Source organism: Kitasatospora sp. NPDC059327, assembly GCF_042752535.1.
GTDB lineage: Bacteria > Actinomycetota > Actinomycetes > Streptomycetales > Streptomycetaceae > Kitasatospora.
This window is the reverse complement of record NZ_JBHYYB010000021.1, coordinates 1-57,671: the sequence shown is the minus strand read 5'-3', so window position 1 is coordinate 57,671 and position 57,671 is coordinate 1. Positions and strand designations below refer to the sequence as shown.

Genomic DNA, 57,671 nt, shown 5'->3' with positions numbered 1-57,671 from the left:
ACGTTCGACAGCGGCGACGTCCGGTCCTTGTCGCCGCCTTCGAGGATCACCCGCTGGGTGAAGGTGATCTCCGGGTACCGGACGCGCAGCGGGGCCAGGTAGTCGCGCACCTGGGTCCGGGCCAGGGCACTCGCGCGTGAGCCGACCAGGAACGTGGGCACGGGGACCAACTCCTCCAGTTGACTGCCGGTCGGTTCCATCGTAGGCGGGGGGACCCCGTGCCTTTACAGACAGTGAGTCGGCAACCACGCGTACCGGCCCGCCGCCCGCTCGCACCGGGCACCTTCACCGACCCGCCCCGCCCCGGTGGGGCCCGGCTCACCGACGGTTCACCGGCGGGGGTAGGGAGGCGGGCGTACCGGCCGGGTGACCGCCCGCCGCCGGTGTCCGCCCGAGACCGGAGGCTCCGATGACCGACCGCGACACCGGCCCCACTGCCGACACTCCGTCCCCCGACCGCACCGCCGGTCCGGCCGGCGCCGACCCGGCCGGCGAGGCCCCGCGGCCCGGCCCGCCCGTACTCGACCGGCGCGGCCTGCTCCGGTCCGGCCTGGCCACCGGTGCCGTCACCGCCCTCGGCCTGGCCGCCGCCGCACCCGCCGGGGCCGCCGGGGCCACGCCCGACCGGACGATCAGCCTCACCGGCCATCTCCCCACCGGGGCACCGGACTTCGTCCTCCTCCCGTTCGACGTCCCGGCCGGCGTCCGGGAGATCGCCGTCTCCTACGGTTACGACCGGCCGACCGTCCCCGCCGGAACGCCCGGCAACTCCTGCGACATCGGCCTCTTCGACGAACGCGGCACCGAACTCGGCGGGCGCGGGTTCCGGGGCTGGTCGGGCGGGTTCCGGACCGAGTTCAGCGTCGCCCGCGACCAGGCGACGCCCGGCTACCTGCCCGGACCGATCGACCCCGGCCGGTGGCACATCGTGCTCGGCCCCTACCAGGTGGCGCCGCAGGGGCTCGACTACCGCGTCCAGGTGACGCTCCGGTTCGGCGCGCCCGGGCCGGAGTTCACCCCGTCCTACCCGCCGGAGCGGGCCCGCGGCCGGGGACGCGCCTGGTACCGGGGCGACTCCCACCTGCACACCGTGCACTCCGACGGACGCCGGCTCCCGGCCGAGGTGGCGGCCGGCGCGCGGGCGGCCGGGCTGGACTTCATCGTCTCGACCGACCACAACACCACCTCCTCGCACGGCGTCTGGGGGCCGCTGGCCGGTCCCGACCTGCTGATCGTGCTCGGCGAGGAGGTCACCACCCGCAACGGTCACTGGCTGGCGCTGGGCCTGCGGCCGGGCCAGTTCGTCGACTGGCGCTACCGCGCCCGCGACGAGGCGTTCCCGCGCTTCGCCCGGCAGGTCCGCCGCCAGGGCGGCCTGGTGGTCCCCGCGCACCCGTACTGCCCCTACGTCGCCTGCCAGTGGAAGTTCGGCTACGCGGACGCGGACGCGGTGGAGGTCTGGAACGGGCCGTGGACGTACGACGACGAGTCCGCGCTGGACACCTGGGACGCCCAGCTCTCCGTCGCGCTGCGCGAGGGGCGGCCCTGGCTGCCGGCCGTCGGCAACAGCGACGCGCACAGCGCCCCTCAGGTCATCGGCTCCCCGCACACCGTCGTCCGGGCCGAGGACCTCAGCCGCGACGCGATCCTCGACGGCCTCCGGGCCGGCCGCAGCTGGCTGGCCGAATCGGCCTCCGTCCAGCTCGACTTCACCGCCACCGGGCAGGGCCGGCAGGCGGGCATCGGCGAGCAGCTGACCGTCCCGGCGGACGCCCCGGTGGACGTGCGGATCGCGGTGTCCGGGGTGCCGGGCGGGACCGTCCGGTTCCTGACCGACGAGGGCCAGCTGCACCAGGAGTCACTGCCCGCCGACGGGACCGGCACGGTGGTGTGGCGCACCACCGCCTCGCTCGCCGCGTACGTCCGGGCGGAGGTCCGCCACACCAGGGCGGACGGGACGCCCGGCCGGGGCAACGCGATGGGGCCGGACCTCCCGTGGGGTCCGATGGCGGCCCTGACCAACCCGATCGTGCTCCGGTCGCCCACGCGCTCCGAGGACCGGTAGGCCGACCGGCGGGCCGCCGGGCCGCCCGACGGGACGCGCGGCGGGCCGCCCGACCGGAGGAGCCGCGGGGGCGGCCGTCCGGGGATCGACGGGGGGAGGACTCGGGGCACCGGCGTGGACTAGGTTGATCTCCGACAGCAGTCAGTCGTGGGGACGAGGCGATCGGCTGTCCGTACCCGGGTCCGGCTGCCCGTTCGTCTCCGGCCGGCCCGTGCGTTCCGGCCGCCGCCCCTCCCCCGGAACCTCCTCCGTCCCCGGCCCGTGAAGGGATCAGCAGCTGTGAACCGTACGACCGTAGGTGGGCCGCAGCTCGGGGGCGGTCGGGGCGCCGGCGGCGTCGTCGTCGTCGCCGACCCGGCCGGGGCCGGCAACGGCCGGGTCACCCCCCTGCTGGCGAACGCGCTGACCCCGAGCGTCCACCTGCGGGCCGACGACTTCCGGCGGGCCGTCCGGCAGGGGTTCGTCGCGGCGCACCTGCCGCAGGCGCACCGGCAGAACGAGACGGCGCTGGCGGCCGCCATCCAGGCCGCCTTCGCCTTCGCCACCGGCGGGTACCAGGTGGTGCTGGACGCCACGGTCGCACCGGAGACGCTGGACGTCCTGCGCCGCGAGAGCCGCACCACCGGCGCGCCCCTGCACTACGTGGTGCTGCGGCCGGCCGACCAAGCGGGCGAGCCGGACCGGCACACGGTGGACGCCGGGGCGGAGCCCGCGGTGACCGCCGGGGCCGTGCTCGACGGCCTGACCCGGGGGGCCTTCCTGCTCGGCTGGTGAACCCGACGGGCGCGGCCCTCGGTACCCCGGTGGACCGGGGTGCCGAGGGCCGCGTGCCGTCCGCCTCCGGCGGGCCCGGCGGGGTCAGCCGGCGAGCTGCTCCGGGTCGCGGCGGCGGGTGCCGACCAGTCCGAGCGCGCCGCCCAGGAAGAGCAGGGCACCGGTCGTGGTGAGCAGGATGTCCGTCCCGCCCGCACCGGTGGAGGCGAGCGAGCCGCCGCCCGGCGCGGCGGGCGCGGGGGCTCCCCCGGCGGCCTGCGCGGACGGCGAGTCCACCGCGCCCGGGGTGGGCGGAACGGTCGTCGGGGTGACCGCGCCGGCCGGCGTCGTGGGCGGCTTCGACACCGTGGTCGCGCCCGCGCTCGCGGGGGCGCTCGGCGTCGTCGTGGTGGGCGGCGCCGTGGTCGGTGCCGTGGGCGGCACCGTGGCCGGCGGGGAGCTCGGCGGGACGCAGACCGTGCGGGCGGGCGTCGGGGTACCGGTCGCGATGCCGGGCAGCGAGGGCTTGACCTCGCCGGCCGACGGGGCCGCGTCGGCGGGCCGGGCGGTGGTCGGGGTCGGCAGCGGCCAGGTGGTCCGGCCGGGGCCGGTGGGCAGGGTGGTGACGACGGACGGGCTCGGGCAGGGCGCGTCCCCACCCGGCACCGAGTCCATGTGGTAGCCGGCCACGATCCGGGTGAAGTCGTACGCGGCCTGCTGGACGCCGCTGCAGGTCGCGGTGGTGAAGGTGCCGGCCGCGCACGGACGGTCCCGGTTGACCGCCCAGAAACCGAACCGGGCCAGGTGGCGGGTGGCGGCGAAGTCGCGGACGGCGCGGAAGTCGGCCGGCGTGAGCTGCTCGCCCTGCTGGTCGGTGCGGCCGTTCATGGACGAGACGCCGGTGTGCCGCCAGGCCTTGTCCTCGTCCCAGTCGTAGGCGGTGGCGACGGCGCGCTGGAGACCGGTGACGGCGGTGACGGTGGCGGCCGCCATGGTGCCCTCGTGGGAGGTGAAGTCGAACGGCATGGCCGTCCAGCCGTCCACCACCAGGCCGGCCTTGGCGGCCAGCGTGACCAGGTCGGCGCCGTCGGCGTCGGGGCCCGTCGGGTCGACCGGGAAGGTGACGTAGACGAGCAGGCCGGGGTTCTTCGCCTTCAGCGCCTTCAAGGCGTCGACGACCCGCTTGCGCACCTCGGGGGTACTCAGCTCGGTCGACTCGATGTCGATGTCCACCGCCTTCAGACCGTAGGCGTCGACCACCTTCTGGTACGCGGCGGCCAGTTCGGCGGCGGTGGCGCAGCGCTCGCCGAGCTTGGCGCCGTCCCAGCCGCCGAAGGAGGCGAGGATCTCGCCGCCGGCGGCGCGGATCTTCTTGATCGCCTTCTCGTCGCCGCCCCCGGTCAGGGCACGGCTGCCGTCCCACTTCGGGTCGCAGCCGCCCCCGGAGAGGACGAAGGAGAGGGCGAACTGCCGCAGCCCGGTGGCCTTCATGACGGCGACCGGGTCGGGGGCGTCGCCCCAGCCGAGGTACTCGGAGACGGCGTTGAGGCCGATCGGGTCCGCGGTGTCGGCGGCGGGGGCCTCGTGCTGCATGAGGATGAGCGCGGCACCGGCGACGAGGGCGGTGGAGGCCGCCGCCATACGTCGGCGGCGAGTGAGCCGGTGTTTGGGCATCGGGACTCTCCTGAGCTGGGAGCGGACGGGCGGACCGGCCCGGCATCCGCCACGCGGAGCGCCCCGGCGGCCGCCCTCCCACAAGGGCACCGCCGGGGCGCCAGGGGGCCCGGATCCCGCCGGGGCGCGGGAGCCGGGAGTTCCGTGGCCGGAGCCGGACGCGAGACCCGGGCCGGTGGGCCCGGGACACGCCGCGCGCCGTACGCCGGGCGCGGCTCTCAGCTGTAGCTACGGACGGGCCGCGCCTCCCGGTTCACGCGGCCCGGAGCCGATCGACCGTCAGGATCGGTCCGGAGGACCCGAGTTGGCCGTCGACCGGAGAGCGGGTGAACCGGCGCCCGCACGGGGGGACGAGCGCCGGTGGCGGTACCGCCACCCTGAAGAACGGACCCGCCCCGCCCCACGGTTCACCGGCGTGGAGGAATTCCCGAGGTCAGCGTTCCGACGGGGCCCGCGCCCGGCCGCGCACCTCCGGCGGACCGCTCCCGGCCGTACCGCCCCGCCCGACCCCCTAGGCTCGTCCCGTGACCACGACCTACGTACTGGACGGCACCCGGATCACCACCCTCGAAGACTTCTGGCGCGTGATCGGCGAGGCCGTCAACGGCCCCGGCGGCTACTTCGGGCGCAACCTCGACGCGTTCGCCGACTGTCTCTCCGGCGGCTTCGGCACCCCCGAGGACGGGGACTACCGGGTCGAATGGCGCGACCACGAGGCGTCCCGCCGAGCGCTGGGCCACCCGGAGACGGCCCGTCAGCTCGAACTGCGCCTCGGCCGCTGCCACCCCTCGAACCGGCCGGCCGTCACCGAGCGGCTCCGGGCCGCGCGGGCCGGACAGGGCCCGACCGTCTTCGACTGGCTCGTCGAGATCTTCGAGGAACGCGCCCCCGGAGCCCTCCGACTGCGCTGAGTCATCCGGGTGACGCGGGGTGACGGAAGCGCCCCGCCCTCGTTCTGCCGGGCATGACCACACTCGGCAGTCTGCGGCGCGTCGCCGCCACCACCCTGCTCCTGGCCTCCGTCGTCGTGCCCGCCGCCTCACCCGCCGCGGCCGCGCCCACCCCGTCCACCGCGCACCACGCGGCGGTCCGCGCTGTCATCGAACCCCCGCTGCCCGTCGAGGACTTCCCGGCCCAGGTCGAGGAGGCGTGCGCCATCTGGCGGGGGCTCGACTGGCCGCAGGCCAACCGCCCGCTGGACTACCCCGCCGGCCCCGGCCTGGTGATCCGCGGCAGCAACGTCTACGGCAACCGCAGCGGCGACCTCCCCAAGGACGGCCACTACCGCGAGTACGACGTCAACCCGCGCACCCCCGGCACCCACCGCGACGCCGAGCGCCTCGTCCGCGACCCCGACACCCACACCGTCTGGTACAGCGGGGACCACTACGCCAACTTCCGCGAGATCGGCTCGGGCTGCTCCTGACGGACGGCGCCGCCGCCCTGCTCCCGGGCGGCGGCGCACCGCACACCGCTCGCGCCGCCGAGGTGCGCTCGGCAACCCCGCCGACCAGAGTGGGACGGTGAGCGTCCTCGTCCTGCTCGAACCCGAACTCGTCCGCACCTCGGCGACCGGTGCCACCACCGACTACGTCGAGCGCGTCCGCGCCGTGCACGCGGCGCCGGCCGCCCCGGAGGCACCCGGGACCCCCGGCGGTACGACCCTGTGCGGCCTGGGTACCGGCCGGATGCGCAGGGACCCGTACCGGCCACCCGAGCCCGGCGCACCGTGGTACCCCCCGAACTGGAGCGACCGGGTCTGCCCCCACTGCGACCGCGTGGCACCCACCTGAGCCGGACGGGCCCGGAGGCGGCCCGCGCCTCCGGGCCCGGGGGTGGCGGGAGCGGGGGGTGGCGGGGCGCGGGGCTAGGGGGCGGAGACCATGCCGCGGGCTTCGAGGATCGGGCGGAGGGCGCGGACGGCGTAGAAGCTGCGGGACTTGACCGTACCGACCGGTACGCCGAGGACGGCGGCGGCCTCGGCCATCGAGCGGCCGTGCATGTGGAGCTCGACCAGGACGTCGCGGTGGTGCGGCTGCAGTTCGGCGAGCGCGACCGCCATGTCCTGGGCGGCGAGCACCTCGTCGTAGGGGTCGTGGGTGCCGGCGTGCTCCTCGGGGGCGTCGTCGGCGACCTCCTGGGCGCGGGCGGCCTGCATCCGGAAGTGGTCGATGGCGATCCGGCGGGCCACGGTGAACAGCCACGGGCGGCTGTACTCGGGGCCCCGGCGGATGGCGGCCGGGTTCTGCCAGGCGCGCAGCAGGGTCTCCTGGACGATGTCCTCGGCCTTGCCCCGGTCGCCGCTGGTGACGCGGAGCATCGCGCGCAGCAGGTAGCCGCCGTGCAGGCGGTAGAGCTCGGCCAGGGTGTGCTGGTCGAGGGTGGGCCGGTCCGCGCGACTGACGGGGGTGTCCGGGGCGCCCCCGGCCTCCCCGGTGTCCCGGTGGGTGTCCTCGGCGTGAGCGGTAGCGTCGATCACCACGGCGGTTTGAGCCCCTCGCAACGTCGGTACGTCGGGCAGGCCACTGCGGCTGCCCCTCCCCCCTTGGCCGCACACGTTTCCAGCCACCGCCAACATCGGACCAACGCTGCTCCAACGAGGCTCCCGACGGGGCGTTGGCGGGCGGGCCGGCCGCCGCTACGGCGCGGGCCGGGAGCGCCGGCGGCCCGCGCGGAGGGCGGCCGTGGCGAGCGCGACCACCACGACCAGTGCGGCGCTCACCCCGGCCAGTGCCGAGGCCCGGGTGGTGGCGGTCCGGTCGGGCCGCGGCGGGACGGTCACCGGGTCGACGGCGGCGCGGGGCGCGCCGGTGACCGCCGGCTGGGCGGTCGCGGCGGCCACCACGTCCACCGTGCCCCAGCCGAGGGCCGGGTCGGGCAGCGCCGCACCCGGCCGGTAGGCGGTCGATTTCAGCCGCTCGACGACCTGGGCCGGCGTCCACGCGGGCTCCCGGGAGAGCAGCAGCGCCGCCGCTCCGGCGACCAGGGCGGCGGCTCCGCTCGGCCCCGAGAAGGTGTAGTGGCCACCGCCGGGCCCGGCTGCCTGGAGGCCCTCGCCGGGCGCGGCGAGGTCGACCCGGACCCCCGCGGCGGCCGCGACGCCGGGGACCGAGGCACCCGACCCCGCGTCACCGGACGGTGCTCCGCCCGGGCCGATCGAGGCCACCGCGAGCACGCCGGGGTAGCCGGCCGGGTACACCGCGCCCTTGGCCGTCTGGCCGTCCGGCCCGGCCGGGGCGACCAGCAGCAGGCCCTTCGTCCCGGCGTACTCGACGGCTTCGGCGAGGGCCTGGCTGGGCGCCGGTGCCACGGATCCGACCACGGCCACCCGGGCACCGGCGTCGGCCGCCGCCCGGATGCCCTGGGCGAGCAGGTCCGCCGTGGTGGTACCGGCGTCGTCGGTCACCCGGACGGCCAGCACCGTCGCCTCCGGAGCGATCCCGGCCGGTCCCCCGGCGGCCGGGCGGTGGCCGGCCAGCAGGGTGGCGAGGAAGGTGCCGTGGCCCACGCAGTCCTGGCCGGAGTCGCCCTGACCCTGCACCCGGGGGCCGATCCGGAGCCGCCCGGCCAGCGCCCCGGAGCCGGTGCCCGTGGCCGCCTCGACCCCGGTGCCGAGCACGGCGACGGTCACCCCCGTGCCCCGGCCGACCGGCCAGGCGGCCTCGGGCCGCAGATAGGTCTGGGCCCAGGGGGCCCGGTCGGTGGTCCGGGTGGCCGGCTTGCGGCACCCGCTCTCCCGTACGTCGGAGAGGGTCTGGCTCATCGGCGGCAGCTCCGCCGAGGTGCCGGAGGACGAGGCGGTAGGCGCGGCGGCGCCGGGGGAGTCCGCCGCGGCCGGGACGGCGGGGGTCAGCAGGGCGACCGCGCCCAGCGCGGCCGCCAGCGCGGCCCGGCGGCGGCGCCGGGGACCGGTCGGCCCCGCCGGGCCGGCCGTTCCCCCACGTCGCCTCATACCGCGCTGCCCATCCGCTCCACCGCGATGTCCTGCGGCAGGAGCAGGCTGAGCTCGGAGAGGTCGGCGAAGTCGAGCCGGCCGAGCCGGCCCGCCTGGCGGGTGATCATGCCTTCCAGGGCCTGCCGGGCGAAGCGCCCGTTGCCGAAGGTGCGGTCCCGCGGGACCGCCGCGAACAGCCGCTCCAGGGCCGCCAGGGTCTCCGGGGCGCAGGTGTAGCCGGCCTTGTCGGCGTGCCGGCCCACGATGGTGACGAGTTCGGCGTCGGTGTAGTGGCCGAAGTCGACCTGGCGGGAGAAGCGGGACGCCAGGCCGGGGTTGGAGGACAGGAAGTGCTGCATCTCGTCCTCGTAGCCAGCGACGATCACCACCACCTCGTCCCGGTGGTCCTCCATCAGCTTCATCAGGGTGTCCACCGCCTCCTGCCCGAAGTCGCCGCCGTTGCCGTGGCGCGGCGTCAGCGTGTACGCCTCGTCGATGAACAGCACCCCGCCGCGGGCCCGGTCGAAGGCCTCCTTGGTGAGCTGCGCCGTGTGGCCGACGTAGCGGCCGACCAGGTCGGAGCGGGCGGTCTCGATCAGCTGGCCGCCCGGCAGCACGCCCAGTTCGGCGAGGAGCTGCCCGTAGAGCCGGGCGACGGTGGTCTTGCCGGTCCCGGGCGGGCCGGCGAAGACCAGGTGGTGGCTGATGGTCGCGGTGGGCAGCCCGGCCTCCTCGCGCCGGCGGACCTGGCGGATCAGGTTGACGAGGTCCTCGACCTGTTCCTTGGCGGCGGGCAGGCCGACCATCGCGCGCAGCTCGGCGAGCAGCTCGGTGCCGTCCTTCCTGGCCGCCTGCGCGGGCTCCACCGGCGCGACGTCCTCGGGGACGAGCAGCGCCAGGTCCGCGTCGGAGATCTCGGGCTGGGTCGAGAGCCTGGTCGCCTGACGGTCCACCATCTCCTCGAACACCTTGCGGGCCGCCCGGCCGTTGCCGAAGTCCTCGCCCTTGGGCATCCGTTCGAAGAGCAGGGTGAGGGCCTCGCGGGCGCCGTCGGCCAGTTCGTAGCCGTGCCCGGCGGCGGCCCGCTCGACGATGGTGACCAGCTCGTCGACCTCGTAGTTGGCGAACTCCACGGTGCGGCTGAAGCGGGAGGCCAGGCCCGGGTTGGAGGCCAGGAAGTCGGTCATCTCGGTGGAGTAGCCGGCCACGATGACCACGATGTCCTCGCGGTGGTCCTCCATCAGTTTGACCAGGGTGTCGATCGCCTCGCGCCCGAAGTCCGGCCCGCTGCCGCCGGAGCCCGCCGAGAGCGTGTACGCCTCGTCGAGGAAGAGCACCCCGCCGAGGGCCGACTGGAACACCTCGGTGGTCTTGAGCGCGGTGCCGCCGATGATCGAGGCGACCAGGTCGGCGCGGGCCACCTCGGTCAGGTGCCCGCTGCGCAGCACGCCCAGCTCGGCGAGGATGCTGCCGTAGAGCCGGGCGACGGTGGTCTTGCCGGTCCCGGGCGGGCCGGCGAAGACCAGGTGGCGGCTCATCGGCAGGGCGGGCATGCCGGCGAGTTCCCGGCGCCGGGCCAGCTTGTTGAGGTTGACCAGGGTGGCGACCTGTTCCTTGACACCGGCCAGCCCGACCAGGGACTCCAGCACCTCCAGCGGGCCGGCCTCGCCGGCCGGCTGCGCGGACGCGCTCTCGGCGGCGGGCTCCCCGGCGGGTCCGTGGCCGGGGTCGGCGGCTGCCCCGGCCGGCTGCGCCCCCCGGGGGGCGGGCGCCGATCCGGTGGTGGCGGTGCCGTGCGCGTCCGGCAGGCCGTTCTCCTCGCTGACCAGTTCCTCCAGGGCGAGCCGCTCGCTCGGCTCGCTCTGGCGCAGGCCGGAGCCCCGGTTGCGGGAGAGCGTGCAACCGGTCAGCCGGACCGCCTCGGTGGAGTCGGCCCGGACGCCGTCGCCGGTGTTCTCGGTCGCCGACAGCTGGACCAGCACGGCCCGCGCCCCGGCCCCGAGCCGGACGCCGTGGCGGCGGTTGCCGGTCACCCGGACCCGGGTGCAGGTCAGTTCGGCACCGTCCTCGGCCGTGATGCCGTCCTCCGCCGATCCGGACACCTCGCAGTCGCGCAGCGTCGCCGTGCCGACCCGGCCCAGCAGCACCCCCGACCCCCCGGAGCCGCGCACCACGGTGGAGCCGACCCGGGTGTCCGCGCCCTCGGCGAACCGGAGGCCGGACCGTCCCGCGTCCAGCACCTCGCAGTTCTCCAACTGGCCGCGTCCGTCCCGGATCGCGGCCAGGCCGTCGCCCTTGGCGCGGTGGACGGCGACCCGGCGCAGTCGCGGGTTGGCGCCGTCGGTGATCAGCACGCCGGTGCCGGCCACGTCCCGCACCTCCAGCCGGTCGAAGTCGGCCGAGCTGTCGCCGGTCAGTTCCACCCCGTCGGCCCCGCAGTCCCGGACGACGGTGCGGGCCAGCGTCGGGCCGGAGGACTCGCCCACCCAGATGCCGACGCCCTGCGCGCTGTCCACCTCGCAGTCCTCGAAGGTGCCGCGCGAGCGGGCCGTGACGTGGATGCCGTGGCCCGCCGTCCGCGAGGCCCGGCAGCGGCGCAGCCGCGGGTCGGTGCCGGCGGCGAGCGCGATGCCGTGGCCGGAGGTCGCGGTGACGGTGCAGTCCTCCAGCACCACCTGGGCGGAGGAGGAGATGTAGACGCCGATCGTGGTGTCGCGGACGGTGGTGCGCACCAGCCGGGTGGTGCTGCGCTCCTCCAGGGCGATCCCGGGCTTGTCGGTGACCGAGATCTCGCAGCCCTCGAAGGTGCCTCGGGCGTCACCGTTGGCGCAGATGCCGTTGCCGCGCGCGTCGCGCAGCACGCAGTTGCGCAGCAGCGGGTTGGCGCGCTCGCCGATCACCACCGCGGAGCTGCCGAGGTGTTCGATCACGCAGTCCTCGATGACGCTGGTCCCGCTGGAGGTCTCGACGATGCCGGCGCCCGCCGGGTTGGTGACGCGGCATCCGCGCATCGCCAGGGTGCCGTCCCCGCGGGTCAGCAGGGCCGTCCAGGAGCTGCCGACCACTTCGCAGTCCTGGACGGCGGCCTGCCCGCGCGGCACGTCGATGGCGGGCATCTCCTCGTCCTGCCCCTGCAGGATCAGACCGGTGAGCTGCACCGCCTCGGCGGTCACCTGGACGACGCAGCCCCGCCGGGCGGTGATCCGGACGCTGCCCCGGGCCTCCGCGGCGGTGATGGTGACCAGCTTGGTGATCACCAGGTTCTCCTCGTACCGGCCGGGGCGCACCGAGATCACCGCCCCGCTGCGGGCCGCCGCCAGCGCGTCACCGATGGTGCGGTACCGGCCGTCCCGCTGCTCCGGGCACACCGTCAGCACATGGCGCGACATGGCGTGGCCTTCCTTTCGCTTGATCCGTCGATGACGTGGACCGGCCCGGCGACGAGCCGCACCGGTCCGGTGATGCCGCGGACCGGGCGGACCGTGGGTCCGGCCGGTCCGGTGCCGCTCCGGACGCCCGTCAGCCGGTGCAGTCGGCGCGGACGGCGGCGGCCGCGTGGTGGGCCTTGTCGGCGTCACCGCCCCAGTCGATGCCGCGGTCGTGCAGCATGACCGCGATCCGGCCGCCGGTCAGCGGGAAGGTGCCGGCGCTGGCCCAGGTGCCGCGGGCGGTGGTCTGGTCGACCTTGAAGTCGGCGACGGTGCCGCTGCCGGGCGAGGAGCTGTTCTGCACGGTGTAGTAGGTGGGCTTGCCGCCCACCAGCTTGCGGTCGCTGCTGTTGGGGACGTAGACCGAGATCCGGCAGGTGCCGCTGGTGACCGGGGCCGTGGTGAAGGTCCACACCACCGAGTTGCCCTTGTCGGAGTTGGCCGCGCCGGTCATCGGGATCGAGTCGTACTTGCTGCTGCAGCCCGAACCCGAGTAGCCGCCGGCGGTGTTGACCGTCCAGCCGGTGGAGCCGTTCGTCCACTGGCCGTACTGGGCGTAGCCGGCGCCGGAGTTGCCGCAGCCGGGGCCGGCGACGGCGGCGAAGGTGGGGGCGGCGGGCTTCGGCGGGACGGGCTGCTGGGGCGTGGGCTGCTGGGGGTTCGGCTGCGACGGGTTCGGCTGCGGCACGGTGCCGCCGCTGGTGCCGCCGGTCCCACTGGTGCCACCGGTTCCGCCGCCGGTCCCGCTGGTGCCCCCGGTGCCACTGGTACCGCCGGTGCCACTGGTACCGCCGGTGCCACTGGTACCGCCGGTACCGCTGGTCCCCCCGGTGCCACTGGTGCCCCCGGTCCCGCCGGTGGCCGGCGGCTTGGCGCCCGGGGCGGGTGTGGTGCCGGGCCGGGAGAGCAGGTTGGTGTTGGGGGCCGGGGCCCCGCCGGTGTTCGGGGTGGTGCCGTTGTTCGGGGCCCCACCGGTGTTCGGGCCGGTACCCGACGTGCCCTCGGGAGTGCCCTCGGCCCCGGGCGTGGTCGGGGCGCCCGCGGTCTGGTCCGGGACCTGGGCGGGATCGGTGGTCGGCGCGCCGGAGGCGTTGGGGTCGGTGGGCGCCGAGGACGGCGCGGGGTCGCCGAGCTCCGGGCCGTCGGCCGGCGGCAGGTCCGCCTGGCTCAGGCCGACGGCGTCACCCGACCCGTCCTTCGCCGCCCGGTTGCCGTCGGTGATCAGGAACGGCAGGCCCATCAGCACCACGCCGGCGGTGGCGGCGGCGACCAGCACCGGCCGCTTCAGCCGGGCCCGGCTGAAGCGGTCCGGACGCCAAGCCGGCGCGGTGCCGGTCGGGTCCGGCCCCGGCTCCGGCTCCGGGTCGGGCAGCGGCGCGAGCACCGGACCGGGGACGGGCGGCGCGGCGGGCGGAGGCACCGGGGCCGCGGCCGCGGCCGCCACCGGCCCGGTCGGCACGGCGGCGACCTGCCCGTACTGCGGCACGACCGGCGGCGGGGTGGCGGGCAGCACGGCGGCCGGCGGCACGACCGCCGCCGGGGGCGCGGCCGCGGCGGGGGCGGCCGCGGCGGCCTCCTCCTCCATCTCCCAGGCCACCGAGGGCAGCTGAATGCTCGCCGCCCCGCCCTGAGCCCCGTTTCCACTTGTGCTCGTGCCCACCGCAGCTCCTCGGCTCCGCATGCAGTCCCTGTCGGCGGAACCGCCCGGCCGACAGGGCCACGGACGCTTCCACTCCGTACCTACGGCCCGGCCGGGCCCGGCGGTTCACCTGCGGCCCATGAGGGCCGAGAAGATGGTGTCCGCCGTCTCGTTCCCGGGCTGGGGCGGTGCGACCCGGAAGCCCCACGCCGCACCGGTGACGGTGTTGCCGGAGAGGCGGACGACCACGTCCACGGCCCTGGGCACGGACCGCAGCTCGTCCCGGAGCATCCGCTCCAGATCGGCCCTGGTCCGGCTCACCCACTCGGCGGTCGGGGGCGCGGCCGGGTCCCCGATCACTTCCAGCACGATCCGGGAGTCCTCCGCCCCGAGGGTGGCGACCAGGTTCCGGATCTGCCGGGACAGCCCGCTCCGGCCGTCGGCCCTCAGCGCGGCCTCGGTGAGACCGATCCGGTTCCGGTCCGGGACCGCGACCGGCTCCGGCGCCGGGGTGTTCTCCGCCGCCGGCCGGGCCAGCAGGGTGTCCAGCTGCTCGGCGGTCAGCACCCGCTCGCCGCCCGGAGTGGTGAGGGCGTCGACCGCCGTCCGGACGGCGCCCGTGCGCCCGGCGTCGTCCACCTGCTCACCGCGCGCGAGCGTCCGGACGGTGTCGAGCACGGCGTGCTCGCCGCTCTCCGCCCCGGCCATCCGGACCAGCCGGGCCACCGCGGCGGCCCGGGCCGCGATCCGGCCCTCGGAGAGCCCGTCGCCGGCCTGGATCTCCTGCTCCGTGCCGCTGCGCAGGAAGCCCTCGCCGTAGAGCAGCCGGCCGGCCCGCGCCGTGCGGAGCAGGTTCTCGTGGTCCCCCGGCCGCGTGGTGTCCCACCCGGCCGCCTCGGCGATCCGCTCCAGCAGACGCGGATCCGCCTCCCTGGGCCGCACCTCGCCGTCCGGCGCGTCGCCGTGGAAGACCAGGTAGCCGTCGCCGGGGATCGTGGCGGGAGTGGTCTCCCGCTCGGGGATGTCGACCATGATCGGCACGACGGCCCGCTGCGTGCGGGGCTCCTTCGTCCCGTCGACGAAGGTCACCTCCACCTCGACGTGCCCCTCGTACCGGGCCATGGTGGTGGGCACCTTGGCGTTGGCGAGCACCTGGCCGCCGGACGCGGTCGAGAGATCGTTCCTGCTCTGGTAGGCCAGATCGGCGTTCGCGGTGAACCGGCCGGCGAAGTCGCCGCCCTTGCCCCAGGTGGGGCCGAAGGTGAGGCGGCCGCCCGCCTGCAGCGAGCGCTGCGCGACACCACTGGCACCACCCGCGGTGCCGGCCGACGGGCTCATCTCGGCCCTGCTGTCGGTGCGCTGGTACTCCAGGTCCTTGATCGTCAGCCGCACCTCCACTCCGGCACCGTCGGCCAGGGCGACCGGGCCGATCGCATAGGTGGCGAGCCCGGTGTCCGGCCTCGGCGGGTTCTGCCCGCCCCCTCCGGCGGTGCTCGCCGCGCCGTCGGTGGTGCCGGCCGCGCCCTCGGTGGTGCCGGCCGCCCGCTCGGCCTGCTGGTGGACCGCCGTGTTGAGGTGCCCGGCGAGACCGACCGGGTCGACGATCCGCTCGACGGTGTCCTTGATCCGGTCCCAGCCGTCCGCGCCGAAGTAGGACTTCCCGGCGGCGATCACGCCCTGGAGGCCGTCCGCGCCGCCCAGCAGGCGGACCACGGCGGAGTCCGCCAGACCGCTCGACCAGAGACGGGCCGGCGGCTTGAGGACGACCCCGTCGTCCGTGCCGAGGTTCTCGGGCGTCCGGGGGATCCGGGTCCGCTCCCCCGGCCCCTTGGCCGCGAACTCGTTCGGGTCGGGCGCGGTCGGGCGCGGCGGCACGACGCCCGCGCCCCCGGGGGGCGTGGCCGCCCCCTCGGCCGGCACGACCGGAACGGCCGGCCGCGTCTCCGCCCGGTCCATGACGGTCTCGACACCGATCTTCCGGGTGAAGTAGCCGTAGGTCGTGCCGCCCGTCAGGGACCTGCGCTCGACGATGAAGTGCAGGGTCGCCTCGCCGGTGAAGACGCTGCCGGGGACCTTGGCCTTCGTCGCGTTCCCCGCACCGGAGCGGCTGGTCCGCTGCTCCTGGTGCTCGGCGCCGGTCGACCCGCTGAGCGAACCGCCCAGGTACCAGGTGCCGGCGCTGCCGGCGACCCCGCCCGCGACGGTGTGGCCGGTACCGCCGCCTCCGCCGGTCACCCCGTCCGCGGCGGCGTAGCTGTGCTCCACCTGCGCGCCCGTGTTGAACTCGGTCGCCCTGGTGGCACCGGTGTTCCTGAGACTGTCCAGCGAAGCCCCGATCCGGATCGTGACGCCCCCGTCGCCGATCACCACCCGGCGGCCCGCCATCATGGCCTTGAGCTGTTCGTGGACGCCGTTCGGGGTGAGCACGTCCAGCAGCTTGCCCCGGAGACCGGAGCGGCCGCGCCCGTTCAGCCACTCGGCGGCCGTCCTGCCGTCGAAGAGCCGCTCGCCCTCCGCCGCCCGGCCGAGGACGGACTCGCCGAAGCTCCTGGTGTTCCCACCGGGATCCCGGCGGTGCGGGTCGAAGACGTTGCTGACGTAGTCGGCGGAGCCCAGCACATAGGAGTTCTCGATGCGCTGCGGCACCCTGACCGGTGTCGCGTACGGCTCACCGGTCGGCGACGGCCGGTCGTGGACCGGCCGGACGACGGTCGCCGTGACCGGGATCGGGGCCAGGTCGACGTGGCTGTCGGGCAGGCCCGGGACGGCGACCCGACGGCTCGTGATCCGCACGTCCAGCGTCGCCCTCGTGCTGAGGACGTCGGCCGGCTCGGTCGTCTTGCCCCTGCTGGTCGTACTGCCGGCACTGTCGAGGGAGAAGCCCGTCGACACGTCGTCCCGGCGCACGTACCCGCCGCTGTTGTCCAGCGGCGCCGTCAGGTCCGGCGGGGTCGCCCTGCCGGTCCCGCCGATCCCGAGCAGGGACCGGTCGCGCTGGTCGTGGGAGATGCCGTGCCCGATCTTGTTCTGGGTGCCGGCCTCGGACTCGAAGCTGCCGAGCGTGTCGACGCGGCCGGCCTGGCCCGCCAGGCGGGCCGAGACGGTGACCTCGGCCTCCCAGAGCCTGCCGGCGACCTTCACGGTGACCTCGCCGCCCCGGCTGAGCTGGGAGAGGTTGGCCTGCAGGGCACCGGAGCCGAGCCGCTCCCCGAGGATCCGCGCGACGTCCGCCGGCAGCTTCCCGAAGCTCCGCTCCAGGTTCTCCACCACGGCGGTCCTGACCGCGCCCGCCCCTTCCAGCCGGTGGGTCACGTCCGAGGCGCTCATCTCGGGGTAGGGCACGTTCGCGTCGACCGGCGGATCCGCCGGCGCGGCGTTGCCCTGCCGGGTCCGGGTGAAGGCGGCACCCAGCGCGACCTCGTCCGCCGGCACGTGGTACTCGCCGACCCGACCGCGGTCGAGACTCACCTCGGCACGGACCGGTGCCTGGGCCACGAGCTCCGTGGTCCCCCTGCTCAAGGTCACCCGCAGCTGCACACCGGCGTCGAAGATGTCCTGCGGGAGCGCGAACTTGCCGTTGCCGTAGACCTTGTCCGAGGCGGACGCGCGGACACCGGTCCGCAGCCGCTCCTGGCCGCCCGCACTGCCGTAGCCCGTCCCCTGGTTCGAGGGGCCGAGGTTCACCTGTCCCTGGCCGACCCCGTGCCGGGATGCCACCCGGCGCTCCGAGCTGAAACTGCTGCTCTCGTTCTGCCGGGTGAGCTCGGCCCCGTCGCTCCCCCGCAGGTACGTCATGTCCCGCAGTTCGGCGGTCACGGTGACGCCGATGCCCCGCTTCACCAGGGCCGCCAACGCGGCGGACATCTTGGACCGGTTGAAGGACGCCAGGCCGAACTCCTCCCCGCGGGTCATCGACGTGAGCCGCGAGGCCACCATCGGCTGGCTGACCAGCTGCATCACCTCGGCCCTGATCTCCGGCCACACGTCTCCGAAGAAGACGGCCCCCTTCTCCTCCAGGTCCCTGCGCAACGCCTCGACCGAGACGACGTCCCGGACGACGACGGTCGAGTCGAGCCCCCCGCCGTCGGGCGACCAGACCGTCGTCGGAGGGTGCCGCAGCACCTGGTCCGGGACCACGGTCCGCTCGGTCGGGCCGAGGTCGGGCCGCTGGTCGGCCGCTGCCCGGAAGATCCCCTGGCCGTGCCGGCCGCCGGCCGCCCCGTCCGCCGCCGGGGCTCCGATCTCGCTCCGCGGGATGACGGTGCGGAACCCGACCGACTGCGTGACCGGGTCCAGGAAGGGCTTTCCTCCCTTCCTGACCACCACCCTGAGGTCGCTGAGCCCGTCGAAGACGACACCGGCCTCCTTGGTCTTGGTGGTCAGCCCGGTCTCCAGCGTGTGCCCCGAGATCTGCACGACGTCGGTCCCGCGTCGACCGCCCCCGGCCAACGACAGACCGGCGACGCTGTTGCCGCCGCCACCGCCGCCCTGAGCGTGCCAGAGCCCGCCCTTGACCTTCTGCCGGACGCTGGTCAGCTGGGCACCGGTGCCGACGTTGAACTCGGTGGTCCCCGTGGTGGAGACGTGCCGCATCTCCTTCACGGTGGCGGTCACCTCGGCCCAGAGGTCGGTACCGGGGACCCGGACGACCAGCGGCTCGCCGGACATCATGCTCTTCAGCTCCTGGTGGAGACGGGTGAAGTCCACCTCGGCCACCAGCCGGTCGGACAGCGTCCGGAGGTTGTCGGCACCCAGCTTCGCCTTGTCCTCGGCCGACAGCCCGTCGAGGACGCCCTCCAGCAACCGGCCCCGCCGCGCGGACGGGCCCCCGTCGTGCGGCGCGATCCCGGTGGTCGAGGTCGTCTCCGGACCGACCGGAGCCGTGTGGACGGCGGTCGAACCGCTTCCCACCCCCGCTCCGTCGTCCTCCGCCGTCGTCCGCGGCGGCGCGGTGCGCAGCGGCCGCATCTCGATGTCGTCGCCCCGCTGCTCCGTCCCGGTCCGGCGCGGGGCGTGCTCCTGCTCGACGGAGTAGACGTCCAGCAGGACGTGGGAGCCGCCGAGACGCAGGCTCCTGCGGACCGCCTCCGGCGGTTGCAGGGTCCCGGCCGCCGCGGCAGCGAGCGGCTCGCCGTTCCCGTTCAGCGTCTCCCGCAGCGGGACGGCGACCTCCAGGGGGATCTCCAGCGGCCTGGCGCCCTTCAGCTCCGAGGCCCGGGCCGCCGGGCCGTAGGGCCGGCGGTGCTCCACCGTCAGGTGCAGGGTCCCGTTGAAGACGGCGGTCGGCTCGGCGGTCTTCGCCCGGGAGAAGGTCCGCCCGCCGAGCGTCAGGCCGGCCCCGTTGACCCAGTCCCACTGGCGGCCGGCCGAGCCGAAGATCCGGAAGAACTTGGACAGACCCTGCTGGGCCTGCACCCCGAGACCGGCCCGCCAGCGGCGACCCGACTCCGTGGTCAGGGTCGACTGGCGGTCGGCGCCGTTCTCGTACTCGAACTTCTCGTCCCGGCGCGCGAAGGTGAGCCCCTCGACCCGCGCGTGGACCGCGATCGTGCCGTCGCGGGCGTCCGTGCCGATGGGCACGTGGATGACATGGCCCCGGGAGAGCGCGGTCAGCTCCGCCCGGAGACCGGCCGCGCTGAAGACCGTCTCGGCGAGCGTCTGCGCGAGCCGTGCGACCTGCTGCGGGTCACCGGGGGCGACCTCGGCGATCCTGGTCCTGATCTCCTCGACCAGGTTGGCGTCCCGCAGGCCCAGGCCGGTGACCATGTGGGCGGCGGACAGCACCCCGTCCGCGGCGACCCGGGCCGGCGGCCGTGGTCGCGCCAGTTCCTCCAGCCGGGCCGCCTCGCGCTCCCGCTCCTCCGTCTCCGCGTCCTCCCGCAGGCGCTGGGCCTCCAGCCGCCGGGCCTCCTCCTGCCGGGCCTCCTCCCGCTCCCGCTCCTCCGTCTCGCGCCGCTCCTCCTCCTCGCGCAGCCGCCGGGCCTCCAGCCGCCGCGCCTCCTCCTGCCGAGCCTCCTCCCGCTCCCGCTCCTCGGTCTCCGCGTCCTCCCGCAGGCGCCGGGCCTCCGCCCGCCGGGCCTCCTCCTGCCGGGCCTCCTCCCGCTCCCGCTCCTCCGTCTCGCGCCGCTCCTCCTCCTCGCGCAGCCGCCGGGCCTCGGCCTCCTCCTCGCGCAGCCGCCGGGCCTCGGCTTCCTCCTCGCGCAGGCGCCGGGCCTCGGCCTCCGCCACGCGCCGGCGCCGGGCCTCCTCGTCCTGCGCCCGCTGACGCCGCACCTCCTCCTGCTGCTGACGCCGCGCCTCCGTCTCGGCCTCCTCCTCCCGCAGGCGCCGGGCCTCGGCCTCCGCCACGCGCCGGCGCCGGGCCTCCTCGTCCTGCGCCCGCTGACGCCGCGCCTCCTCCTGCCGCTCCTGACCGCGCGGCACCTCCTCCTGCTCCCGGCGCCGGGTCTCCCCCTCGTCCTCACCCGGGCGCCGGGTCTCCGCCTCCGCCACGCGCCGGCGCCGGGCCTCCTCGTCCTGCGCCCGCTGACGCCGCGCCTCCTCCTGCTCCCGCCTCGGGGCAGGAGTCCTCGGCTCGGAGTCGGCGTCGGAGTCGGCCCTGGGCCGCTGCCCGGTCACCGCGGCGTCGGCATGGGTGAAGTCACCGGGCCCGTGGCGCTCGACCACCACGACGCGCCCCTCCTCGGGACCGAGAGCGATCATCGGCTCCCTGCTGCCGGGGGTGCGCCACCGGTCCAGCACCTCGATGCGGACGCCCAGCGCGTGCGCGGTGACCGAGGCGAGCAGGTCACCGGCATCGCTCCGGCCACGCGCGGCCCAGTGCTCCACCGCGGTGAGCAACTCGCCGTGCACCTCGTTCCACGGCCCGGGCCGCAGGTCGAGCCGCGCCGCCCAGCGCTCGTAGATCCCGTAGGCCTCGCGCGCCAGTTCGGGATCGTCGCGCAGGCGCCGATCGACGACGTCCCGCAGTTCGGCCGCGGTCGCGGTCCGGCCGTGGGACGGTCCCGCCGACTGGTCGCCGAGCGGCTCCCGGAACAGCTCGGGAGCACCGGCGATGACCGCGTGCAGGACGGAGAGCCCGTCCCGCTCGGCTCCCCCGGAAGTGGTCGACGCGGACGACGCGCTGGTCCGGGCCCTGGCGATGGGGCGGGGTGCGGCCGTCTCCTCACCGGCCGGGACGAACACCTGGGCGTGCGGTGCGGTCGTCGACCGGTCGCCCTGCTCCGAGTTGGCGAACTGGAGGGTGTGGCCGGCTCCGGAGCCGCCACCCAGCAAGGCGTTCAGGTCGAGGAACTCGTCCATCGCCGTGTCCCCGTCCGCGTCCTGGTGCGGCGGAGCGACCGTCATGTCGACGTCACCCGCTCCGTGGGCCTGGGGCGGGGCCGGAGGCAGCGGCATGTACGCGGGTGCGTCCAGCCCGCTCTGGTCGAGGGACGGCCGGAACTCCCCGAGCGCGCCGTTCCACAGCTCGCCCTCGATCCGCACGCCGCCGTACTCGCCTCTCCAGGTCAGCACGTCCATCCCGTCCCACCTGGTCAGACCGGTCTGCCGCGGGTTCGACGCGTCCGCGGTGAGCACGCCGGCCCGGCGCGCCTGCAGGTACGCCTGGTCGGCCGCGTACGCGGCCTGCTCGGCCGTCCAGTGGGCGGGGAACATGGTCCGCCGGATCTCGGTGAGCGGTGCCATCCCGAACTGGCCGGCCATGATGACGTCCTCCGGCCGGGTCGTCACCGGCTCGACGGTCTGGTAGGTGCCGTTGCGGCCGCGCCCGCCGGGGACCTCCGACGCGAGGGGCGACGGGTGCAGGTGTCCCCCGCTGCCGTCCGGCGCGCCGTTGCGCTCCGCCTGGTGGAAGCCGGCCCGCGGCGGCAGACCGGTCCCGTCGGCACCGGCGGCGGCGGTCCCGCCCGTGATCGCGTGGACCCGGTCGATCGCCGCACTCAGAGCGCCGACATGACCGACCGTCAGGGCTCCGGCCGGGTCCGCGCCGTCGGGGAGCAGCCCGGGCCGCTCGGTGTGGAAGACGGCCCCGCCGATCTCGTGGGCGAGTTCGTGCGGGCTGCTGGACAGGTTCCAGCTGTGCGGGCCGAGCTGCGCGCCGCCGGGGTGGACGACGACGCTGTGGTTCGCGGGGCCCGGAGCGTCGGTGAAGACGACCGCGACCCGCAGCCGGTCGCCGTTGGGCAGCCGGTGCCCGGTGTTGTAGATCTCCTGGACACCGAGCGCCACCCGGCCGCGCAGCTGCTCCAGCTGCCCGGCGGTGTTCGGGTCGTCGTGCCTCAGCAGTGAGGTGTCGAGGTGGATGCTCACGGTGGCCTCGGTCTCGGTTCCGCCGTCCGGCAGTTCGAGCCGGCGTACGGTGAAGAGCCGCTCGCTCCCGTGGGACTGTCCGGTGGCGTCGATGTCCACGAACGAGCCGACCGCCAGGAGGGGTTCCAGCTCCCGGGGGGTCGCCGTCCGGGAGATCGGGCGTCCGAGCGTCTGACCCGGGTCGCCCCAGAAGTCGGTGATGGCGCCGTTCTCCACCCGCACGTTCAGCCGCACGCCGAGGTACGTCCTGCGGTGGACGACCGGGTCGGGTGCCCCGGGGAGGGCCTCGCCCGTGGGCCGACCGGGCGTGGTGGTCGTGAGCAGCCGCGCCGCGTAGTGGCGGTCCTCCTGCGACCACTCACGGGGAAGGCCGCGCCCGGCCTCGGCGGACAGCACGGGCGCGAGGTCCGCCGTCCCGGCCGGCAGCACGGCCCGGTTCACCGTCGTCGGGCGGTCGCCGGTGCCGGGCACGCCCGGCTCCCGCAGCGGGTTGGCGTCGACCGGGAGCTCGACGCCGCCGGCCCGGCGGATGTACCCGGAGAGGTCTCCGCCGGAGCGGAGCAGGAGCTCGGGCACCAGGGTGACGAGGTCGACCGGCTGCTGGAGCCGCACGGAGGAGTGTGCCCCGTCCGGTGTGGCGGTGAACTCGATCCTCAACCGGGTCAGCGTGCCGCCCGGCGCGAGGCCGCCGACCGCGGCGTCCACGGTCTGCTGCACGGCCGCCCGGTACGCCTCCACCTGCTGCGGGGTCGCGTCCGGGTGGACGGCCAGGTGCACCGGGACCGTCAGTTCGATGCCCGTCTGCACGGTGTCGAAGGTCACCCAGTCGACCGTTCCCCGGAGCGGCCGGTGGTTCCCGCCGAGGAGTCCGTCCCCGGCGGGCAACAGCACCTCCATCCGGCCGTTCGACTGCGGCACGCCCTCGACGGGCCACCGCGTGTGCCACGGCGCCAGGGGCTGCTCGGCGACCGGGCGGTGCACCAGGTGCTGTCCGTCCCGGACCAGGCCCTCGATCAGCACGCCGTCGGCGAGCCCCGTCCAGTGGGTGGTTCCGTCCGCCCGGGTCTCGGTGTGGAAGCGGTTCCAGTAGGCGTCCCGCACCCGGTCGTGCAGGACGGAGGGCGTCCACGACCTGGGGTAGAAGGTGTGCGGCCGGTCGTCGGGGAGCCGGTGCCAACGGGTCGGCAGCTCCGCCATCGGCGAGCGCGGGTCGACCCGCGGGTCCAGGAACCAGAGGTGCGCCCGGTAGGTGCCGTTGGGGTTCTCCGGCAGCTGGTCACCCTGTACCAGACCGCGTTCGCGGCCGGAGCCGGTGGCCGGGAAGTGGTGCGCGCCGGTCAGCGTCTGCCGGTCCCCGTAGCGGCCGAACTCCTCGACCCGGTAGCCGAGGTCGCGCGGGGCGGTGGAGCGCCACGGCAGGTAGGCGGGCGCCTCCAGTCCGCCCTGGTCGGCGGCGGGCCGGAACCACAGGAAGTTCTCGCCCGTCACCCGGCCGAGGCGGTCGCCTCCCCTCAGCTCGCCTTCGATCCGCACCCCGGCGTACTCGCCGGTCCAGTGGTACACGGCCGGCCCGAAGTCGTCCGGGCGCAGGGTGACGGCGTTGGTGCGGCGCGCGTGCAGGTACGCCTGCTCGGTCGCGTACACCGCCTCCTCCGCCGTCCAGTGGCTCGGGAACATGGTCCGCGTCGGCCTGGCCCGGGGCGGCAGCACGGAGTCGTCCATCGCCCCGGGGGGCGGCGGAACGGCCGTGGTCCGGGGCGGGAGGTCGACGTCGCCGGCCCGGCCGGCGCTCCCCGCCCGCCACCGCTCGGCCGGGCCCTCGACGGTGTAGGTGCCGTTCCGGTGCCGCCCGCCCGGCAGCGGTTCGGGGCGGGGCCCCGGCGCACCGGGCGGCGGGGCGAGGTGGCCGCCGACGCGGTCCGGTCCGTAGAGGGCCTGCTCGATCGTCCCGGCCGTGAACCGGGCCCGCCTCGGCAGGCGGCCGGCCGGGGGCTGGGCGGCGGGCGGGCCGGCCGGGGGCTGGGTGCCGTCCGGACGCGGCGCGGCGAGCGGGTCGGGGACCGGCCGCAGCTGCCGGTCGATCACCGCGCCGATCGCGCGCAGGTTGCGCGGGGCCAGCACCTGGGTGCTGTCGTGCGTGGTGGGACCGGCGAAGGGGTTCGCCTCGTCCAGCAGGTAGCGTCCCGAGGGGTCCTGGTGCTGGGCCGACATCAGATAGCCGTCGGTGTAGACCGTCTCGCGCCGCGTCCGCCCGGACGGCCGGTACTCGTCCGCGAGCCCGAGCACGTGGCCGAGCTCGTGGGCGATCACGTTCGACTCCAGGCCCAGGTGCCAGAGCGCCATGTGCGGCCGGACGTCCTGGCCCGCGACCCGCACCGTGTGGTCCGCGTCCTCGGGGCGGTCGCTGAACGTGAGCTCGAACCGCAACTGGTCACCGTTGGGCAGGCGCTGACCGAGGTTGTACGCGTCGTCGACGCCTTCCAGCGCGCGCCGCCGGAGCTCCGTCAACCGCCGCCCCACCCGGGGGTCGGCGGTGTCCAGCCCCGCGGTGTCCAGGTGGACCGCCACGGAGACCACCGTCCGGGTGTCGCCGTCGGCCAGTTCGACCCGGCGCGCCCGGAAGGACTGGAACCGCTGGCCGTCCATGTCGTGGCGCAGCGGGTCGTCGTGCGTCGCCGGGCGCACCGTCGCCTGCGCGAGTACCCGGGTCTCGGCCGGCTCCGGCCGGCCCGCGGCCGCCCCGGACCGCTGGTGCGCCTCACCCCAGAAGTCGGTGATGAGGCCGTTCTCCGTCCGGACGTTGAGCCGGACTCCGGCGAACTCGCCCCGGTGGACCATCGGCGCCGTCAGGAGGAAGCCTTCCTCCCCGACCGCCCGGCCGGGCCGGTTCCGGGCGATCCAGTCCGCGGCGAACCTGCGCTCCCCGGCCGTCCACTCCTGCGGCAGGTGGCGGCCCGCGTCCGGCTCCGTGACGGCGAACCGGTCCGCGGGAGCGTCCGCGTGTCCGGTCACGAGGCGTGGTGCGCCGGCCGGAGCGGACGGCGGCAGGGCCGCTGCCCGGTCCAGCGGGGGCAGCGCCAGCGAGTCGGCGAGCTCCAGGGTCAGGTCGCGGGGGCCCCGGACGTCCAGGGCGTCGACGACGGCGGCCAGCGGCCCTTCGAGCCGCGGCCCGTCCTCACCGACCCTCACCGGCACGGCGGCCTCGGAGGGCAGGTCGGTGAACCTCAGCCGCACCCGGTGCAGCCGGTCGTCGGCCCCCGGTCCGGGCAGGTCCGCCCACAGGCTCGCCATGAAGTCGTCGGAGTCCGGCCGGATCCGGTCCTGGCCGGCCTCCACCGCGCGGTCGACCCGCCGGTCGAAGAGGGTCCGCAGGTGCTGCCGGGCCGCTCCGAGCTGCCGGTCGGACATCCCCTCCGCGCCCTCCAGACGCACCGTGACGGTGAGTTCGACGCCTTCCTGGCCACTGCCGAACAGCACCCGTCGCACGCCCACCGGGTGTCCCCCGCCGGTGGGGTCGGCGCCGATCAGGGTGCTGGTCCGGGCGCCGCGCGCGACCACCCCGGCGTCGTCCCAGGAGTCGTACCGGCCGTGCGGCTGGTGATCGGACGGCCGGTGGTAACGCACCGTCCCGTCGGGCGCGCTGATGCCCTCGATCCGCACCCCGCCCGCCTCGCCGACCCAGTGCACGCGGCCGTCGGCGGACGGTGTCGACCTGAGCGGGTCGGCGGCCGCCCCCAGCACGTGCGAGGTGGTCTCGAAGGCGCTCCAGCTCTCGGGGTAGTAGGCGTGGCCCGGCGCGTTCGCGTCCCGCTGGTTGCGGGACGGGAACCGGGTCAGCGGCGAGGCCTGGTCGATGCCGGGCAGGGGCGTCCAGTCGTGCACCCGGCGGACGGCGTTGTGCTCGACCACCGACGGCGGGCCGGGCCGGCCCCGGTCCGGGCCGATCAGCGGCGGTTCGCCGCCGATCACGAGTGCCTGCCAGCCGGCCCCGTACCCCTCGACGTGGAAGAGCCCGGGGGTCTCCTCGGCCCGCCCGGTGGACAGCTCGTGGCCGGTGGCGGCGCTGCCGTCGTAGTGGTCGACCCCGTTGTGGTAGACCGTCACCGGGGTGCCGTCCAGCGGTCCGAAGCTGTTGCGCTCGGACCCGTCGTGGTTCAGCACGCGCAGCCGGACCCCGAGGGCCTGGGCCAGCGCGGGCGGGAGCATCTCACCGCTGTCGGCGGCCCAGTGGGTGTCCCACTGCCGGACGGTCTCGCGCAGGGTGGCGGCCTCCACCTCCGTCACCCGGACCTGGTCCGACTGGAGGAACTCCTGGAAGTGCGCGGCGGTGCCGCGCGGCTGGGTCCCGACGAAGTCGGCGAACGGAGCCGCCAGGTGGTCGGGCACCTGGAAGACCCCGACGAGGTGCAGGCGCGATCCGGCCACGATCCCCGGCGACAGCTCCGCGACCGGCGTCCGGTCCAGGTAGTCGCCGACGGTGGCGCGCAGGCTCTCCGCGAGGAGCTCGGGCGTCGCGTCGGCGGCGACCGTCCTGCCCCGCAGGGCGAGCGCGTTGTGCACGGTGTTCGGGGCCGTGGCCGCGACCGCGTGCAGCAGGCAGCGGCCGTCCCCGGCGACCGTGACCAGTCGGGGCCGCGCGGCGGCGGCCTCCGCCGCGCTCAGCGGCAGGTGGGGGAAGCCGCCCTGCTCGCCGGGGTGCGGCACCGGCACGTCGAGCTGGGGCGGGAAGGTCTGGCCCGGCTCGCCCCTGAAGTCGGCGATCAGGCCGTTCTCCACCCGGATGGCGAGCCTGACACCGGCGTACTCTCCCCGGTGCACCCCGTCGGGGACACCGTCCCCGCCCGGCAGGGGCAGCTGCTCCAGCACCCGCAGGGCCACGTGCCCGGCGTCGACGGCGTTCCACTCGCGCGGCAGTCCAACCGCCGTGGCCGTCCACTCCGGGTGGGCGAGCGCCTGGTTCAGGGCTTCGGTGAGGCGGGGCCGGAGTTCGGCGCCGCCGATCAGCGGCACCACCGCGGGCGGCCGCTCACCCGGCCGCAGCGGGCCCGGCTCGCGCAGATCGGTGGGGCCGTGCAACGGGAAGGCCTCGGCCAGCACCTCGGTGAGCGGGCGTGCCTCCCGGACAAGCCGGCCGGCCTCGGTGAGGAAGGCGTCCCGGCCGCCGACGATCCCCAGGCCCCCGAGGAAGGCGGCCGGCGGGGTGGTGCCGACGGGGTCGACCGGGACGGAGGTGTAGGCGCCGGCCGGGTCGTCGGTGAACTCCAGGCGCAGCCGGACGAGCATGTCCCGGTTGCCGTCCGGACGCCGGGCCGCGGCGTCGAGCCGCTCGAAGGCGTGCCGGTCGGCCAGCTCGACCAGGCGCTCCCGGGCCCGCTGGATCTGCTCGTGCGTCATGCCGGCGGTGGGTTCGAGGTGGAGCCGGAGGGTCACGTCGAGGCCGTGCTGGCCGCTGTCGAAGAACACCCGCCGGGCCACCACCGGGCGCCCGCCGACCTGCAGCGGGGAGGGTTCGGCGTGGCCGACGACGTGCTGGTCGTCCCAGCGGTGCAGGGCGGGCGCCGGCTGGTCGGCGGTGGGCCGGTGGGCCAGGTGACGGCCGTCGCGGATCAGCCCCTCGATCCGGACGCCGTGGGACTCGCCGACCCAGTGGACGGTCCGGCCGTCCGGCAGCGCGACCCGGTTGAAGGCGTTGGCGTGCGCGGCCACCACCCGGCGGAGCACCTGCTCGGACTCCCAGCTCCGCGGGTACATGGTGCGCTCGGCCGTGTCGGCCGAGCGGTGCCAGCGGGTCTCGAACTCCGCCATCGGCGAGCCCACCCGGACCCGGGGGTCGAGGAAGTGGGCCACGGCCCGGTACGTCCCGTTGTGCTCGGCCGGACCGGCGTCCACGAGCCGCACCCCGTGCAGGCCCAGCAGCTCCTGCGGCGTGTGCCCGGTGGCGATGTCGGTCAGCTCGTGGTGGAGGCCGGTCAGGGTCTGCCGGTCGCCGTACCGGAGGACGTCCTCGGCCCGCTGGCCGAACGGCCCCGGCCGCATCGGCGGGGCGGGCACGAGGGGGCCGGCCACCAGGCCGGCCTGGTCCTCCGCGGGGCGGAAGGAGAGGAACTCCCGCCCCGGCTCGCCGCCCGCGATCCGCACCTCGCCCTCGATCCGGACGCCCGCGTACTCGCCGGTCCAGCGGTGGGTCGCCCGCTCGGGGCCGAAGGTGCCCGGCGTCCCGTCCAGGGCGACGACGCGGTTGGTGCGGCGGGCGTCCAGATAGGCCTGCTCGGCCGCGTAGACCGCGTCCTCCTCCGTCCAGTGCTCCGGGAAGAGGGTGCGGCGGCGGGGCTGTGCGGCGGCGGCGGCCGAGACGGCGAGGTCTCCGGCCACGGCGCCGGAGAGGTCGCCGCGGGGCCGCCCGGCGGCCGCCGGGTACTCGACCACCAGGGTGCCGTTGTCGTGCGTCCCGACGGTGCGGGTCGGGCGGACCCGCTCGGAGCCGGGCGGCGGCAGCAGGTGCCCGCCGGGCTGCCCGGTGTCGCCGTACAGGGCGGTGCGGCGGACCTCCAGGTCGAAGGCGGCCCGGGCCGGCGGGGCGCCGACGGCCGTGGGCTCGGTCTGCCACCGGCCGAGACCGCGGTCCACGGCCGCGTTGATCTCGCGCAGGTGGCGCGGGGCCAGGGCCGCGGTGGCCCGGCCGCCGTCGTTGGGGATGCCGGCGTCGACGTCGATGCCGAAGCGGCCGAACTCGTCCAGGTACTGGGCGGCCATCAGCCGGCCGTCGCTGTGCCGGGCCCAGTTGAAGCGGTCGACCCTGCGGTACTCGTCCGGAAGGCCCAGCCAGTGACCAAGTTCGTGGGCGATCGACTGGCCCGGGAGGTCGTGCCGCCACTCCACCATGTCGTCGCCGCCCGGGACCGGCCCGGGGTGGAGCACGACGGTGTGGTCCACCACTCCGCCGGCGGGGGCGACCTCGACGCGGACGATCAGCCGGTCGCCGCCGGGCAGCCGGTGGCCGACGTTGTAGACCTCGTCGACCCCCTGCTGGGCGCGCTGGGCGAGATCGCGCACGGTCGCCGCGTTGGCGACCGGGTCGTCGCCGAGCAGCCTGGTGTCGACGCCCATCCGGAGGACGAGCTCGGTGGCCCGCTCCCCGTCGGGCAGGAAGCCGCGCCGCGCCTCGAAGGAACGCAGGGCACTGGCCGAGAAGATGCCGGACTCGGGCGCGTTCGGCGCCCCGACGAGACGGGCCGACGCGTACCCCTGCCGGAGCGAAGAGCCCGACGCGGCGGCGAGCGGGTCCGGGCCGAGGCCGCCGAGGAAGTCGAAGCCGCCGAGATCGCCGAGGAAGTCCAAGCCGCCGGGGGCGTTGGGATCGAAGGGCAGGGCATGGGGATCGAAGGCGTTGAGAGCGTCGAGGGCGTTGAGGTCGAACGGGCCCAGGCCGAGGTTGTCGCCGGCCAGATCGAGGCCGTCGAACAGGAGGTTCGCCAGCTGGCTCTCGGCCGGCAGGGGAACGGCCTCGGCCATGTCGATGTCGCTCTGGCCGACCGCGAACGGCATCAACTCGTCGCCGTCCTGGCCGAACTGGCCCGGCTGGTGCGGGCCGCCCCCGCTGCCGGAGCCACTCCCGCCCTGGCCGCCCGGCTGGTTGCTGCGGGAGGGTGACACCTCGGTCATCTCGACGTCCGAGGTGTCCGAGGCGTCCGAGAAGTCCGACACATCCGACATGTCGGAGGACTCCGAGCGCGGCGTCGTGGGCGGCGTCCCGCCGTCCGGATCGTGCCGGTACTGGTCGATGCGCCCGTCCACGGCGCGCACCACGAACCACTCACCCCCGACCCGCCCGCTGTGGATCGTGACGCCCGGCTGCCGCGGGTCCGGCACCCCCGACTCGTTGGCGCGCACCAGGTGGGCGGCGTACCGGCCCAGCTCGCGCGACCAGTCCGCGGGCAGGGCCGGGTCCGGGTGCAGGAGGGAGGAGGGGCCGAAGGAGGCGTCGACGTCGTCGCGCAGGGCCCGCAACCGGTCGGTGGTGACCGGGCGCTCGGCCGTCCCCGGCGTGCCGGGCTCGCGCAGCGGCTCCGCCGCGCCGGCGGGGCGCAGCCGCCAGCCGGTGGCCGGCGCCTCGTCGGCGAGGTCGCGGATGTATCCGGGGATGTCCCCGTCCGCCGCCTCGATGAGGCGGGGCAGCAGCGCCTGGAGGTCGATGTCGTCGTCGTGCGGGACCCGCAGGCTGGAGTGGGCCCCGGCCGGGTCGTCGGTGAACACCACCCGGAGCCGGACCAGCGGCTCGTCCCCGGTGGACAGGCTGTCGAGGTGCGCGTCCAGCGAATCCTGCACCTCGGCCCGGTACCGGGCCCGCTCCCCGGGGGTCGAGCCCTCGGTGCGCAGGTGGACGGCGGCGGCCAGCTCGATGCCCAGCTGGCCGCTCTCGAAGCGGAGGTGACGGATCGTCACGGCGACGTCGCTGTCGGGGGTGACGGTGGTGCGCCGCTCGGCCGACCGCGCCGCCACGGCGTCGTGACGCCACTCGGGGTGCGCCCGCTCCGGCTGGTGGGCCGTCGGACGGTGGGCCAGGTGCAGGCCGTCCCGGGTGAGCCCCTCGATCTGCAGGGGCAGCGCCTCCCCGGGGAGGTGTGCCAGACCGACCCAGCGCTCGGTCCGGCCGTCCGGCAGCCGCTCGACGGTCGCGTCCAGGTAGGCCTCGTGCACCGCCTGCTCGACCCGGGAGGGCAGCCAGGTGTCGGGGTAGAAGGTGTGGGTCTCCTGGTCCGCGCGCCGGTACCAGTGGGACGGCAGTTCGGCCGCCGGGGTGCCCGATTCCACCATCGGGTCGAGGAACCAGACCGCCGCCCGGTAGGTGCCGTTGGCGTTGGTCTCCACCCGGTCGCCGACCTCGGTGCCGTACCGGCGGCCGGACTCCTCGGTCGGCCGGTGGTGGGCGCCGTCCATGGTCTGCCGGTCCCCGTACAGGGTCAGGTCGGCGATCCGCTGGTCGAACGGCTGACCGGTCCGCCGGTGCGGCAGGTAGTCGGGCGTCTCCAGCCCGCGCTGGTCGTCCGCGGGGCGGAACGAGACGAACTCCGAGCCCCGCAGCTCGCCCTCGATCCGTACGCCGCCGTACTGGCCGGTCCACCGGTGGCCGAGGCCGCTCTCGCGGATCCCGCCGTTGCGGCGGGCGTCGAGGTAGGCCTGCTCGGCCGCGTACACCGTCTGCTCGGTGGTCCAGTGCTCCGGGAACATCATCCGGGTCGGGCGGGACCGGCCGGGGGTGTTGTCGTCCGGGGCGCGGTGCGGTACCTCGAAGGACTCGTCCCCCAGGCCGACCGTGGTGCGGACCCGCGCCCGGTAGGTGCCGTTGAGGTTCTCCGAGCCCGGGACCGGCTCCGGCCGCTGCCGCGCGGCGCCCGGTCGCGGTGCCAGGTGGCCGGTCTCGCCCGGCCGGAGGCCGGACAGGGCCTCCTGGCGCGTCTCCAGCCGGAACAGCGCCCGGTTCGGCAGGCCGTCGGAGGCGAACCGGTCGGCGTTCGACCGGCCGTCCGCGTGCCAGGCGCCGTTGACGACGGCCCCGAGCTGGCGCAGGTTGCGCGGCTGCAGGAAGCGTTCCCGGTTCTCGGTGTCGACGCCGAACGGGTTGTCCTGTTCGACCTGCACGCGGCCGGAGGGGTCGATGTACGTACCGCCCATCAGGCCGCCGTCCGGGTACACCGCGCGGGCCCCCTCCACGGCGTCGCGGTACTCGTCGGGCAGGCCGAGCTGGTGCCCGAGTTCGTGGACGATCGTCGTCTCGGTGGTGTTCAGCCCCCAGGTGAGGTTGTCCTCCCGGTCGAGATCGGTGCGCACCTCGACCGTCACGTGGGGGTCGTCGTCGGGGTCGACGAACCGCAGCCGCACGCGCAGCCGGTCGCCGTCGGGCAGCCGCTGGCCCTGGTTGAACAGGCGGTCGACGCCGTCGTGCGCCCGCTGCCGCAGGTCCTCCAGCCGCTGGGCGGATCCCGCGAGCGACAGGTCGACGTCCGCCACGTCCAGGGTCACCCGGATCGTCAGCAGGGTCTCGCGGTCACCGCCCGGCAGGTCGTTGCGGTGGATGTCGAAGCCCTGGTGACGCTGGGTGCTCTCCAGCTGGAGGGCGGCGTCGTGCAGCGGAACGACCCGGACCGGGGCGTTCCGGGCCCAGAAGTCGGTGATCCGGCCGTCCTCCAGCCGGATCTCGATCCGCTGCCCGGCGAACTCGCCGCGGTGGAACACCGTCCCCGTCGCGGCCGGGAGTTCGCCCCGGCGCTCGGCGTCGGCCATGATCCGGTCGGCCGCGTACCGGGTCTGTTCGACCGTCCAGGTCTCGGGCAGGCCGCGGCCCGCCCGGTCGGAGAGGTCCCGGGTGGGCCAGTGCGGGAGCGCGTCCTCGGCGCCCGCCACCCAGTGGGCCCCCGGCGCGACCTCGACCCCCGCGGGCCGCTCCAACAGGTACCCGGGGTGCCGCTCGGCCGGGGGCAGGACCAGGGCGTGGGCCTCCTCGTCCAGCCGCGGCGCGACGGATTCGAGGCGGCGTTCCGCCCGCTCCATTCCCTGGGTGTTGACGCCGCGCAGGAACGGCGGCACCAGCTTCGTCGAGTCCGCGTGCCGCGCGGTCGGCATGTCGACCCGGAACGAGGCCGCCGCGGGGTCGTCGGTGAACCGCACGTCCACCCGGACCAGGCCCGGCAGACCCACCTCGCGCCGCTCGACCAGCTCGACGAAGCCCACGATGAACCGGCGGACGTAGTCCTGGCGGCGCGCCAGCACCTCCGGCGCGGTCCCCTCCGGCACGCTCACGTGCACCCGGGTGACGGCCTCGAAGCCCTCCTGCCCGCTGTCGAACAGCACCCGCCGGACCGACTCGATCCCCAGCCGGCCCCGCCGGTCGGTGCCCTGGTGGTCGGAGCGGTGGACCACGCCGTCCTCGTTCCAGGCCCGGTACGGCGCGTGCGGCTGGTCCGGCGTCGGGCGGTGCGTGAGCAGCGTCCCGGCCGCGTCCCTGGTCCCCTCGATCCGCACGCCGCCGGACTCGCCGACCCAGTGCGTGCGGCCGTCCGCCAGGGGCGTCTGCCGCAGCGGCAGCTCCGCCGCGGCGCGCGCGTGCGCGAGGGCCGTGTCGGCCGTCCAGTCCCTCGGGTAGTAGACGTGGCCCGGGGCGTCGTCCGGCCGGAGCCAGCTCGACGGGAAGTGGGCGAGCGACGAGCCCTCCTCGACGTGGGGCGACAGCGACCAGTCGTGGACCCGTACCGTCCCGTTGTGCTCCACGACCGGCTCCGGGCGCAGCGGGCGGTGCTCCGGGCGCAACAGGCCGGCCGGGCCGCCGTCGTCGTGCCGCGGCCGGTGCCAGAGGCCGTCCAGGTCCAGGTGCAGCGAGGGGGCGGGTTCGGGCCCGGTGTGCGCGACCGGTTCCGGCGCGTCACCGGGCAGCGGCATCGGCGCGTGCAGCATCTGCGGGTCCGGCCGGTCCTCGCGGGGGCGGGGCCGGTACTGGTCCGCGAAGGCCTGGTCCGGCGTTCCGTGGAAGTCGGTGATCCGGCCATCCGTCAGTTCGACCCGGAGCTCGGCGCCGGCGAAGCGCCCCACGACCACGTCCGTCGTGCCCGGGGGGAGGTCGGCCTGCGCCGCGACCCTGCGCGCCGCGTGGCGCCGTTCCACCGCCGTCCACTCGGGGGGCAGGCCGCGGCCCGCGTCGGCGGCCAGGCCGGCCGCGAAGGCCGGCGCGTCGGCCAGTCCCACGTCCTCGCCGGCCTCCAGGCGGGTCACGGTGTCCGGGCGCTCGCCGGTGCCGGGGGTCACCGGCGGGCGCAGCGGCGCCGCCGGCGGGGCGTCGTCCCCGACGGTGCGGTGCTCCCAGGTGACCGGGTGGGCGGCGTCGAGTTCGGTGACGAGCCCCCGGAGGTTCCACAGCCGCGAGCGGAGGTTCGTCTCGAAGGCGAAGTCGATGCTCGGCGACAGCGGCGGGAGCCCCGGGGTGACGTCCTCGGGCGCCACGAAGTCGAGCCTCACCCGGACCGCGGGGTCACCGGGTCGCAGGGACTCCCGGACGTACCGGTTCGCGATCGCCTGGAGCTCGCCGCGCCGCTCGCGGGTCGTGTCGCCCGCCCGCACCTGGACGACCAGTTCGGTGCGCAACTCGCCGTTGCCGAGCAGGTCACGGCGGAAGGTGACGCCAGTGTGGTCGCCGTCGTCCCGCAGCGGGTGCCGCACGAGGGTCTCCAGCACCTCGGCCCGGTCACCGTTGCGGAACGGCTGCCAGCTGGTCGGCCGGTGGGCGAGGTGCTGCCCGTCGCGGACGATGCCCTCGATCCGCACGCCCCGGGACGTCCCGATCCAGTGCAGGCTCCCGTCCGGCAGCTCCGTCTGGTGCACCCTGGCGCCGAAGGCCCGCTCCACCTGGTCGAGGAGCTGCTCGGGCCCCCACTCGCGGGGGTAGAACATCTGGCTCGGCTGGTCGGCGCGGCGGTGCTCCCGGGTCGGGAAGTCGGTCAGCGGCGCGTGCGGCGAGACCGTCGGGTCCAGGTACCAGACGGTCGCCCGGTAGGTGCCGTTGGGGTTCTCCGGCTCGGGCGGGCCGATCCGCAGGCCGTGGTCGGCGGGCGCCGTCCCCGGCCGCTCGTGGTGGACGCCGGCGAGGGTGTGCCGGTCGCCGTAGCGGGCCAGGTCCTCCACCCGGTGGCCGAAGGCCTGCGCCTCCCCGGGCGCCAGCCAGGGCGGCGTGTCGAGCCCGCGCTGGTCGAGCGAGGGCCGGAAGGAGGTGAAATCGCCGCCCCGGATCTCGCCCTCGATCCGGACCCCGGCGTACTCGCCGGTCCAGCGGTACGAGACGGGACCGGTCTCGGTGACGCCGTCGGTGCGCCGGGCGTCCAGGTAGGCCTGCTTCGCCGCGTACACCGCGTCGTCGGCCGTCCAGTGCTCGGGGAACATCATCCGCAGCGACCGGGAGTCGCGGCGCGCGTGCGGCGCTTCCGCCAACCGGTCGCCGAGCACCTCGCCGCCGGCCACCAGGTAGGTGCCGTTGCGGTTGAGGGACCCGGGCAACGGCTCCGGGCGCGGCTGCTCGGAGGTCGCCGGCGGGGTCAGGTGCCCGCCCCGGCCGGCCGGCCCGTCGTGCAGGGCGGCCCGCCGGGTGTCCTCGTCGAAGGACGCCCGGTCCGGGAGTTCGCCGCCGCGGGACTGCCGGGGGGCGGTCCCGAGCACCCCGTCGAGGACCGCGCCCAGCTCGTCCAGGTTGTGCGGCCGCAGCGCCGCGTCGGGGTTGGCGGTCCGCTCCGGCTCCATCAGGGGGCGGTCGGCGTCGTACCAGACCCGGCCGCGCTGGTCGAGGGTGGGAGCGGTCATCAGGCCGCCCTCCGGGTAGACCGGCCGGGGCCCGGCCGACGCGCGCCGGTACTCGTCCCCGAGACCGAGCAGGTGGCCGATCTCGTGGCCGACCGTCCTCGGCGCGGAGTGCACACCCCAGTTGCGCGCGCTCTCCTGCGGCTGGTCGAGCCGGACGTTGACGACGTGGTGGGCGTCGTCCGCGCGGTCGACGAACTGGACCGCGACCTCCAGCAGATCGCCGTTGGGCAGCCGCTGGCCGTGGTTGAAGACCTCTCGGACGCCCGCCTCCGCGGTGAGCAGCATCCGGTCGAGGTTGCGCGCCGTCTCGACCGCGCTCGCGCCCAGGTCGATCGCCAGCGGATGGATCCGGACGGTCAGCACCGTCCTGGTGTCACCGTCGGACAGCGCCACCCGCTGGGCCTCGTAGGCCTGGACGTGCTGGGCCCGGAGGCCGGCCAGGAACGGGTCGGCGGGCGGACGGACCTCCGCCGTGGCCAGCACCCGCACGGGCGCCGGGGCCGGGGACGCCGAGGCCTGGTCGCCGAGGCGCTGGCCGGGCGCGGCCCAGAAGTTCATGATCTGCCCGCGGTCGATCAGCAGCCTGACGCCGACCCCGGCGAACTCACCGGTGAGGATCTCGGCCTGCGGACGGCCCCGGCCCAGGCCCCCCAGGTCCTGGAAGACCTGGTGGGCGGCGTACCGGGCCTCGCCGTGGGACCACTGCGGCGGCAGGCCGAAGCCGCCGTGCTCCCAGCCGGCCCCGTCGAACGCGCGCCGGATCCGCCCCGGCTCCTGGGCCGGGGGCGGCACCTCGACGGCACCGAGCGACGCCCCGTGGTTGTCGTCGGGGTCGCGCAGGCGCAGCAGCGGCGCGTACTCGGGGTCCATGCCGCGTCGCGCGCCATGGGTGGCCTCGGACACGGCGTCGAGCAGCTCGGCGGCCCGGTCGGGGTGGAGCGCCTCCGGCAGGTGACCGGTGAGGTTCGCCCCGTCCCCGGGGTGGACGTCCATGGTCCAGTCGGCGTCCTGCGGGTCCTCGGTGAAACGCAGGGACAGCACCAGGTGCCGGTCCCCGGTGGACTCGTCGGGGTCCGTGTGGCCGACGTACCCCTCGAAGTGCCGGTCGGCCTCGTCGGCCAGCCGCTCCCGCACGTGCTGGACCTGCTCGGGCGTCATCCCGTCGGCCGGCCGCAGCAGGACCCTGAGCGTGAGCTGGTGGACCTCGTGGCCGTTGTCGAAGAGGGCCCAGCGGCCGCCCGCCTCCAGGCCGTCGAGCCGAACCGCCCGCTCGGAGGACCGGAAGAGGGTGCGGGTCTCCCTCCAGTGCGGGTGGGCGTCGGGCTCCATCTGGGCCGGTCCGTGGGCCACGATCCGGTCACCCTGCGAGATCCCGGCGATCGGCATCTCGCCGAAGGCACCGAACCAGCGCCTGCGGCCGTCCCTCAGGGGGACGTGGACGGTGTGGTCGCCGGCCTCGGCCGTGGCGGCCGCGCGGCCTGCCTGCCCGGGCGTCCAGCCCTCGGGGTAGAGCAGGTGCCCCTCCCCGGAGGCCCGCCAACGCGACGGGAAGCGGGCCAGCGGAGCCCCGGGCTCCACGGCTCGGTCGAGTTCGAGGACGTCCGCCCGACGGGTGCCGTCCTCGTTCGTACCCGGAGCTTCCGGAAGCCGCACTCCCCGGCGCCCCGCGCCCGGCAGGGCGCCGAGGTGGGTGGACCGGTCCGGTCCGGTCCCGGTCGTCCTCAGGTCCTGCTGGCCGGCGGCCGGACGGAACGAGACGAACGCGCCCGTCGTGCCCGGGCCCGCCAGCTCGCCCTCGATCCGGACGCCGTCGTACTCGCCCTGCCAGCGGCGGACACCGCTGCCGTCGTCCTCGACCCCGTTCGTGCGGCGGGCGTGCAGATACGCCTGCTCGGCCGCGTAGACGGCGCGCTCGGCCGTCCAGTGGGCCGGGAAGAGGGTGCTGACCCCGCCCTCCGTCGTCCGGACCAGCAGGGTGCCGTTGGCGTGACGCCCCAGTACCCGGTCCGCGCCGGTCGCCGCCGGGTCGAGGCCCGCCGGCAGGTGGCCCGGCTCCCCGGGCTCCCCGCTCAGCGCCCTGACGCGGACGGCCTCGCCGAACACCGCCCTGGGCGGCAGCGGCCGCGAGTCGGACTGGAAGGACCCGCCCGACACGTCGTCCGCGAGGCGGCCCAGCGCGCGCAGCCGCTCCGGCCGCAGCACCGGGACGATCCGGTCCGACCCGCCACCGGTGCGCACCTCGAACGGCAGGTCCACGGCACGGCCCAGCTGACGGACCAGCTGCTCCTGGGAGATGCCCAGGTGCCAGTTCCGGTCGTTCTGCCGGGCGCTGCCCTCGTGCAGCCGCACCGTGCGGTGGGCGGCGTCCGCGGTGTCGACGAACTCCACCCGCACCCGCAGCAGGCTGCCGTCGGGCAGCCGGTGGCCGGTGTTGAACTTCTCGGCGCCCGCCCTGACCCGGTCCTGCAGCGCGTTCAGCGCGGCCGTCCGGTCGATCGGAGCGTCCTGCGCGTCGCGCGTCGGCAGGGCCGAGCCGTCCAGGTGGGTGCGCAGCACGAGGACGGTGGCGTCCTCGCCGCCCTCCTCCAGGACGCCCCGGCGCAGCTCGAACCGCCGGGGCGGGGCGGTCGGCCGGGCGCTCGGGAGCTGGGCACCGTCGGGCTGGGCACCGACGGGCTGGGTGACCTCGAACGAGGTGTGGTCCGGCCGCAGCCCGGTGGCCGCGTCGTGGGAGGCCCCGTGGTCCACGTCGTGGGCCGGGTGCGGGACCGCACCGGCCGCCCCCGAGGACGACGAGGAGGACGAGGACGTCATCGGCGCGCCGGTCGGCTCGGGGAGCGGGTGGGTGCGCTGCGGCGGGAAGGCCTGGTCCGGCAGACCGTGGAAGTCCACGATCAGGCCGCTCTCGGTCCGGATCTCGATCGTGACCCCGTTGAAGCGACGGGTGAGGACCCGCTGGTTCGGGTTGTCCGGGGCCGGCCCGCCGGTGACGTGGGTCGCGGAGGCGGCGGCGAACCGGGCCTCGGCCGCGGTCCACTCCGGCGGCAGCCCGCGGCCGGCGTCCGGGGCGAGCGTCGGCCCGAAGGCCTGGTCGACGAACCGCTGCGCCTCCGCCATCCGGTTGACGGTGAGCGGGCGGTCCCCCGTGCCGGGGGTACCGGGCACGCGCAGCGGGGACGCCGCCGGGAGCCCGGTCCCGTGGTCCGCCCAACCGGTGCGCGGAGCCTCGGCGGCGAGCGCGCGGACCGTCTCCCGGAACGAGCGCCCCGGGGCGTCGGTCAGCTCGGGCAGGAACGTCCGCAGGTCGAGCCCGTCCCGCGGGGTGTCCCGGCGGACGACGGTGCTGGTGTGGGCGTCCTGGGCGGTCTCGGTGAACCGGAGGCTCACCTTGACCGGCGGGTCGCCGGCCACCTGCTGGGCCCGGACGTAGGCGTCGGCCGCGCTCCGGACCGCCGTCCGGAAGGCCTCGGCCGCGCCGGGGCGCACACTCGCGTCGAAGGCGAGGTGCACCTCGGCGGTGATCTCGACGCCCTCCTGCCCGCTGTCGAACCGGGCGTGCCGGACACTCACCTCGTGACCGCCGGGGTCGGGCGTCAGCCGGGTCGGGGCGGACAGCGCGACCACGTTCCGCTCGGCCCAGTGGACGAGCGGCTGCTCGACCGTCGGCCGGTGGACCAGGTGGATCCCGTCGCGGGTGATCCCCTCGATCCGCAGGCCGTTCGCCTCGCCCACCCAGTGCTCGGTCCCGCCGTCCGGGAACCGGGGGCCGATCCGGGCCGCGTAGGCGTCCTGGACGGCCCGCAGCACCCTGCTCGCCGACCAGCCCTCGGGGTACAGCATGTGCGTCGCCCCGTCCTGGCGGTGCCAGCGCGACGGGAAGTTCTCCATCGGGGAGCCGGGGGCCACGGTCGGGTCGAGGAACCAGACGTCGGCGCGGTAGGTGCCGTTGTCGTTGGCCGGCACCCCGACGGGCCGCTCCACGGAGATGCCGTGCACCTTCGGCGCGGGCGCCTCCGGTGCGTGGTGGACACCGGTGAGGGTCTGCCGGTCCCCGTAGCGGGTGTGCGACTCCGTGCCCAGGCCGAAGATCCGGGCCGGGGGCAGCATCGGCTCGTGGGCCGGGGTGACCAGGCCGGCCTGGTCCTCGGACGGCCGGAAGGAGGTGAAGTGACCGTTGGTCAGCTCGCCCTCGATCCGCACCCCGCCGTACTCGCCGACCCAGTGGTACGAGCCGCCGTTCTCGGTGACCCGGCCGGTGCGGCGGGCCGTGTGGTAGGCCTGCTCCGCCGCGTACACGGCGTGGTCCGCCGTCCAGTGCTCGGGGAACATCGTCCGCCGGCCCCGCGACCCGGCGGCCGCCGGGCGGGGCGCCATCACGAGGTCGCCGGCCGACGCGTGGGTGACCACCCGCGGCGGCTCGACCGCCGGGGCCTCGACCCGGAAGGTGCCGTTGCGGTGCACCGGCTCGTCCGCCCGCACCGGGCGGGGCCGGTCCGAGCCCGGCCCCGGGTAGAGGTGGCCGCCGGTGCCGTCCGCGCCGCCGTACAGCGCCGTGCGGCGGGCCTGCTCGTCGAAACCGGCCCGGGGCGGCAGCGCGCCGGGGGCGTCCGGCCGGATCTCCAGGTGGAGCGCCGAGTCGACCACGGCGCCGAGGTCGCGCAGGTAGCGCGGCGGCAGGCCGAGCGGGACCCGCTGCTCGCCGCCGTCGAGGTGGTGGTCCTGGTCCACGGAGAACAGGCCGGTGCGGTCCAGGATCGAGGAGCCCATCAGCGAGCCGTCCTCGTAGACGGCGCGCGGTCCGAACCGCGCCTCGCGGTACTCGTCGGGCAAGCCCAGGGCGTGCCCGAGCTCGTGGGCGAGCGTGTGCCCGTCGGTCGCGAGGCTCCAGTCCGTCAGGGACTCGCGGTCGTAGGTGCGATGGATGACGGCGGTGTGGTGGGCCTCGTCCGGGTGGTCCACGAACTCCAGCCGGACGTGCAGCAGATCGCCGTTGGGCAGGCGCTGGCCGCGGTCGAACTGCTCACCGACCGCGCGGCTCGCCCGGTCCCGCAGCTCGGTCAGCGCCCTCAGGGCGGCCGCGTCCAGGTCGGCCCCGGCCGGCCTCAGGCCCGCGGTGTCCAGGTGCATCCGCAGCGTCAGTTCGGTGCGGGTGTCCCCGTCGGGGAGGGCGACCCGCGCGGCCTCGAAGGACTGCCAGCGGCGGCCCGACAGCCCCTGCGAGAAGGCGTCCTCCGGCGGGCGGACCTCGGCGGTGGCGAGCACCCGGCGCGGGCCGGTCTCCACCGTGTGCTGCGGAGCCCCGTCACCCGTGCGGACACCCCAGACGTCGGTGATGCGGCCGTTCTCGACCCGGACGCCGACCACCACTCCGGCCACCCGCATGGTCCGGACGACCGGACCGGGCGCGGCGGTGGCCACCAGGTCCGGGCGGCCGCCCAGGGTGGACCGCGCGACCTGGTCGGCCGCGTAGCGGGCCTCCTCCGTCGTCCACTCCGGGGGCAGCTCCCGGTGCGGCTTGCCCCAGGCCTCGTCGGTGAAGGACTCGCGCAGCAGGGGCAGTTGGGACGCCATGGCGTCCGTGGTCCGCGGCGCCGGCCCGTCCGGGCGCGCCGCGCCGGGTTCGCGCAGGCTGCCGGGGACCGGCTCCGGGAGACCGGGCGGCCGGAGGCCGTCCAGGGCTGCCGGCCTCGGGGCCAGACGTTCCGCCACGAGACCGAGGTCGTGGCTGCCGCCCGCCTCCATCAAGGGGCCGAGGTGGTCCCGCAGGACGGGCACGGTGCCGGCGCTGACCGGCCGGCTGGAGTGGCTGCCGTCCGGGCCGTCCGCGAACTCCAGCCGCAGGTCGAGCAGGACCTCGTCGGTGAACTGCCGGCCGACGTACGCCTCGGCCTGCGTCCGAAGGTGCTGCCGCACCTCGGCCACCTGGTCGGGCGTCATCGCGCCGTCCGCCTCCAGGTGGATCCGCGCGGTGATCCTGACGCCCTCCTGGCCACTGTCGAACAGGACCCTCCGCAGGGTCACCGGGGCGCCGGGCCCCGCTCCCAGCACGACCGTCTCCGGGGCCGAGGAGCCCAGCTCACCGGCCGCGTGCCAGCGGTCGTAGGGCGCGGCGAGCGGGACCGGCTGGGTGTCGGTCGGCCGGTGGGTGAGGATCCGGCCGTCCCGGGTGAGCCCCTCGATCCGGACGCCGTAGGCCTCGCCCACCCAGTGCACCGTCCGGCCGTCGGCCAGCACCACCTGCCGCGTCGGACCGGTGGCCGCCGCGTGGGCCGCGTACCCGGTCTGCGCGGCCGTCCAGGCCTCCGGGTAGCGCATCGGCGCCGGGGCGTCGGCCGGCCGGTGCCAGCGGCTCGGGAACTCCGCCAGCGGCGAGTCCGCCGGCAGCGCCGGGTCCAGGAACCAGACCTCGCCACGCCCGGTGCCGTTGACGTGCAGGGTCGCCGGGTCCACCGGGGCGACCTGGACACCGTGCGCGTTCCCGGCACCGGCATCGACGGTGTGGTGGACCCCGGTCATGGACCGGCGGTCGCCGTAGTCGGCGATCGGCTCGGGCCCGCCGGCCTGGGCCGTCCCGGGGCGGTTCGGCGCGTAGGCCGGGGCGGTCAGCCCGTTCTGGTCGGTCGAGGGGCGGAAGGAGGTGACCAGGCCGTTCTCCTGGGTCCCCAGGATCCGCACCCCCGCGTACTCGCCCGCCCAGCGGCCGGCGGTCGGCTGCAGGCCGCGCGACACCGCGTCCAGATGTGCCTGCTCGACCGCGTAGACGATCTCGTCCGCCGTCCAGTGCGCCGGGAAGAACGTCATGTCCGTCATACCGTCGTCGGACCGCAGGCGCAGGGTGTGGTTGGGGTTCTGCTCGTACTGCGCGGTCGGGTCGGCCGCCCGCAGTTCGGACGTCAGCGGACGCCCGATCCGGCCCTCCGGCCCGTACAGCGAGGCGTCACGGACCTGCGGCGCGATGCCGGGGCGCGGCGCCGGAGCACCGCCCTCCGCCCCGGCCACCGGGGCGAACGCGCCGTCGACGGCGGCGCCCACCTCGCGCAGGCCGCGCACGACCGGGCCCGGCACGGCGCGGCGCCCGGCGAGGACGGTCTCCCCGTGGACCTCCCGGTGGGCGTCCCGCAGGCCGAGGGCGTGGCCGAGCTCGTGGGCCAGCACGTGGCGGCTCACCCGCAGGCCCCAGTCGGCCCCGTCCTGGCGGACGGTGCCGGAGTGCAACTTCACCGTGTGGTGGGCGGCTTCGGCCGTGTCGACGAACTCGACCCGGACCCGGAGCACGCTGCCGTCGGGCAGCCGGTGACCGGTGTTGTACGCGTTGTCCAGCGCGGCCCCGGCCCTCGTGCGCAGGGCCTCCACGGCACGGTCGGACCGCGCGGGCAGCCCCGCGGTGTCCAGATGGGTCCGCAGGACGAGCTCGGTGGCCCGGGTGCCGTCCGGCAGGGTGCCGCGCCTCGCCTCGAACGGCCTGGGCGCCGGGGCGTCCTCCGTCCCGGCGGGGCGGCGGACGTCCGCCGCGGTGTAGTCCGGCACCAGGTAGGAGGCGGGCGGTACCGGCACGACCTGCTGGGCCTCACCGCCGGGCGGCGGGACCACCGGGGGCGTCAGCGGGTCGGTGCCGTCCCCGGACGTGAGGTGGCCGACCGGTGTGAGGTGGTCCACCGGGGCGAGGTGGTCCACCGGCGTGAGCGGCGCGGTCGACCGGTCACCGGACTCGGTGCGCTGCCCGGGTGCCCGCGGGGTCAGCGGCGGCAGCTCGTCCGACGGCCTCGGCACCGTCGGCTGGTCGTCCCGGGGGCGACCGGACCGGCCGGGGTCCTGGCCCAGCAGGATCGACGCGATGCTCTCGGTCTGCCGCTCGGGCCCGGTGCGGCGCGGCCCGTCGGCGGGCAGCGGCTCCTGCGCCGGGTGGCGCACCTGGGCGTCGGGGTCGCCCGGGGGGCGCGGGGTGGGCGCGTGCGCCGGCGGGGGAACCGGGGCGGTGTGGTCGGCCGAGCTGGTGGACACGGGTGCCGGACGGCTCACGTCCTGGTGCGAGGCGGTGGTCGACGCCGTGGCGGTCGGCGTCGCCTGCGTCCGCGGCGGGGTGTGCTCGTTCGACGCCTCCGTCCGGTGCTGGACCGGCGGCAGGTCGGTGGCCGACTGGGTGGCCCTCGGGGTCGGCCGGGCGGGCGTGCCGTTGTTCGGGGCGTCCTTGGGGGCGTCCTGCTTCGGGGCGTCCTGCTTCGGGGCCTCGTGCTTGGGCCCGACCGAGGTGTCCTCCTGCGACTGGACCCGGACCGGTGCGGCCGGACCGGTGGCGCGGTTCGGCGCCGGAGGCTTCGTCGACTCGTCGGACCGGCCGGTGGCCGGCGGCACGTGCTCGTCGACGCTGGAGGTCCGCGCCGGCTTCACCGCCGGGGGCACGGTATGGGCGCCCGCGCCGTCGAGTCCCTCGCCCAGGAAGTGCAGGGCGGCCAGGCCCATCGGCTCGTGCTCGGCACGCTCGTGCGCGAGGAAGTCCGTGTAGTGCAGCATCGACTGCATCAAGACCGCGACCTCGGCGTCCGCCTCGGGGGAGGTGTTCTTCACCCCCGAGACATGGCTGATGGCGTCCGCGTAGTCCTCCAGCGAGGCGGCGCCGTGGAGCTTGGCGAGGTTGAAGGCGTCCGGGTGGCCCATCCGGGGCACCGGGAACGGGACGACCTTGCCGGACGCCAGGCAGGCCAGGGCCGCGAAGTTGATCGGGTGGTAGAGCGGGAAGTACTTGCCCTCCCCGTCGGCCACCGCCTGGCGCTGAGTGTCCTGGACCCAGGCGCTGTACTTCTTCATCAGGGGCGCGGCACCGAGGTGCATGACGTGACCCATCATCCCGGTCATCATGCCGCCGACGAAGCTCCCGCCCGTGACGGTGAACTCGTGGTTCTCTCCGAAGGTGAGGTTGTAGGTCCCCTCGGTGAGCACGTTCTGCACACCGCTCTTGATGTACCCGCCGATGGCCACCCCGAGGGAGTGCATCCTGTTCCCGGTCGGCATGTTCTCGACGAGCTTCGGCAGGTGCTCGGTCAGCAGCTCCCTGACCTCGCGACTGGAGAGCTTGTCCGCGGCCTCGTGCGAGAAGACCGCCTCCAGCGCACCCTTCAACCCGGCCCGCGCCTCCACGTTGGCGCCCCAGTGCGAGGCGAAGGCCTGGCCGAACTCGCGCCCCAGCACCCCGGCGGCCTCCTTGCCCCCGACGACCTGGCCGAGGTGCTTCGTGAAGACCTTCTCCATCTCGTCGACGAAGATCTCGGAGAGCGTGCCCTTCCCGGTCTTCCCGAAGCCGTGCTGGAGCTGCTCGGTGGCCGCCTCCATCAGGCTGCCGAGGTCGCGGGTGAACGCCTTGGCCTGGGCCTTGGAGAGGGTGTGCTCGGCAGCCTCCGCGGCCGCCTCCTTCGCCGCCTTCTCGGCCGCCGCCCCGGCCGACCCGGTGGCCGCCTCCTTCGCGGCCTTCTTGGCGCCCGCCTCCGCCGACGTGGCGGCGGCCTCCTTGGCCGTCTTCTCAGCCGCCTTCTTGGCCGCCGCCTCCGCCGACTCGGTGACCGCTTCCTTCGCCGCCTTCTTCGCCGCCGCCCCGGCCGACTCGGTGACGACCTCCTTGGCCGTCTTCTCGGCCGCCTTCTCCGCCGACTCGGTGGCGATCTCCTTGACCGCCTTCTTGGTCACCGCCCCGAGCGAACCGGTGATCCCCTCCTTCTCGGCCGCCTTGGTGGCCGCCTCCAGCACGCCCTTGAGGCCCTGGAGGTCCCCCTTGATCAGGTAGGTGCTGAGCTTGTCCGCCAGCAGCCGACCACCGCTCTTGCCGAGCAGTCGGCCCAGTAGCTTGCCCAGGCCCATGCCGAAGAGCTCCAGCGGGCCGCCGAGGACACCGCCGATCAGGCCGAAGAGGGCCGCCTGCTTGGTGTACTCCTTGTCGGTGTGGTCGCGGTTGCCCTGCCCGATCTGCAGGTGCTGGATGATGCTGTCCATCACCAGACCGCCCACGATGCCCGAGAAGGTGTGCATCGCGATGGTCTTGAGGAGGTACTTCATCAACGCCGTGAGCGCGACCTTGGTGAGCAGCTTCCTGAGCACCAGCCCGGACAGGCTGGTGCCGAAACTGAACGGCGCCCAGAAGATCGCCAGCGCGATCTCGACCATCAGCTGGACCAGTTGGGCGATGGCCATCCACTTGGTGTACTCGACCGCGTTGGCCACGTCGCCGGCGCATTTGGCCAGTGCATCGGCGGTCTTGGCCGCCGCCCCCACATAGTCCTCGGTGCTGCTGTTGGTCTTGCCGACGAACGAGTTCATCTGCCAGAGGAACGACTTGGCGGCCTGGCCCTCGACGTGGCCCTTGCAGTGCTCCGTCACCTTGATGATCAGGTCGCGCAGTTCGGGCAGTTCCTTGGACAGCAGCTCGTAGCTGTCCCGCAGCTCGCGCAGGTCTCCCTCCTTCACCTCCGGCCAGGGCATGCCGGTGATGATGGTGAAGAAACGTGCTGTCGAGGCGTTGACCTCGATCGACGAGTGGGGCACGTGCTGCCTGCCGTTCCGGTCGTTCCAGGGGCGCCTGCGCGCCGTCACTGCTTGTCGGGGGTCCTGCGGCCGATTCCTCCGCAGACCCGCGGAGGGGCCCGGGGGTCCGGACTCAGAACCCGTTGGCGATCTCGTGGGAGTGGTCGTTGGCCCGGTCGAGCGCGTCGGCCAGCACCTCCCCGTTCTGGCCCACCGAGCCCATCGTTCCCTTGATCTTGAGGATCAGGTCGTACAGGTTCTTGGTGCCGTCGTCGACCTGCTCGTGGTACTGCTTGCCGATCTCGTCGTTGCCGCCGACCCGCAGATTCGCGGCATTGATGGTCTCGACGTGGTGCAGGACCTTGTCGACCATGTCCTTCAGCTCGAAGAACTCGCCGAACTTCTGCTTGAGTTCGGCGGTCTTCGCGGTGGTGCTAGCCATGGAACTCCTCCTGGCGGTCCGTCTTCTTCTTCTGGTCCTCGGGCTCGTAGCCCGGGCGCATGGCCCAGAGCGGTTCGAGGATCTCGTCCAGCTCGGTGCCGCCGGTCATGGAGAGCCGCAGCGTCTCCCCCATGCCGTCGAACCGGCCGATCCGCTCGGCGACCTGCTCGCCCACGGCCGCGCGTGCCTCGTTGAGCGAGTCGGTGAGGACCTTGGCCAGCTCGGCGGGGGCCATCTCGCGGTAGCCGTTGGTGTGGAAGGTCATCGAGACGACCTGGCCCTGCGAGCCGACCTTGACGGTGACCATGCGGTCCTTGGAGGTGACCGAGGCGGTGAGCTCGTTCATCTCCTTCTGCATCTCCTCGGCCCTGGCCAGCTCGCTCTGCATCTCCGCCATCGCCTGGGCGATCTGTTCCGCGAAGGGGTTGCTCATGTGTCGCTTCCTGTCGTGTCGTCAAAGGCCGGTGTGCCGGGCCGCCCGGGGGCCGGCCGGGCCACCGGGTGGGATACCGAGCCCAGAACCCGGTCCCCGCGCCGGGGTAGGGTGCCCCGGGGAGATACTCCTCCGCCAGCCAGGTGGTGCGCCGGCGGTCCTTGTCGTTGGGACCTCCCTGGCCGGCGCCGCCCATCCCGCCGCCGGGCGGCATCATCGGCGGCATGCCGCTGGAGCTGGTGGAGGTCTGCCGGCCGGTCAGCAGGGCCTGCTCCTGGGCGGCGGCCTTGGCGGCCTTCTCGGCGGCCATCCGCTCCGCGTTGGCCTGGTCGACCGCGGCCTTCACGGAGTTCGGGTCGGCTCCTCCCGCAAGCGCGCGGGAGCTCAGGCCACCGCCCATACCGGTGATCACCGGGCCGCCACCGGGGTTGAGCGGGCCGCCCGAGCCCGAACCGGAGGAGCCGCCGAGGCCGCTCGTGTTGTAGGCGAACCCGCCGGGACCGAAGTTCCCGGGCGTCAGCAGGTCGTCCCCGCCGCTGCCCGCGGAGTAGCGGTCGGCGAGCAGTTGCCGGTACTCGGAGACGGTGTTGCCCTTGTCGTCGCGCAGGGTGCCGTCCGGCCCGATGGTGTAGTTCGGTCCGGCCACCATCGGGTTGCCGCTGGAGTCCAGGACGGGGTTGCCGTTCTCGTCGACGATCCGGCCGTCCTTGGTGATCACGGAGCCGGGCGGCACCGTGACCGGCCGGTTCGAACCGCCGCCGCCCAGCAGTGAGTTGTCACCCAGCAGACTGTTCCCACCGGTCCCGCCGCCGATCAGGTCGAGGCCGCCGTTGGATCCCGTGCCACCGCCTCCGGACGTGCCCGAGCCGCCACCGTTGCCGGTGAGGTTCCAGTCACCGGTCTTGTCACCGCCGCCCAGGTCCTTGGTGCCGGACCCGCCACCGGTGATGTCCTTGATGTTCGGCCCCGGGCCTCCCCCGCCGGTGATGTCGTCCACCTTGGGGTTGCCGATGTCGTTCTTGATGTCCTTGGTCGGGTCGTCCGTGCCCGGACCGTCCTTCGTCGGATCGTCCGTCTTCGGCGGGGCCGGCATGGGCATCCGCAGCGTGAGGTCCGACACGTGGGCGTCGAGCAGGATCTTGGCCCGGTCGTACTGGCCACCGACGATGATCTGCGCGTTGTTGGCCTGAACATCCAGGATTTTGACGACGTTGTCCTGCCAGATCACCCGCGCCTCGTGGTCCACCTTCTCCCAGAAGGCCACGGTCTTGGGGTCCCCGAAGGCCCCGGGGTTGACCTTGAAGTCGAAGGAGTTCGCCGTCTGACCACTGCTGACGCTGCCCGTGACCGAATCGTACGTGCCGCCGTAGTTGTACGCGCCGTCGTGGAACGTCCCCTTGCCGGTGATGTCCTTCGTGGTGATCTCCACCGTCGCCCCCGCGAGGCCCGCCAGCACCGCGTCGGTCAGCGCGAACCCACCCCAGCGATTGCGCGAGTTGAGGTAGTCGGTCCAGCCGTAGTTCATGTACATCAGCGCGGCGTTCGTACCGGAGGTACACGTCCGCAGGGACTGCTCCACGTCCGACTCCAACTCGCGGTGGAGTCGTTCGACCTCGTTCCCGAAGGCCTGGAGGAGGCCGCGGAACGTGCCCGCGGCGCTGCCCTGCCAGTCGCTGCCCGGCGAGCCGATCTCGTCCGCCCAGGCGCTGACCTTGGGAGCCAGCTCCGCCACGTACGCCTTGAGGTTCTTGAGGTCGTCGGCCACCGTCAGGAAGCCGGGGATGTCCAGCCTGTCGTTGACCCGCTTCTCCTCGGGCAGACCGTACATCCGGGTCAGCACCACGGCCCCGTCCAAGAACTTCTGGATCTTGGATTCCGGACCTTCCACCACGTCGACGTCGTAGCTGGTGCCGATGGTGTACGAGCCGTGGCGAGTCTTGCTGCCCTGCGTGTAGGTGAAGTTCCAGGACACCCAGACGTCGAAGTGCCCGCCGGTGCCGTCGGAGCCCCGCCAGCCGTCCAGGATCTCCTCGTCCAGCTTGCCGCTCTTGGCCTTCTCCAGACCGCTTTTGACCCACTTCTTGGAGTCGTCGACCACCGACTCCCTGGTAGGCGTCGCCTGGTCGCTCGATGACGTCAAGAACGTGAGCATGTCTTCCCATTTGCCCATGTCAGGCCCCTCCGCGGCCAGGCGCTACAACAGATGAGGCGGGGCCGGCCCGCGCCGAGGCCGGCTCCGCCTGGTGGCGGACACTCAGCCGCCTCCGCCGCCTCCGCCGCCGCCTCCGCCCCCGGACAGGGTGGGATTGATCAGCCACATCAGCTGGGCCTCGGTGAGGGCCTCCTCATGGCCGTTCGACAGGATGAGGTCGGCCATGCCCAGGTCACCCTTCAGCGTCGTCAGCTGCTTCGTGAGCTTGCCGAACTGCAGACTGATCGCCTTGCAGTACTCCGTGAAGGACGTCTTGAACGCCCCGGGCGACGTGAACACGATGCCGTCGGTGCCCGCCAGGATCGGGATGTGGTCGTACGACCTGATCTTGGTGATCGCCGGGTTGCCGTTGATCTCGGTGATCAGCGTTTCGAGCTTCTCCTTGGCGAACTTCGCGAGGTAGTCGTCGGTGATCTCCGTCGTACCGCCGCTGCCCTCGCCGTCCGGCTTGTCCGCCATCCGGCTCAGCCCGCGACGTGGTCGAAGTGGCTGCTGGCCCGCATGTCCGCGTCCTTGATGACGTTGCGGATCTCGGTGAGGGCCTGGTGGGCCGCGACGATCTTCTTGCCCATCGCCTCGTCGGAGTTGTGGAGCTGCTGCGAGAGCGCCCCGGCCGCCACCGCGAAGTCACCCACCAGCTCGACGTTGATCTTGCTGTCGAGGTAGTCCTTCAGCTGCGTCATCGCGTTGTGCATCGTCGCCGCGTGGGCTTCGAGGTCGGTGATGGCGCTGTCGATGCCGGCGTAGTGGAGCGACATGTGGCCCATGGTGCGGTCCCTTCGAACGGAGAGTCGGTAGGAGGAGCGGGCACCGGCCACCGCGGTCCGCGGCAGCGGTGCACGGTGTCGGCTAGCGGGGGTTCAGGACGTCCTCGACGTACTGACCGGGGGCGCCGCCGCCGTTGAAGTTGGCGATGCCCGCCGTGTGGTCGTCGGCCGCGTTGAAGATCTGGCCGCCGTCGCCGAGCTTCGCGTGGAAGCCGTCGTACTCCCGCTTGACCAGCGCGTACTGCGCCAGCCACTCGTTGATCTGGTTCTGGAACGTGGTGCTGGCCGCGCCGGAGAAGCTGTCCCGGACGGCCGTGTTGATGTCCTCGATGTAGGTCGCGGTCGTCGACATCTCGTTGTACCGCGTCTCGACCATGGTCCTGATGTCCGCCAGGACCTTCTGGTCGATCGTCGTCTGCTGAGCCACCGCGAGTACCTCCTCCGTGAGCGCCGGCCGCACCCGGCCGGCGACGTGTGCCACGGGCCGGCAGGAGCGGCCCGCCAGGGTGAACGGGACGCCGCCGCCGGACGGTTCACCGTCCGGCGGCGGCGCGGCGGATCAGCGTGCGCAGCGGCCCTCGGCGGCGGCCGGCGGCTGCACGATGCCGCCGGCGAGCGGCCCCGGGTCCAGGCTGGGCCCGGTCGGCAGCAGCGAGAGCAGCCGGCCGGGCACCGCGGTCGGGGCGGCCCCGGCGTAGCCGAGGCGTTCGGCCACCGCGGCGGAGGCCAGCGGGTACTTCACGCCGGTGTCGGTGACCAGGTAGAGCGTGGTGCCGAAGCCCCCGCCGTTCAGTGCCCGCACCAGCGATCCGCCGCCGGGGCGGACCGCGATCCGGTCGGCGGGCGTGCAGCTGGGGATGACGCCGGGTTGGAGGGCCGGCGGCAGGCCGAGTACCGCCGTGGCGTCCGGGACGACGACGGCGAGGTCCCCGCCGTCGCCCGCCGGGCCCAGGGCCCCGCAGACGGCCTGGCCGGCGGTCGGCGACAGCAGCGCCGGTGGCCGGGCGGGCAGTTCGGCCGGGGTGAGCGCGGTGGTGGCGGCGGGCGGCGCGGAGTGCACGGTGAGGTCCTCCGCGCCGACCGGGGAGAGCACCACCTGGCCCCGGCCGTAGGCGTCCCGCTGGGTCCGCGCATCACCCTGGAGCAGGGCGAGTTGGGTGGCGCTGACGGGGACGAGACCCTGCTCGGTGAGCACGTACCGCTCCTCGCCGGCGCCGGTGAACAGTTGGCCGATCCGGGTCGCGCGCCCGCCCAGCGCGGGGCCGGGGTTGCCCCGGCCGGGCAGGTCGGGGGCGCGCAGGTCCGGTCCGGCCGGGAAGGCGGCGAGGAACGCGGCGGTGACCGGAACGGGCCCGGCGGTGGTGTAGCCGAGGGCGCGGGCGGCGCCGCCCGCGGTGTCGAGGGCGAACCGGCGGCCGTGCCAGAGGAGGTGCACACCGCCGTCGGGCGCGCCGACCAGGACGCCCCGGTCCCCGACGCCCCGGCCGGACTGGCGGGTACCGACGGCGACGGAGAGTTGGGGGGCGGGCCCGGCCGCCGCGGCGGTCGCCGTCTGGACGGTGCAGACGAGCCAGTCGGCGCCGCCGACGGCGGCCCGGGCGGGCAACCCGTCGGGGGCGCCGACGATGCCGATCGGGGTGCCGCGTTCGGCGTTCTCCAGCGAGCGGGCGGAGACCTGGTCGACCTTCAGCTGGTCGCCGGCGAGCAGCTTGGCGCTGGCCTCGTTGAGCACGGGGTGCAGCAGACCTCCGGCGAAGACGTACCGGGCGCCGGTCTCCTTGACCACGACCAGGGTGCCGGGCTTCTGCCAGCCGGTCGAGCCACCGGGTTTGATCATGCCGTAGACGCCGGCGCCGGCACCGATCAGCAGGGCGACGGCCAGGCCGATCGCGGCGCCGCGGTTGGTGCGGCCGACGGGGGTGTCGGGGGCGTCCGGCTCGGCGCGGAGGACGCCCGCGGCGACCCGGCTCATCACGAACAGGTGGGCCTGCACCTGGTCGCGTCGGGACTGCATGCGGTGGTCCTCCTCGGTACGGGGTTCGGGGCGGGCGGTTCGTCACGGCCGGGTGGGTCGTCACGGCCTGGCTGGTCTCGCCGCCGGGCGGGGCGCGCGGCGGCGCCGGCTCAGCCCGCCAGGCCGCGCATCATCCCGTAGAAGCCGAGCACCTGGAGCGCGAGCGGCAGCAGGGCCAGCGCGGCGAGCGAGTGCAGCAGGTCACCGGCCCGGCCCCAGTAGGGCAGCAGCCGCCGGCCCGGCACCGTCCAGGCGGTCACGGCCAGCGCCGTCGCGGCGATCAGCAGCCCGGTGAACAGGACGAACCGGCCCGACTGGTCGGCGTCCTGCCCGTACCGCACGGCCAGCAGGGCGACCCCCAGCGCGCCCGGCAGCAGCAGGGCGAGCCGCTGGCGGATGCCGCCGATGTCCCGGGCGTGCAGCAGGAGCAGCACCGACAGGTCGGCGGACATCGCGGTGGTGCCCCAGCCGCCGTCACCGGCGGTGGCGAGCAGCGCGAGCGCGCCCGCGCACACCGTACCGGCGGCGATGAAGAAGCCGGCCAGATAGCTGTCGGCGACGAGACTGCGGGCGAGCACGTCCTCGGCCTCGAAGGGCTCGATCTCCTCCTGGAGCTCGTCCGCGTTGCGCGGCAGCGCCGGCAGCCGCAGCCCGGAGAGCTTGAACGCCAGGCCCGGGACGAACGCCCCGAAGAGCACCGCGGCGGCGGCGACCACGGCGGCGGAGTGCGTCGTCGGGACCCCGTTGGTGGCCAGCGCGCCGGAGCCGAGCGCCAGGACGGCGGCCGCCACCAGCCCGGCGAAGAACGGGCCGGCGCCGACCAGGGCGAGCGCCAGCACGGTGGCGCCGACCGCCGCCGAACCGCCCGCGAGCAGCCGGGCCGGGCCGGTGACGCCGGGCAGCAGGGCGGCGGCCGCGGCCGCGTAGGCGACGCCGGCGGCGCCGAGCGCGGTACCGGCCGGCGCGTCGCCGACCAGCCTGGTCGCGGCGCCGCCGCCGGCGAGCAGCAGCACGGCGGTGACGGCGGCCGCGGCGCAGCGGGGGCCGTCCGGTCCGGGCAGGGCGAGCAGCAGCAGGCCGCCGGCCAGCGCGACCAGGGCGAGGGCCAGCGCGAAGTGGTGGGTGGCGGCGGGCCGCCAGGAGTCGCCGCGGGCGATGGTGCCGGCCCGCACGCCGTCCACCAGGTCGTCGAAGTGCACCTCGGGCAGTGCCTCCTGCCCCGGGCGGAGGAAGAGCTCCTCGCCGTCGCGCAGCCCTAGCGCCTCCAGGGTGCGCTCCTCGTCCAGCGGCGGGCCGCCGGCGCGCTGGAGCACCCAGCCGGAGTGCTCGGTGCCGCCCTCCTCGACGGCGGAGCCGGCGTAGCCGAGGACGGCGGGCAGCAGGTCGGCGAGGACGACGTCGCCCGGGAGCGCGAGTTCGAACGCGGCCTCGGGGGCGCGGAACCTCAGCCGGACCAGCCCTGCCGCCACCGTGGTACCGCTCACCTGTCGCGCCCTCCCGCGGAGCCCCGGCCTGCCCGGTCTCCCGTTGAAGGAGTACGGGCGGCGGCGGGCGGACGGTTCACCGGCCGTGCCGTCCCGGTTCCCCGCGTGCCCCCGGTGAACCGCCGGGGGCACGCGGGCCGTACGCCTGAGTGCGGCGCGGTGCGTGCCCCGGCCTCGCACCGCGGGCGGGAGTCCGTAGACAGGCCCGGGCCCGCCGGGCCCACCGCCACCAGCGGCGTCACCGGCGCCGCGAGAGGAGAACCCCCGTTGAGCGTGGTCCTGGTCGACCGTCCGCCCCGGCGCCCCGGACCGGCGATGCCGGACGGCGAGCTCCAGTTGCAGGAGCCGCCGGTCCTGCCGGAGCAGCAGAGCGGCATGTCCAACGTGATCGCCATGGCACCGATGGCGCTCAGCTCGCTCTCGATGGTGATGATCTTCCTCAACCCGCAGTCCAGTGGTGGGCCGCTCACCTATGTGGCGATGGGCATGATGGGCCTGTCCGCCGTCGGCATGCTGGTGACCCAGCTGATCCGCGGCGCCAGCGACCGCAAGCGCCAACTGCGCGGCGAGCGCCGGGACTACCTGCGCTACCTGTCCCAGATGCGCCGCCAGGTCCGCCGCCACATCGTGAACCAGCGGCAGGCACTGGCCTGGCGCCACCCCGACCCGGCGGTGCTCGGCTCGCTGGTGCGCACCTCGCGGCTGTGGGAGCGGCGCGCGGCCCACCCGGACTTCGGCGACGTGCGGATCGCCACCGGCGCCCAGCGCCTGGCGGTCAAGCTCGCGCCGTTGTCCACCCAGCCGGTGGAGGACCTCGAACCGCTGTGCGCGCACGCGCTGCGCCGGTTCATCAACGCCTACGGCTCGATCGCGGACCAGCCGATCGCCGTCCACGTCCGCGGTTACGCCCACATCCTGCTGCGCTGCGAGCACCCCGGGGAGGAGGGCGCCCCGACCGGCGCGGCCCCCGCCGGCGAGCCGCGGCAGACCGCCCCCGACGTCCTCGGCGCCCTGGGCGGTGCCGCGATCGGCGCGCCCGCCGCCGCCCCGGCCCCCGATCCGGACGCCGCCGGTTCTCCGGCCGACCCCGAGCCGGCCCGCGCCCTGGCCCGCGCGATGATCGCCCAGCTCGCGTTCTTCCACGCCCCGGACGAGCTGCGCGTCGCCGCCGCCGTCGCCCCCGAGCTGCGCGAGCACTGGACGTGGCTGAAGTGGCTGCCGCACGCCCTGCACCCGACCGAGACGGACGGCGCCGGCGCGGTGCGCCTGGTCGCCGACTCCGTGCTGGAGCTGGAGCAGTTGCTGGGCCCGGAGTTCACCGACCGCCCGCCCTACGAGCCGGACGCGCAGCCGGGCCGGGACGAGCCGTTCACCCTGATCGTGCTGGACGGGGTGAAGCTGCCCGCCGGCAGCCGGGCCCTGCTGGCCGGCTACCGCAACGCCGTCCTGCTCGACCTCTCCGGGGCCGTCGAGTGGCAGCACGCGCCGTTCCGGCTGCGGCTGCGGATCACCGACGACCAGCTGGACCTGGTCGCCGCCGACCGCAACCGGCGCGACGAGGTCACCCCGCTCGGCCGCCCGGACGCGCTGCTCCTGCCGGCCGCCCGCCGCTTCGCCACCGTGCTGTCCCCGTACCGGCTGGGCGACGCGCGGGACGCCTCCGAGCCGCTGAGCACCGACTTCGACCTCACCTCGCTGCTGGGCGTCAACGACCTGCACCAGCACGACGTGGCCCGCAGCTGGGCGGACCGCCCGCGCGGACAGCGGCTGCGGGTGCCGATCGGTGTCGGCGCGGACGGCAACCCCGTCGAACTGGACCTCAAGGAGTCCGCCCAGGGCGGCATGGGCCCGCACGGGATGCTGATCGGCGCCACCGGCTCCGGCAAGTCCGAGCTGCTCCGCACCCTGGTGCTGGCGCTCGCGCTGACCCACTCCTCCGAGACGCTCAACTTCGTGCTGGTGGACTTCAAGGGCGGCGCGACCTTCCTCGGCCTGGACGAACTCCCGCACACCTCGGCGGTGATCACCAACCTGGCGGACGAGGCAGCGCTGGTGGACCGGATGCGCGACGCGCTGCACGGCGAACTGAACCGCCGCCAGGAGCTGCTGCGCTCGGCCGGCAACTACAGCTCGCTGCTGGACTACGAGACCGCCCGGGCCGGCGGGGTCCAGCTCGACCCGCTGCCGACGCTCTTCATCGTGGTCGACGAGTTCAGCGAACTGCTCTCCGCGCACCGCGACTTCATGGAGCTGTTCATCATGATCGGCCGGCTCGGCCGCTCGCTCGGGGTGCACCTGCTGCTGGCCTCGCAGCGCCTCGACGAGGGCCGGATGCACGCCCTGGAGTCCCACCTGTCGTACCGGATCGGCCTGCGCACCTTCTCCGCGATGGAGAGCCGCGGCGTGCTCGGCGTGCCGGACGCCTACCAGCTGCCCTCCCAGCCCGGCAACGGCATCCTGCGCAGCGACATCGCCACCCTCACCCGGTTCAAGGCCGCCTACGTCTCCGGTCCCTACCGGCGCCGGCGCGGAGCGGCCCAGCAGGCCGCGGCGGCCGGTCAGATCGTCCCCTACGGCACCGAGTACACCGCGCCGCGCCGGCCGGACCCGGAGGTGGTGGCGGCCGAGGCGGCCCGGCTCGCGGAAGAGGAGGAGAGCACCGTCACCCTGCTGGACCTGGCCGCCGCGCGGATGCTCGACGTCGGCCCGCCCGCCCACACGGTCTGGCTGCCGCCGCTGGAGACGCCGCCCACCCTGGACGAGCTGCTGCCGCCACTGGCGCCGTCCCCGCACCACGGCCTGGCCCCCGACGGGCGCCCGGCGGTCGGCACCCTGACCGTACCGGTCGGTGTGGTGGACCGCCCGTTCCAGCAGATGCGCGAGCTGCTCACCGCCGATCTCTCGGCCGCCGGCGGCCACGTCGGCATCGCGGGCGGCCCGCAGAGCGGCAAGAGCACCCTGCTGCGCGGCCTGATCACCGGCCTGGCCCTCACCCACACCCCGCAGGAGGTCCAGTTCTACTGCCTGGACTTCGGCGGCGGCACCCTGTCCGCGCTGCGCGGGCTGCCGCACGTCGGCGGCGTCACCGGGCGGCACGAGCCGGAGCGGGTCGGCCGCACGCTCGCCGAGGTCAACGGCATCATCGCCCGGCGCGAGCAGTACTTCGCCCAACTGGGCATCGACTCGATGGCCACCTTCCGGCGCCGCCGGGCCGCCGGGGACCAGGCCCTGGCCGACGAGCGCCACGGCGACGTCTTCCTGGTGGTCGACGGCTGGAACACACTGCGCCAGGAGTTCATGGACTTCCTGCCCGCCCTCACCCTGATCGCCGGACGCGGCCTCAACTACGGCGTGCACCTGGCGATCACCGCCGGCCGCTGGGGGGAGATCTCCAGCGGACTGCGCGACCAGCTCGGCACCCGCTTCGAGCTGCGGCTCGGCGACCCGATCGACTCCATGATCAATATGCGGGCCGCCGACACCGTCCCCCGGGTCCCCGGCCGGGGCCTCACCCAGGAGCGGCTGCACTTCCTCACCGCCCTCCCCCGGATCGACGGCATCGGCGACAGCGAGAGCCTCACCGACGGTGTCGAGGACCTGGTCGACGCCGTCAACGAGCACTGGACCGGCCCGCGCGCGCCCGAGGTGCGGATGCTGCCGCTCCAGCTCGACGCCGCCGCCCTGCCGGCGCCCGAGGGCCGGCTGCGGGTGGCCATCGGCCTGGAGGACACCGCGATCTCCCCGCTCTGGCACGACTTCGAGGAGTCGCCCCACCTGCTGGTGGTCGGCGACAGCGAGAGCGGCAAGACCAACCTGCTGCGCCTAATGGTCTCCGCCATCACCACCGCCTACACGCCGGCCGAGGCGCGGATCATGCTCGTCGACTTCCGGCGCGGGCTCTACGACAGCGTCCCGGAGGAGTACCGGCTCGGCTACGCCGTCGCCGTGGACGTGCTCCGGCAGGTGGTCACCGGAGCGGCCCGCGCCATGGAGGCCCGGCTGCCCGGGGAGGAGATCAGCCCGGCCCGGCTGCGGCTGCGCGACTGGTGGACCGGGCCGGAGCTGTTCATCATCGTCGACGACTACGACCTCATCCCGAGTCAGGTCGGCAGCAGCCCGTTCGGTCCGGTGCTCGACCACCTCGCCCAGGGCGCCGAGCTCGGTCTGCACCTGATCGTGGCCCGCTCCGCCAACGGCATCGGACGCGCGTACTCCGACCAGCTGCTGCGCCGGCTCCAGGAGGTCAACACCCCGGTCACCCTGCTCTCCTGCCCGCCGAGCGAGGGCACCCTGTTCGGCAGCGTGAAGCCGCGTCAGCTGCCGCCAGGGCGCGCCCTGCACATCACCCGGCGCCGGACCCTCCAGGTGCAGACCGGCCTGATGCCGGAGCCCGAGGGCGAGGACGGCGGGGCGGCGGCGTAGCGGCGGGGCGGCGTGACGGCGGCCTGAGCGGTACGGGAGCCCCGGCCGGGCGGGAGGTTCGGCGGTACGGGAGCCGGGCCCGGCGGTGGGCACCGCCCGGGCGGTCCCGCTCCGGCGCGGCCCCGGCCCGGGACCTCGGCGCGGCGGCGGCTGAACCGGCGGCCGGGCCGCGCCCGTATACCCGGACGATGAGTCTCTCCCGCCTCGGCCTGCCCTCCAGCGACCCCGCCGCGCCCCGCCGCCGGTT

21 protein-coding genes (1 of these 21 running past the window's edge) are annotated in these 57,671 nt (G+C 75.3%); 7 read left to right on the top strand and 14 right to left on the bottom strand.

The window, feature by feature from the left end; translation table 11 throughout:
* A protein-coding gene (gene hemC, locus ACFXHB_RS15490) for a hydroxymethylbilane synthase (RefSeq protein WP_380574676.1) crosses the window boundary here: on the bottom strand, positions 1–161 show its start. It extends 775 nt beyond the left edge of the window; 161 of the gene's 936 nt are visible here — the first part of the coding sequence; it begins with the start codon at positions 159–161; the stop codon falls past the left edge of the window.
* Between the two features lie 248 nt (positions 162–409).
* Here hemC and ACFXHB_RS15485 point away from each other — a divergent pair, with 248 nt between their 5' ends.
* Positions 410–2,065 (top strand): CehA/McbA family metallohydrolase, encoded by a 1,656-nt coding sequence (locus ACFXHB_RS15485; protein ID WP_380574675.1) that lies wholly within the window; start codon positions 410–412, stop codon positions 2,063–2,065.
* Positions 2,066–2,344: 279 nt separating this feature from the next.
* A complete protein-coding gene (locus ACFXHB_RS15480) occupies positions 2,345–2,839 on the top strand; it encodes a hypothetical protein (RefSeq protein ID WP_380574673.1) in 495 nt (164 codons plus the stop codon).
* An 84-nt stretch (positions 2,840–2,923) separates the two neighbouring features.
* Here the strand turns inward: ACFXHB_RS15480 and ACFXHB_RS15475 are convergent, their stop codons facing one another.
* Positions 2,924–4,492, bottom strand: a complete 1,569-nt coding sequence (locus tag ACFXHB_RS15475; RefSeq protein WP_380574672.1) for a hypothetical protein — start codon at positions 4,490–4,492, stop codon at positions 2,924–2,926.
* Positions 4,493–5,016: 524 nt separating this feature from the next.
* Here ACFXHB_RS15475 and ACFXHB_RS15470 point away from each other — a divergent pair.
* The 3 genes from ACFXHB_RS15470 to ACFXHB_RS15460 all read left to right on the top strand — a co-directional run bounded on the left by ACFXHB_RS15470 (position 5,017) and on the right by ACFXHB_RS15460 (position 6,285).
* Positions 5,017–5,403: a barstar family protein gene (locus ACFXHB_RS15470; protein ID WP_380574671.1), complete on the top strand. Its 387-nt coding sequence runs from the start codon at positions 5,017–5,019 to the stop codon at positions 5,401–5,403.
* A 53-nt stretch (positions 5,404–5,456) separates the two neighbouring features.
* Positions 5,457–5,918, top strand: coding sequence for a ribonuclease domain-containing protein (locus tag ACFXHB_RS15465; RefSeq protein WP_380574670.1), 462 nt, complete (start codon positions 5,457–5,459; stop codon positions 5,916–5,918).
* A gap of 97 nt (positions 5,919–6,015) precedes the next feature.
* Positions 6,016–6,285: a hypothetical protein gene (locus tag ACFXHB_RS15460; RefSeq protein ID WP_380574668.1), complete on the top strand. Its 270-nt coding sequence runs from the start codon at positions 6,016–6,018 to the stop codon at positions 6,283–6,285.
* A 74-nt stretch (positions 6,286–6,359) separates the two neighbouring features.
* On the opposite strand, the gene ACFXHB_RS15455 is transcribed toward ACFXHB_RS15460, so the two are convergent.
* The 7 genes from ACFXHB_RS15455 to ACFXHB_RS15425 all read right to left on the bottom strand — a co-directional run bounded on the left by ACFXHB_RS15455 (position 6,360) and on the right by ACFXHB_RS15425 (position 46,438).
* Positions 6,360–6,974, bottom strand: coding sequence for a sigma-70 family RNA polymerase sigma factor (locus ACFXHB_RS15455; protein ID WP_380574666.1), 615 nt, complete (start codon positions 6,972–6,974; stop codon positions 6,360–6,362).
* A 156-nt stretch (positions 6,975–7,130) separates the two neighbouring features.
* Positions 7,131–8,444: a S8 family serine peptidase gene (locus ACFXHB_RS15450; RefSeq protein ID WP_380574664.1), complete on the bottom strand. Its 1,314-nt coding sequence runs from the start codon at positions 8,442–8,444 to the stop codon at positions 7,131–7,133.
* Positions 8,441–11,815 (bottom strand): right-handed parallel beta-helix repeat-containing protein, encoded by a 3,375-nt coding sequence (locus ACFXHB_RS15445; protein ID WP_380574662.1) that lies wholly within the window; start codon positions 11,813–11,815, stop codon positions 8,441–8,443. The genes ACFXHB_RS15450 and ACFXHB_RS15445 overlap by 4 nt, the downstream gene beginning before the upstream one ends.
* A gap of 130 nt (positions 11,816–11,945) precedes the next feature.
* The gene (locus ACFXHB_RS15440) at positions 11,946–13,514 is read right to left on the bottom strand and encodes a hypothetical protein (RefSeq protein ID WP_380574661.1); all 1,569 of its coding nucleotides are present in this window, start codon (positions 13,512–13,514) and stop codon (positions 11,946–11,948) included.
* Positions 13,515–13,619: 105 nt separating this feature from the next.
* Positions 13,620–45,719: an EndoU domain-containing protein gene (locus tag ACFXHB_RS15435; protein WP_380574660.1), complete on the bottom strand. Its 32,100-nt coding sequence runs from the start codon at positions 45,717–45,719 to the stop codon at positions 13,620–13,622.
* Positions 45,720–45,783: 64 nt separating this feature from the next.
* Positions 45,784–46,092: a hypothetical protein gene (locus ACFXHB_RS15430; RefSeq protein WP_380574659.1), complete on the bottom strand. Its 309-nt coding sequence runs from the start codon at positions 46,090–46,092 to the stop codon at positions 45,784–45,786.
* Positions 46,085–46,438, bottom strand: coding sequence for a YbaB/EbfC family nucleoid-associated protein (locus ACFXHB_RS15425; RefSeq protein WP_380574728.1), 354 nt, complete (start codon positions 46,436–46,438; stop codon positions 46,085–46,087). Before ACFXHB_RS15425 ends, ACFXHB_RS15430 begins: the two co-directional genes overlap by 8 nt.
* Before the next feature lie 1,207 nt (positions 46,439–47,645).
* Here ACFXHB_RS15425 and ACFXHB_RS15420 point away from each other — a divergent pair.
* Complete coding sequence (locus ACFXHB_RS15420; protein ID WP_380574657.1) at positions 47,646–48,659, top strand: hypothetical protein; 1,014 nt, start codon at positions 47,646–47,648, stop codon at positions 48,657–48,659.
* Between the two features lie 120 nt (positions 48,660–48,779).
* On the opposite strand, the gene ACFXHB_RS15415 is transcribed toward ACFXHB_RS15420, so the two are convergent.
* The 5 genes from ACFXHB_RS15415 to eccD form a co-directional block, all read right to left on the bottom strand.
* Positions 48,780–49,196, bottom strand: coding sequence for a hypothetical protein (locus ACFXHB_RS15415; protein WP_380574656.1), 417 nt, complete (start codon positions 49,194–49,196; stop codon positions 48,780–48,782).
* A gap of 5 nt (positions 49,197–49,201) precedes the next feature.
* Positions 49,202–49,495: a hypothetical protein gene (locus tag ACFXHB_RS15410; protein WP_380574655.1), complete on the bottom strand. Its 294-nt coding sequence runs from the start codon at positions 49,493–49,495 to the stop codon at positions 49,202–49,204.
* Between the two features lie 91 nt (positions 49,496–49,586).
* On the bottom strand, positions 49,587–49,931 hold the full coding sequence (locus tag ACFXHB_RS15405) for a hypothetical protein (protein WP_380574654.1): 345 nt from the start codon (positions 49,929–49,931) through the stop codon (positions 49,587–49,589).
* Between the two features lie 132 nt (positions 49,932–50,063).
* Positions 50,064–51,518 (bottom strand): type VII secretion protein EccB, encoded by a 1,455-nt coding sequence (eccB, locus tag ACFXHB_RS15400; protein WP_380574653.1) that lies wholly within the window; start codon positions 51,516–51,518, stop codon positions 50,064–50,066.
* Positions 51,519–51,628: 110 nt separating this feature from the next.
* Positions 51,629–53,002, bottom strand: a complete 1,374-nt coding sequence (gene eccD / locus ACFXHB_RS15395; RefSeq protein WP_380574651.1) for a type VII secretion integral membrane protein EccD — start codon at positions 53,000–53,002, stop codon at positions 51,629–51,631.
* A 315-nt stretch (positions 53,003–53,317) separates the two neighbouring features.
* Here eccD and eccCa point away from each other — a divergent pair, with 315 nt between their 5' ends.
* Positions 53,318–57,424, top strand: a complete 4,107-nt coding sequence (eccCa, locus tag ACFXHB_RS15390; protein ID WP_380574727.1) for a type VII secretion protein EccCa — start codon at positions 53,318–53,320, stop codon at positions 57,422–57,424.
* Positions 57,425–57,671 lie beyond the last annotated feature (247 nt).

Bases quoted from the DNA above. Each gene is read 5' to 3' on its own strand.
- ACFXHB_RS15450 (WP_380574664.1), bottom strand. From the start codon at position 8,444: ATGAGGCGACGTGGGGGAACGGCCGGCCCGGCGGGGCCGACCGGTCCC.
- ACFXHB_RS15425 (WP_380574728.1), bottom strand. From the start codon at position 46,438: ATGAACGAGCTCACCGCCTCGGTCACCTCCAAGGACCGCATGGTCACC.
- eccCa (WP_380574727.1), top strand. From the start codon at position 53,318: ATGCCGGACGGCGAGCTCCAGTTGCAGGAGCCGCCGGTCCTGCCGGAG.
- ACFXHB_RS15475 (WP_380574672.1), bottom strand. From the start codon at position 4,492: ATGCCCAAACACCGGCTCACTCGCCGCCGACGTATGGCGGCGGCCTCC.
- ACFXHB_RS15485 (WP_380574675.1), top strand. From the start codon at position 410: ATGACCGACCGCGACACCGGCCCCACTGCCGACACTCCGTCCCCCGAC.
- ACFXHB_RS15445 (WP_380574662.1), bottom strand. From the start codon at position 11,815: ATGTCGCGCCATGTGCTGACGGTGTGCCCGGAGCAGCGGGACGGCCGG.
- ACFXHB_RS15410 (WP_380574655.1), bottom strand. From the start codon at position 49,495: ATGTCGCTCCACTACGCCGGCATCGACAGCGCCATCACCGACCTCGAA.
- ACFXHB_RS15415 (WP_380574656.1), bottom strand. From the start codon at position 49,196: ATGGCGGACAAGCCGGACGGCGAGGGCAGCGGCGGTACGACGGAGATC.
- eccB (WP_380574653.1), bottom strand. From the start codon at position 51,518: ATGCAGTCCCGACGCGACCAGGTGCAGGCCCACCTGTTCGTGATGAGC.
- ACFXHB_RS15465 (WP_380574670.1), top strand. From the start codon at position 5,457: ATGACCACACTCGGCAGTCTGCGGCGCGTCGCCGCCACCACCCTGCTC.
- ACFXHB_RS15430 (WP_380574659.1), bottom strand. From the start codon at position 46,092: ATGGCTAGCACCACCGCGAAGACCGCCGAACTCAAGCAGAAGTTCGGC.